48 protein-coding genes, 1 tRNA gene and 1 pseudogene (2 of these 50 running past the window's edge) are annotated in these 57,671 nt (G+C 57.7%); 27 read left to right on the forward strand and 23 right to left on the reverse strand.

What is annotated here, in order from left to right; genetic code table 11:
* The 12 genes and pseudogenes from nuoC to AC6I79_RS06590 form a co-directional block, all read left to right on the forward strand.
* A protein-coding gene (gene nuoC, locus AC6I79_RS06535) for an NADH-quinone oxidoreductase subunit C/D (protein ID WP_159378549.1) crosses the window boundary here: on the forward strand, positions 1-863 show its 3' portion. The gene continues 937 nt to the left of window position 1, outside the view; only the last 863 of its 1,800 coding nucleotides appear in the window; its start codon lies beyond the left edge, outside the window; it ends in the stop codon at positions 861-863.
* Positions 838-1,381 (forward strand): annotated as a pseudogene (nuoE, locus tag AC6I79_RS06540) (NADH-quinone oxidoreductase subunit NuoE). The gene nuoC and the pseudogene nuoE overlap by 26 nt, the downstream one beginning before the upstream one ends.
* A 2-nt stretch (positions 1,382-1,383) precedes the next feature.
* On the forward strand, positions 1,384-2,724 hold the full coding sequence (gene nuoF, locus AC6I79_RS06545; RefSeq protein WP_182689024.1) for an NADH-quinone oxidoreductase subunit NuoF: 1,341 nt from the start codon (positions 1,384-1,386) through the stop codon (positions 2,722-2,724).
* 100 nt (positions 2,725-2,824) lie between these two features.
* Positions 2,825-5,548 carry an NADH-quinone oxidoreductase subunit NuoG gene (gene nuoG, locus AC6I79_RS06550; RefSeq protein ID WP_058775807.1) on the forward strand — a complete coding sequence of 908 codons (2,724 nt, stop codon included), beginning with the start codon at positions 2,825-2,827 and terminating at the stop codon, positions 5,546-5,548.
* Positions 5,545-6,522 (forward strand): NADH-quinone oxidoreductase subunit NuoH, encoded by a 978-nt coding sequence (nuoH, locus tag AC6I79_RS06555; RefSeq protein ID WP_021509219.1) that lies wholly within the window; start codon positions 5,545-5,547, stop codon positions 6,520-6,522. Before nuoG ends, nuoH begins: the two co-directional genes overlap by 4 nt.
* A gap of 11 nt (positions 6,523-6,533) precedes the next feature.
* Entirely contained in the window at positions 6,534-7,076 is a 543-nt protein-coding gene (gene nuoI / locus AC6I79_RS06560) for an NADH-quinone oxidoreductase subunit NuoI (protein ID WP_021509220.1), read from the forward strand.
* 10 nt (positions 7,077-7,086) lie between these two features.
* A complete protein-coding gene (gene nuoJ, locus AC6I79_RS06565; RefSeq protein ID WP_021509221.1) occupies positions 7,087-7,638 on the forward strand; it encodes an NADH-quinone oxidoreductase subunit J in 552 nt (183 codons plus the stop codon).
* Entirely contained in the window at positions 7,635-7,937 is a 303-nt protein-coding gene (gene nuoK / locus AC6I79_RS06570) for an NADH-quinone oxidoreductase subunit NuoK (protein WP_013509877.1), read from the forward strand. Before nuoJ ends, nuoK begins: the two co-directional genes overlap by 4 nt.
* Positions 7,934-9,769, forward strand: coding sequence for an NADH-quinone oxidoreductase subunit L (gene nuoL / locus AC6I79_RS06575; RefSeq protein WP_058775806.1), 1,836 nt, complete (start codon positions 7,934-7,936; stop codon positions 9,767-9,769). Before nuoK ends, nuoL begins: the two co-directional genes overlap by 4 nt.
* Positions 9,770-9,977: 208 nt before the next feature.
* Positions 9,978-11,498, forward strand: coding sequence for an NADH-quinone oxidoreductase subunit M (gene nuoM, locus AC6I79_RS06580; RefSeq protein WP_058775855.1), 1,521 nt, complete (start codon positions 9,978-9,980; stop codon positions 11,496-11,498).
* Positions 11,499-11,504: 6 nt separating this feature from the next.
* Positions 11,505-12,962 (forward strand): NADH-quinone oxidoreductase subunit NuoN, encoded by a 1,458-nt coding sequence (gene nuoN / locus AC6I79_RS06585; protein WP_031280039.1) that lies wholly within the window; start codon positions 11,505-11,507, stop codon positions 12,960-12,962.
* A gap of 175 nt (positions 12,963-13,137) precedes the next feature.
* Positions 13,138-13,590, forward strand: coding sequence for a GNAT family N-acetyltransferase (locus AC6I79_RS06590; protein ID WP_021509225.1), 453 nt, complete (start codon positions 13,138-13,140; stop codon positions 13,588-13,590).
* 28 nt (positions 13,591-13,618) lie between these two features.
* Here AC6I79_RS06590 and AC6I79_RS06595 read toward each other — a convergent pair whose 3' ends face one another.
* On the reverse strand, positions 13,619-15,277 hold the full coding sequence (locus AC6I79_RS06595; RefSeq protein ID WP_031280040.1) for a glucan biosynthesis protein D: 1,659 nt from the start codon (positions 15,275-15,277) through the stop codon (positions 13,619-13,621).
* 288 nt (positions 15,278-15,565) lie between these two features.
* On the opposite strand from AC6I79_RS06595, the gene elaB reads away from it, so the two are divergent.
* Together elaB and AC6I79_RS06605 are read left to right on the forward strand one after the other, a co-directional pair.
* Complete coding sequence (gene elaB / locus AC6I79_RS06600) at positions 15,566-15,874, forward strand: stress response protein ElaB (RefSeq protein WP_021509227.1); 309 nt, start codon at positions 15,566-15,568, stop codon at positions 15,872-15,874.
* A 153-nt stretch (positions 15,875-16,027) separates the two neighbouring features.
* Positions 16,028-17,224, forward strand: a complete 1,197-nt coding sequence (locus tag AC6I79_RS06605) for a nicotinamide mononucleotide deamidase-related protein YfaY (protein WP_132465030.1) — start codon at positions 16,028-16,030, stop codon at positions 17,222-17,224.
* A 394-nt stretch (positions 17,225-17,618) separates the two neighbouring features.
* On the opposite strand, the gene yfaE is transcribed toward AC6I79_RS06605, so the two are convergent.
* From yfaE to ubiG, 4 genes are all read right to left on the reverse strand, one after another.
* Positions 17,619-17,879 (reverse strand): class I ribonucleotide reductase maintenance protein YfaE, encoded by a 261-nt coding sequence (gene yfaE, locus AC6I79_RS06610; protein WP_021509229.1) that lies wholly within the window; start codon positions 17,877-17,879, stop codon positions 17,619-17,621.
* A gap of 2 nt (positions 17,880-17,881) precedes the next feature.
* Positions 17,882-19,012, reverse strand: a complete 1,131-nt coding sequence (gene nrdB, locus AC6I79_RS06615; RefSeq protein WP_021509230.1) for a class Ia ribonucleoside-diphosphate reductase subunit beta — start codon at positions 19,010-19,012, stop codon at positions 17,882-17,884.
* A gap of 74 nt (positions 19,013-19,086) precedes the next feature.
* Entirely contained in the window at positions 19,087-21,372 is a 2,286-nt protein-coding gene (gene nrdA / locus AC6I79_RS06620) for a class 1a ribonucleoside-diphosphate reductase subunit alpha (RefSeq protein WP_021509231.1), read from the reverse strand.
* 627 nt (positions 21,373-21,999) lie between these two features.
* Positions 22,000-22,725: a bifunctional 2-polyprenyl-6-hydroxyphenol methylase/3-demethylubiquinol 3-O-methyltransferase UbiG gene (ubiG, locus tag AC6I79_RS06625; protein WP_021509232.1), complete on the reverse strand. Its 726-nt coding sequence runs from the start codon at positions 22,723-22,725 to the stop codon at positions 22,000-22,002.
* 176 nt (positions 22,726-22,901) lie between these two features.
* Between ubiG and gyrA the strand changes: the two genes are divergently transcribed.
* Together gyrA and rcsC are read left to right on the forward strand one after the other, a co-directional pair.
* Positions 22,902-25,541 carry a DNA topoisomerase (ATP-hydrolyzing) subunit A gene (gene gyrA, locus AC6I79_RS06630; RefSeq protein ID WP_021509233.1) on the forward strand — a complete coding sequence of 880 codons (2,640 nt, stop codon included), beginning with the start codon at positions 22,902-22,904 and terminating at the stop codon, positions 25,539-25,541.
* A 167-nt stretch (positions 25,542-25,708) separates the two neighbouring features.
* Entirely contained in the window at positions 25,709-28,561 is a 2,853-nt protein-coding gene (rcsC, locus tag AC6I79_RS06635; RefSeq protein WP_159378546.1) for a two-component system sensor histidine kinase RcsC, read from the forward strand.
* Between the two features lie 42 nt (positions 28,562-28,603).
* On the opposite strand, the gene rcsB is transcribed toward rcsC, so the two are convergent.
* From rcsB to AC6I79_RS06650, 3 genes are read right to left on the reverse strand one after another with little or no spacing between them, the layout of a single operon-like run.
* Entirely contained in the window at positions 28,604-29,254 is a 651-nt protein-coding gene (rcsB, locus tag AC6I79_RS06640; protein ID WP_013509853.1) for a response regulator transcription factor RcsB, read from the reverse strand.
* Between the two features lies 1 nt (position 29,255).
* The gene (gene rcsD / locus AC6I79_RS06645; protein ID WP_159378651.1) at positions 29,256-31,913 is read right to left on the reverse strand and encodes a phosphotransferase RcsD; all 2,658 of its coding nucleotides are present in this window, start codon (positions 31,911-31,913) and stop codon (positions 29,256-29,258) included.
* 24 nt (positions 31,914-31,937) lie between these two features.
* On the reverse strand, positions 31,938-33,092 hold the full coding sequence (locus AC6I79_RS06650) for an MFS transporter (RefSeq protein ID WP_088517035.1): 1,155 nt from the start codon (positions 33,090-33,092) through the stop codon (positions 31,938-31,940).
* 893 nt (positions 33,093-33,985) lie between these two features.
* On the opposite strand from AC6I79_RS06650, the gene ompC reads away from it, so the two are divergent.
* Positions 33,986-35,095: a porin OmpC gene (gene ompC, locus AC6I79_RS06655; protein WP_031280043.1), complete on the forward strand. Its 1,110-nt coding sequence runs from the start codon at positions 33,986-33,988 to the stop codon at positions 35,093-35,095.
* Between the two features lie 22 nt (positions 35,096-35,117).
* On the opposite strand, the gene AC6I79_RS06660 is transcribed toward ompC, so the two are convergent.
* Positions 35,118-35,681 carry a TetR/AcrR family transcriptional regulator gene (locus tag AC6I79_RS06660; RefSeq protein WP_058769916.1) on the reverse strand — a complete coding sequence of 188 codons (564 nt, stop codon included), beginning with the start codon at positions 35,679-35,681 and terminating at the stop codon, positions 35,118-35,120.
* A 97-nt stretch (positions 35,682-35,778) separates the two neighbouring features.
* On the opposite strand from AC6I79_RS06660, the gene AC6I79_RS06665 reads away from it, so the two are divergent.
* Positions 35,779-36,234: a nuclear transport factor 2 family protein gene (locus tag AC6I79_RS06665; RefSeq protein ID WP_058758444.1), complete on the forward strand. Its 456-nt coding sequence runs from the start codon at positions 35,779-35,781 to the stop codon at positions 36,232-36,234.
* Position 36,235: 1 nt separating this feature from the next.
* On the opposite strand, the gene AC6I79_RS06670 is transcribed toward AC6I79_RS06665, so the two are convergent.
* Positions 36,236-36,391: a hypothetical protein gene (locus AC6I79_RS06670; protein WP_164861051.1), complete on the reverse strand. Its 156-nt coding sequence runs from the start codon at positions 36,389-36,391 to the stop codon at positions 36,236-36,238.
* Positions 36,392-36,792: 401 nt separating this feature from the next.
* Between AC6I79_RS06670 and apbE the strand changes: the two genes are divergently transcribed.
* The 3 genes from apbE (at position 36,793) to AC6I79_RS06685 (ending at position 40,222) form a co-directional block, all read left to right on the forward strand.
* On the forward strand, positions 36,793-37,824 hold the full coding sequence (apbE, locus tag AC6I79_RS06675; protein WP_021509242.1) for an FAD:protein FMN transferase ApbE: 1,032 nt from the start codon (positions 36,793-36,795) through the stop codon (positions 37,822-37,824).
* 17 nt (positions 37,825-37,841) lie between these two features.
* Complete coding sequence (alkB, locus tag AC6I79_RS06680) at positions 37,842-38,483, forward strand: DNA oxidative demethylase AlkB (protein ID WP_132465044.1); 642 nt, start codon at positions 37,842-37,844, stop codon at positions 38,481-38,483.
* An 86-nt stretch (positions 38,484-38,569) separates the two neighbouring features.
* Positions 38,570-40,222, forward strand: coding sequence for a multidrug ABC transporter permease/ATP-binding protein (locus AC6I79_RS06685; protein ID WP_498027636.1), 1,653 nt, complete (start codon positions 38,570-38,572; stop codon positions 40,220-40,222).
* A 153-nt stretch (positions 40,223-40,375) separates the two neighbouring features.
* Here the strand turns inward: AC6I79_RS06685 and AC6I79_RS06690 are convergent, their stop codons facing one another.
* Positions 40,376-41,101, reverse strand: coding sequence for a 4'-phosphopantetheinyl transferase family protein (locus tag AC6I79_RS06690; RefSeq protein ID WP_498027637.1), 726 nt, complete (start codon positions 41,099-41,101; stop codon positions 40,376-40,378).
* A gap of 76 nt (positions 41,102-41,177) precedes the next feature.
* Positions 41,178-41,381 carry a hypothetical protein gene (locus tag AC6I79_RS06695; protein WP_010618078.1) on the reverse strand — a complete coding sequence of 68 codons (204 nt, stop codon included), beginning with the start codon at positions 41,379-41,381 and terminating at the stop codon, positions 41,178-41,180.
* A gap of 393 nt (positions 41,382-41,774) precedes the next feature.
* Between AC6I79_RS06695 and AC6I79_RS06700 the strand changes: the two genes are divergently transcribed.
* Positions 41,775-42,278, forward strand: a complete 504-nt coding sequence (locus tag AC6I79_RS06700) for a hypothetical protein (RefSeq protein ID WP_201449180.1) — start codon at positions 41,775-41,777, stop codon at positions 42,276-42,278.
* A gap of 142 nt (positions 42,279-42,420) precedes the next feature.
* Positions 42,421-42,693, forward strand: a complete 273-nt coding sequence (locus AC6I79_RS06705; RefSeq protein ID WP_031280046.1) for a hypothetical protein — start codon at positions 42,421-42,423, stop codon at positions 42,691-42,693.
* Positions 42,694-42,726: 33 nt separating this feature from the next.
* Here AC6I79_RS06705 and AC6I79_RS06710 read toward each other — a convergent pair whose 3' ends face one another.
* The 4 genes from AC6I79_RS06710 to AC6I79_RS06725 all read right to left on the reverse strand — a co-directional run bounded on the left by AC6I79_RS06710 (position 42,727) and on the right by AC6I79_RS06725 (position 45,364).
* Positions 42,727-43,053 carry a four-helix bundle copper-binding protein gene (locus AC6I79_RS06710; protein ID WP_159378540.1) on the reverse strand — a complete coding sequence of 109 codons (327 nt, stop codon included), beginning with the start codon at positions 43,051-43,053 and terminating at the stop codon, positions 42,727-42,729.
* A 162-nt stretch (positions 43,054-43,215) separates the two neighbouring features.
* Positions 43,216-43,292: transfer RNA gene (locus AC6I79_RS06715), tRNA-Pro, on the reverse strand.
* Between the two features lie 72 nt (positions 43,293-43,364).
* Positions 43,365-45,113: an LPS biosynthesis-modulating metalloenzyme YejM gene (gene yejM, locus AC6I79_RS06720; protein WP_159378539.1), complete on the reverse strand. Its 1,749-nt coding sequence runs from the start codon at positions 45,111-45,113 to the stop codon at positions 43,365-43,367.
* 23 nt (positions 45,114-45,136) lie between these two features.
* Positions 45,137-45,364, reverse strand: a complete 228-nt coding sequence (locus tag AC6I79_RS06725) for a YejL family protein (protein WP_021509249.1) — start codon at positions 45,362-45,364, stop codon at positions 45,137-45,139.
* Between the two features lie 158 nt (positions 45,365-45,522).
* On the opposite strand from AC6I79_RS06725, the gene yejK reads away from it, so the two are divergent.
* Positions 45,523-46,527: a nucleoid-associated protein YejK gene (yejK, locus tag AC6I79_RS06730; protein WP_021509250.1), complete on the forward strand. Its 1,005-nt coding sequence runs from the start codon at positions 45,523-45,525 to the stop codon at positions 46,525-46,527.
* 64 nt (positions 46,528-46,591) lie between these two features.
* Here yejK and rplY read toward each other — a convergent pair whose 3' ends face one another.
* Together rplY and radD are read right to left on the reverse strand one after the other, a co-directional pair.
* Positions 46,592-46,876: a 50S ribosomal protein L25 gene (gene rplY, locus AC6I79_RS06735; RefSeq protein WP_159378538.1), complete on the reverse strand. Its 285-nt coding sequence runs from the start codon at positions 46,874-46,876 to the stop codon at positions 46,592-46,594.
* Between the two features lie 131 nt (positions 46,877-47,007).
* A complete protein-coding gene (gene radD / locus AC6I79_RS06740) occupies positions 47,008-48,762 on the reverse strand; it encodes a DNA repair helicase RadD (RefSeq protein ID WP_159378537.1) in 1,755 nt (584 codons plus the stop codon).
* A 225-nt stretch (positions 48,763-48,987) separates the two neighbouring features.
* Between radD and rsuA the strand changes: the two genes are divergently transcribed.
* The 3 genes from rsuA to AC6I79_RS06755 all read left to right on the forward strand — a co-directional run bounded on the left by rsuA (position 48,988) and on the right by AC6I79_RS06755 (position 51,574).
* Entirely contained in the window at positions 48,988-49,710 is a 723-nt protein-coding gene (rsuA, locus tag AC6I79_RS06745) for a 16S rRNA pseudouridine(516) synthase RsuA (RefSeq protein WP_021509252.1), read from the forward strand.
* Positions 49,711-49,722: 12 nt separating this feature from the next.
* Entirely contained in the window at positions 49,723-50,916 is a 1,194-nt protein-coding gene (locus AC6I79_RS06750) for a Bcr/CflA family multidrug efflux MFS transporter (protein WP_021509253.1), read from the forward strand.
* A 331-nt stretch (positions 50,917-51,247) separates the two neighbouring features.
* Positions 51,248-51,574: a YejG family protein gene (locus AC6I79_RS06755; protein ID WP_021509254.1), complete on the forward strand. Its 327-nt coding sequence runs from the start codon at positions 51,248-51,250 to the stop codon at positions 51,572-51,574.
* On the opposite strand, the gene yejF is transcribed toward AC6I79_RS06755, so the two are convergent.
* From yejF to pdeN, 5 genes are all read right to left on the reverse strand, one after another.
* A complete protein-coding gene (gene yejF, locus AC6I79_RS06760) occupies positions 51,568-53,157 on the reverse strand; it encodes a microcin C ABC transporter ATP-binding protein YejF (protein ID WP_159378536.1) in 1,590 nt (529 codons plus the stop codon). The genes AC6I79_RS06755 and yejF overlap by 7 nt on opposite strands.
* Positions 53,158-54,180: an ABC transporter permease gene (locus tag AC6I79_RS06765; protein ID WP_159378535.1), complete on the reverse strand. Its 1,023-nt coding sequence runs from the start codon at positions 54,178-54,180 to the stop codon at positions 53,158-53,160.
* On the reverse strand, positions 54,180-55,271 hold the full coding sequence (locus AC6I79_RS06770; protein ID WP_159378534.1) for a microcin C ABC transporter permease YejB: 1,092 nt from the start codon (positions 55,269-55,271) through the stop codon (positions 54,180-54,182). Before AC6I79_RS06770 ends, AC6I79_RS06765 begins: the two co-directional genes overlap by 1 nt.
* A 10-nt stretch (positions 55,272-55,281) precedes the next feature.
* On the reverse strand, positions 55,282-57,090 hold the full coding sequence (locus AC6I79_RS06775) for an extracellular solute-binding protein (RefSeq protein WP_159378533.1): 1,809 nt from the start codon (positions 57,088-57,090) through the stop codon (positions 55,282-55,284).
* A 65-nt stretch (positions 57,091-57,155) separates the two neighbouring features.
* A protein-coding gene (gene pdeN / locus AC6I79_RS06780; protein ID WP_104093086.1) for a cyclic di-3',5'-guanosine monophosphate phosphodiesterase PdeN crosses the window boundary here: on the reverse strand, positions 57,156-57,671 show its final stretch. The gene runs 1,050 nt beyond the window's last position; only the last 516 of its 1,566 coding nucleotides appear in the window; its start codon lies off the right edge, out of view; its stop codon occupies positions 57,156-57,158.

Below are 57,671 nucleotides of genomic sequence, written 5' to 3' on the forward strand. Positions count from 1 at the left end.
TCCGCATCAACAGCCACCTGCTGTACATCTCCACCTTTATTCAGGACGTCGGTGCCATGACGCCGGTGTTCTTTGCCTTTACCGACCGTCAGAAAATCTATGACGTGGTGGAAGCGATCACCGGTTTCCGTATGCACCCGGCGTGGTTCCGCATCGGCGGTGTGGCGCACGATCTGCCGAAAGGCTGGGAACGTCTGCTGCGCGAGTTCCTCGACTGGATGCCGAAGCGTCTGAAAGAGTATGACAAAGCTGCGCTGCGCAACACCGTGCTGATGGGCCGTTCGCAGGGCGTGGCCGCTTATAACATGGACGAAGCGCTGGCGTGGGGCACCACCGGTGCCGGTCTGCGCGCTACTGGTCTGGATTTCGACGTGCGTAAATGGCGTCCCTACTCCGGCTATGAAAACTTCGACTTTGAGGTGCCGGTCGGCGCCGGCATCAGCGACGCTTACACCCGCGTGCAGCTGAAGATGGAAGAGATGTGGCAGTCGCTGCGTATTCTTGAGCAGTGCCTGAAGAACATGCCGGAAGGTCCGTTCAAGGCCGATCATCCGCTGACCACGCCGCCACCGAAAGAGCGCACGCTACAGCACATTGAAACCCTGATCACGCACTTCCTGCAGGTTTCGTGGGGCCCGGTAATGCCGGCCAACGAATCGTTCCAGATGATTGAAGCGACGAAAGGGATCAACAGCTACTACCTGACCAGCGATGGCAGCACCATGAGCTACCGCACCCGCGTGCGTACGCCAAGCTTCCCGCATCTGCAGCAGATCCCTTCGGTGATCCGCGGCAGCCTGGTATCCGACCTGATCGTGTACCTCGGTAGTATCGATTTTGTTATGTCAGACGTGGACCGCTAATTATGCACGATCAAAAAATTGCCATTCAAACCATCGACCCGACTGAGGTCTTTGTGCTGAGCGAGGCCGAGCACCACGCTATTGAGCATGAAAAACATCACTATGAAGATGCGCGCGCGGCGTCGATTGAAGCGCTGAAGATCGTGCAGAAGCAGCGCGGCTGGGTGCCGGACGGTGCCATCAACGCGATTGCTGAGGTACTGGGCATTCCGGCCAGCGACGTTGAAGGTGTGGCGACGTTTTACAGCCAGATCTACCGTACGCCGGTTGGCCGCCACGTGATTCGCTACTGCGACAGCGTGGTGTGCCACATCACCGGTTACCAGGGCATTCAGGCGGCGCTGGAGCAAAACCTGAACATTAAGCCGGGACAAACCACGCCGGATGGCCGCTTTACGCTGCTGCCAACCTGCTGCCTCGGCAACTGTGACAAAGGCCCGACCATGATGGTGGATGAAGATACCCACGTTCACCTGACGCCGGAAGGCATCGCCAACCTGCTGGAGCAGTATCAATGACCATTAAACAGATCATTCGTACTGCGGAGACCCATCCGCTGACCTGGCGTCTGCGTGACGACAAACAGCCAGTATGGTTCGATGAATACCGCAGTAGAAACGGCTACGTTGGCGCCGATAAAGCGCTGAAGGGCATGAGCCAGGACGAGATCGTCGCCGCGGTGAAGGATTCCGGCCTGAAAGGGCGCGGCGGTGCGGGCTTCAGCACCGGTCTGAAGTGGAGCCTGATGCCCAAAGATGAATCCATGAACATCCGTTACCTGCTGTGTAACGCCGATGAGATGGAACCAGGCACTTATAAAGACCGCCTGCTGATGGAGCAGTTGCCGCACCAGCTGGTGGAAGGCATGCTGATCAGTGCGTTTGCGCTGAAAGCCTACCGTGGCTATATCTTCCTGCGCGGTGAATACATCGAAGCCGCGGAAAACCTGCGTCGAGCCATCGCCGAAGCCACTGCCGCGGGCTATCTCGGTAAAAACATTCTTGGTACCGGCTTCGATTTCGAACTGTTTGTTCACACCGGTGCCGGCCGCTATATCTGCGGCGAAGAGACCGCGCTGATCAATTCGCTGGAAGGGCGCCGCGCTAACCCGCGTTCCAAGCCGCCGTTCCCGGCCAGTGCCGGCGTCTGGGGCAAACCGACCTGCGTCAACAACGTTGAGACGCTGTCGAACGTGCCGGCAATCTTCCTGAATGGCGTGGAGTGGTACAAAAACATCTCCAGCAGCGAAGACACTGGCACCAAGATGATGGGCTTCTCCGGCCGGGTGAAAAATCCGGGCGTGTGGGAGCTGCCGTTTGGTACCACTGCGCGTGAAATCCTTGAGGATTATGCCGGCGGTATGCGCGATGGCCTCAAGTTCAAAGCCTGGCAGCCGGGCGGAGCCGGTACCGACTTCCTGACCGAGCAGCACCTCGACCTGCCGATGGAATTTGCCAGCATCGGCAAAGCCGGCAGCCGTCTGGGTACCGCGCTGGCGATGGCGGTCGACCACGAAATCAATATGGTGTCGCTGGTACGCAACCTCGAAGAGTTCTTTGCGCGCGAGTCCTGCGGCTGGTGTACGCCGTGCCGTGATGGTCTGCCGTGGAGCGTGAAGATCCTGCGTGCGCTGGAGCAGAAAAAAGGCCAGCCGGGGGATATCGAAACCCTGCTGCAGCTGTGCCGCCAGCTCGGTCCGGGCAAGACGTTCTGCGCCCACGCACCGGGTGCCGTTGAGCCACTGCAGAGCGCGATTAAATATTTCCGTGACGAGTTTGAAGCTGGCATTGCGCCGCAGGTGTTTGGCAATACCCGCGCCATTGGCGGGATTCAGCCTAACCTGCTGAAAGCGCGCTGGTAAGCCGCCGTCGTACACGGAATCGCCCGGGCCTGAGGCTGCGGGGCAGGAATTAGATGTTTAACGCTCGTCTGCGGACGAGCCTTACGGAAGCATGTTCACTATGGCTACAATCCATGTAGACGGTAAAGAATATGATGTGAACGGAGCGGACAACCTGCTGCAGGCGTGTCTGTCTCTGGGCCTTGATATTCCTTATTTTTGCTGGCATCCGGCGCTGGGAAGCGTGGGAGCCTGCCGCCAGTGCGCGGTGAAGCAATTCCAGAATGCCGAAGATACCCGTGGTCGCCTCGTCATGTCCTGCATGACGCCTGCGTCTGACGGCACCTTTATCTCCATCGACGATGGCGAAGCGAAAGAGTTTCGTGAAAGCGTGGTGGAGTGGCTGATGACCAACCACCCGCACGACTGTCCGGTGTGCGAAGAGGGCGGTAACTGTCACCTGCAGGATATGACGGTAATGACGGGACACAGCTTCCGTCGCTACCGTTTTACCAAGCGTACCCATCAGAATCAGGATCTCGGGCCGTTTATCTCGCATGAGATGAACCGCTGTATCGCCTGTTACCGCTGCGTGCGCTACTACAAAGATTACGCCGATGGCAAAGATCTTGGCGTGTACGGCGCGCATGACAACGTCTACTTTGGCCGTCCGGAAGATGGCACGCTGGAGAGCGAATTCTCCGGTAACCTGGTAGAAATCTGCCCGACCGGCGTGTTCACCGATAAAACCCACTCTGAACGCTATAACCGTAAGTGGGATATGCAGTTTGCGCCCAGCATCTGCCAGCAGTGCAGCGTGGGTTGTAACACCAGCCCGGGCGAGCGCTATGGCGAGCTGCGTCGTATCGAAAACCGCTACAACGGATCGGTGAACCACTACTTCCTGTGCGACCGTGGCCGTTTCGGCTATGGCTACGTGAACCGTAAAGATCGTCCGCGTCATCCGGAACAGCTGCGCGGCAGCGACCGTATCACGCTGAACGCAGAACAGGCGGTTAATGCCGCCGCGGATATCCTGCGTCAGGCGAAGAAGGTGATCGGTATCGGTTCACCTCGCGCCAGTATTGAAAGCAACTTCGCGCTGCGTGAACTGGTGGGCGCGGAAAACTTCTCAACCGGTATGCCGGCAGCTGAGCAGGCGCGGGTTGAGTTGATGCTGAAAGTGCTGCAGCAGGGCGGCATTTACACGCCATCGCTGCGTGAAATTGAAAGCTATGACGCCGTGCTGGTGCTGGGTGAAGATTTGACTCAGGTCGGTGCCCGCGTGGCGCTGTCGGTGCGTCAGGCCGTTAAAGGCAAAGCACGCGAAATGGCCGCCGCTCAGAAAGTCGCGGACTGGCAGATCGCCGCCATCCTCAACATTGGTCAGCACGCCAAACATCCGCTGTTTGTCACTAACGTTGATGAAACCCGTCTCGATGATATCGCCGCGTGGAGCTATCGCGCACCGGTGGAAGATCAGGCCCGCCTGGGCTTCGCCATCGCGCACGCGCTGGATGACAGCGCACCGGCGGTTAGCGATTTTGACAGCAGCCTGAACGGCAAGCTGGACGTGGTGGTACAGGCGCTGGCCGGCGCGAAAAAACCGCTGATCATTTCCGGCACCCACTCGGGCAGCACGGCAATGATTGAAGCGGCAGCCAACGTGGCTAAAGCGCTGAAAGCGCGCGGTGCTGACGTCGGTATTACCTTCCTCGCCGGTGCCGCCAACAGCTTCGGTCTTGGCCTGATGGGCGGTCAGTCGCTGGACAGCGCGCTGGAGCAGCTGGATAAAGGCGAAGCGGAAGCGCTGGTGGTGCTGGAGAACGATCTCTACCGTCACGCGCCGAAAGCCACCGTCGATGCGGCACTGCACAACACCGCGCACGTGATTGTGGTTGATCATCAACGCACGGCCACGCTGGAGAAAGCCGGTCTGGTACTCTCCACCGCCAGCTTTGCTGAGAGCGATGGCACCTCCATCAACCATGAAGGTCGCGCCCAGCGCTTCTTCCAGGTTTACGATCCGGCCTACTACGACGATAGCGTGGTGATGCTGGAGAGCTGGCGCTGGCTGCATTCGCTGCACAGCGCCGTCGAGAGCCGCCAGATTGACTGGACGCAGCTCGATCACGTGATTGATGCCGCGATTGTGGCGCTGCCGCAGCTGAAAGGGATTAAGGACGCGGCGCCGGACGCCAGCTTCCGTATTCGTGGCCAGAAACTGGCGCGTTCACCGCATCGTGCCAGTGGCCGTACCGCCGCGCGCGCCAACATCAGCGTGCACGAACCGCGTCAGCCGCAGGATAAAGACACCATGTTTGCCTTCTCCATGGAAGGTAACAACCAGCCGTCGGCACCGCGTTCGCAGATTCCTTTTGCCTGGGCACCAGGCTGGAACTCACCGCAGGCGTGGAACAAGTTCCAGGCGGAAGTGGGCGGTAAACTGCGTCATGGCGATCCGGGCGTGCGTCTGTTTGAAGCCAGCGAAAGTGCACTGGACTGGTTCAGCCAGGTTCCGGCACGCTTCGTGGGCGGCAGCCAGTATCGCGTGGCTCCTTACTATCAGCTGTTTGGTAGTGAAGAGATGACTCAGCGTTCGCCAACCTTCCAGAAACGTATGGCACCGGCCACGCTGGTGATCAACCCGGCAGATGCTGAGAAGCTGGGGGTTAACAATGGTGCATCCGTGGAGCTGGTTTGCGCCGGTGAAACGCTGCGTCTGCCGGTGCGCTTCTCTGCGGCACTGCAGGCGGGGCAGGTGGGTCTGCCGCTCGGCATGCCGGGTGTACCGCCGTTCCTCGCGGGTGCGCAAATTGACAAACTGCAGGAGGCAGCGCAATGAGCTGGCTGACACCGGACGTTATTGACATCATCCTGCAGGTGGTGAAAGCCATTGTCATCCTGCTGGTGGTGGTGGCCTGTGGTGCCTTCATGAGCTTTGCCGAGCGTCGTCTGCTCGGCCTGTGGCAGAACCGTTATGGACCAAACCGCGTAGGCTGGGGCGGCTCGCTGCAGCTGGCGGCGGACATGATCAAAATGTTCTTTAAAGAGGACTGGGTTCCGCCGTTTACCGATCGCTTCATCTTTACCCTGGCACCGGTTATCGCCTTCGTTTCGCTGCTGCTGGCGTTTGCGATTGTGCCGGTTTCGCCGAGCTGGATGGTCACCGACCTGAACATCGGTCTGCTGTTCTTCCTGATGATGGCGGGTCTGGCGGTTTACGCCGTACTGTTCGCGGGCTGGTCGAGTAACAACAAATACTCGCTGCTCGGTGCAATGCGTGCCTCCGCGCAGACCCTGAGCTACGAAGTGTTCCTTGGCCTGTCGCTGATGGGCGTGGTGGCGCAGGCGGGTTCCTTTAACCTGAACGCCATCGTTGAGAGCCAGACGCACCTGTGGAATATCATCCCGCAGTTCTTTGGCTTCGTGACCTTCTGTATTGCTGGCGTCGCGGTGTGCCACCGTCATCCGTTTGACCAGCCGGAAGCGGAACAGGAGCTGGCCGACGGTTACCACATCGAATATGCCGGGATGAAGTTCGGCCTGTTCTTTGTCGGTGAGTACGTGGCCATTACTACCGTTTCGGCGCTGATCGTCACCCTGTTCTTCGGTGGCTGGCACGGTCCGTTCCTGCCGCCGTTCATCTGGTTCGCCCTGAAAACGGCGTTCTTTATGGTGATGTTTATCCTGATTCGTGCTGCGCTGCCGCGTCCACGCTATGACCAGGTGCTGTCGTTCGGCTGGAAAGTATGTCTGCCGTTGACGTTATTGAACCTGCTGGCCACTGCCGCAGTGATTCTGTACAACGCGCAGTAAGGGGTTTTGAGATGACTTTAAAAGATATTGTCGTTGGCTTCGGCACGACAGTGCGCAGTATCTGGATGATTGGCATGCATGCCTTCGCCAAGCGCGAAACCCAGATGTATCCGGAAGAGCCGGTTTATCTGCCGCCGCGCTACCGTGGCCGTATCGTGCTGACGCGCGATCCGGACGGCGAAGAGCGCTGCGTAGCCTGTAACCTGTGCGCCGTTGCCTGCCCGGTCGGCTGTATTTCGCTGCAGAAAGCGGAGATGCAGGATGGCCGCTGGTATCCGGAATTTTTCCGCATCAACTTCTCGCGCTGCATCTTCTGTGGTTTATGTGAAGAAGCCTGTCCGACCACCGCGATTCAGCTGACGCCGGACTTCGAACTCGGTGAGTTCAAGCGTCAGGATCTGGTGTATGAGAAGGAAGACCTGCTGATTTCCGGCCCGGGTAAATATCCGGAGTACAACTTCTACCGCATGGCAGGTATGGCGATCGACGGTAAAGACAAAGGCGACGCGGAAAACGAAGCCAAACCGATCGACGTTAAAGGCTTATTACCTTAAGGAGCCAGGTATGGAATTTGCGTTTTATCTTTGCGGACTGGTGGCGGTGCTGACGACATTGCGCGTCATCACCCACACCAATCCGGTACATGCGCTGCTGTACCTGATTGTTTCGCTGCTGTCGATTGCCGGCGTGTTCTTCTCAATGGGCGCCTATTTTGCCGGTGCGCTGGAGATCATCGTCTATGCCGGTGCCATCATGGTGCTGTTTGTGTTCGTAGTGATGATGCTCAACCTGGGTAAAACCCAGCAGGATCAGGAGCGCGAATGGCTGAAGCCGTCGCTGTGGATCGGTCCGGGCATTGTCTCGCTGCTGCTGCTGGTGGTGATGATCTACGCCATCCTGACCGCGACCGACCAGGGTATTGATGGCACCGTCATCGATGCCAAAGCGGTGGGCATCAGTCTGTTTGGCCCGTATGTTCTGGCGGTTGAGCTGGCGTCAATGCTGCTGCTGGCCGGTCTGGTAGTGGCGTTCCATATCGGACGTGAAGATCGTCAGGGCGAAGTGCTGAGCAACCGCGTGTCAGACGCGGCGGCCAATAAGGAGGAGCACGCATGATCCCGTTACAACACGGCCTGATTCTGGCTGCTGTGCTGTTTGTTCTCGGCCTGACCTCGCTGGTACTGCGCCGCAACCTGCTGTTTATGCTGATCGGTCTGGAGATCATGATCAACGCCGCGGCGCTGGCGCTGGTGGTGGCAGGCAGCTACTGGGGACAAGCCGACGGCCAGGTGATGTACATCCTGGCAATCAGCCTCGCGGCGGCGGAAGCCAGTATTGGTCTGGCGCTGCTGCTGCAGCTCTATCGTCGTCGTCAGACGCTGAACATTGACACAGTGAGCGAGATGCGCGGATGAATCTTCTCTATTTAACCGTATTATTTCCGCTGATTGGCTTCCTGCTATTGGCGTTTTCCCGTGGTCGCTGGTCGGAGAACCTGTCGGCTGCGGTGGGGATGGGTTCAGTGGGCCTTGCGGCGCTGACCACCGTATTTGTGGGTGTGGACTTCTTTAGTCACGGCCAGCAGCCATTTACCCAGGCGCTGTGGACCTGGATGCACGTGGGTAACTTTGACATCAAAGTGAACCTGGTGCTGGACGGTCTGTCGCTGACCATGCTGTCGGTGGTTACCGGCGTCGGCTTCTTCATCCACATGTTCGCTTCCTGGTACATGCGCGGTGAAGAGGGCTATTCACGCTTCTTCGCTTACACCAACCTGTTCATCGCGAGCATGGTGGTGCTGGTGCTGGCCGATAACCTGATGCTGATGTACCTTGGCTGGGAAGGGGTAGGGCTGTGTTCCTACCTGCTGATTGGCTTCTACTACAGCAATCCGGAAAACGGCAAAGCGGCGATGAAAGCCTTCATTATCACCCGTGTCGGTGACGTGTTCCTCGCCTTTGCGTTGTTCATTCTCTACAACGAGCTGGGTACGCTGAACTTCCGTGAGCTGATGGAGCTGGCCCCGGCGCACTTCGCGGCGGACAACCACATGCTGCAGTGGGCGACGCTGATGCTGCTGGGCGGTGCCGTGGGTAAATCGGCACAGCTGCCGTTGCAGACGTGGCTGGCCGATGCGATGGCCGGTCCGACGCCGGTCTCCGCGCTGATCCACGCTGCCACCATGGTAACCGCAGGCGTCTATCTGATTGCCCGCACCCACGGTCTGTTCCTGCTGACGCCGGAAGTGCTGCATCTGGTGGGTATCGTTGGTGCGATTACGCTGGTGCTGGCGGGCTTCGCCGCGCTGGTGCAGACCGACATCAAACGCGTGCTGGCTTACTCCACCATGAGTCAGATCGGCTACATGTTCCTGGCGCTGGGCGTACAGGCGTGGGACGCCGCGATTTTCCACCTGATGACCCATGCGTTCTTCAAGGCGCTGCTGTTCCTCTCCTCCGGTTCCGTGATTCTGGCCTGTCATCACGAGCAGAACATTTTCAAAATGGGCGGTCTGCGTAAGAGCATCCCGCTGGTGTATGTCTGCTTCCTGGTGGGCGGTGCCGCGCTGGCTGCGCTGCCGCTGATTACCGCCGGCTTCTACAGTAAGGATGAGATTCTGTTCGGTGCGCTGGCTAACGGTCACATCAATCTGATGGTCGCCGGTCTGGTGGGTGCATTCCTTACCTCAATCTACACCTTCCGCATGATCTTCATCGTGTTCCACGGCGAAGAGAAAATTCATGCGCATGCCGGTAAAGGCATTACGCATCACCTGCCGCTGATTGTGCTGCTGGTGCTCTCAACCTTCGTTGGCGCGCTGATTACGCCTCCGCTGGCGGGCGTGCTGCCACAGAACGAGTTTGGTGAAACCGGCAAAGTGGCGCTGGAAATCACCTCGGGTGCCGTGGCGATTATCGGTATCCTGATTGCCGCCGCGCTGTGGCTGGGCAAACGTCAGCTGGTCACCCGCATCGCCAACAGTGCGCCGGGCCGTTTCTTCGGCACCTGGTGGTTTGCGGCCTGGGGCTTCGACTGGCTGTACGACAAGGTATTTGTTAAACCGTACCTTGGCATTGCCTGGCTGCTGCAGCGCGATCCGCTCAATTCACTGATGAACCTGCCGGCGCTGCTGTCGCGCATCGGTAATAAAGGTCTGGTGGTGAGTGAGAACGGCTATCTGCGCTGGTATATCGCGTCGATGAGCGTCGGTGCCGTGGTGGTACTGGCGCTGATGCTGGTGATTTAACGATTGATGAGCGGGGCGCGCGATGGTTTAGCGCCCCACGTAAGAATGTTCAAAATTGTCTGATGCACGGGTGAGATCAACGCAGTCAGTTTGGTGTTCGTTAGCGCAGCAACCGGCGCGTAGTAATACGTGAACGTTGCCCGCGCGGGCGAGGCGAAACAGGCGCGTCCGATAGCCTGAACGAAGACGAAAATAGGGAATGTACGCCGTGTTATTACCTTGGCTAATAATTATACCCTTTGTTGGGGGCTTGCTTTGCTGGCTGGCTGAGCGCCTTGGCGCGAAGGTGCCGCGCTGGATTGCCCTGATCACCATGGGGCTGACGCTGGCGCTGGGCCTGCAGCTGTGGCTGCAGGGCGGCTATTCGCTGACGCAGGCTGCGGGCCTGCCGCAGTGGCAGTCGACTTTCCTGGTGTCGTGGATCCCACGCTTTGGCATTAATTTCCATCTGGCGCTGGATGGCCTGTCGCTGCTGATGGTGGTGCTGACCGGCCTGCTGGGTCTGATGGCGGTTCTCTGCTCGTGGAATGAAATCGAAAAGTATCAGGGCTTCTTCCACCTCAACCTGATGTGGATTCTCGGCGGCGTGATCGGCGTGTTCCTCGCCATCGACATGTTCCTGTTCTTCTTCTTCTGGGAAATGATGCTGGTGCCGATGTACTTCCTCATCGCGCTCTGGGGTCACAAAGCGTCTGACGGGAAAACCCGTATCAGCGCGGCAACCAAATTCTTCATCTATACCCAGGCGTCAGGTCTGGTGATGCTGATTGCCATTCTGGCGCTGGTGTTCGTGCACTACAACGCCACTGGCGTCTGGACGTTCAGCTATGAAGAGCTGCTGAAAACGCCAATGTCACACACCGTTGAGTATCTGCTGATGCTCGGCTTCTTCATCGCCTTTGCGGTGAAAATGCCGGTGGTGCCACTGCACGGCTGGCTGCCGGATGCCCACAGCCAGGCACCGACCGCTGGTTCGGTTGACCTTGCCGGTATCCTGCTGAAAACTGCGGCTTACGGCCTGCTGCGTTTTAGCCTGCCGCTGTTCCCGAATGCCTCGGCGGAGTTCGCGCCGATCGCCATGTGGCTCGGCATCATCGGTATCTTCTACGGCGCCTGGATGGCGTTCTCGCAGACCGATATTAAACGCCTGATCGCCTACACCTCGATTTCGCACATGGGCTTCGTGCTGATTGCCATCTACACCGGCAGCCAGCTGGCGTTCCAGGGCGCGGTGGTGCAGATGATTGCGCACGGCCTGTCGGCCGCGGCGCTGTTCATCCTGTGCGGTCAGCTGTATGAACGTCTGCATACCCGTGATATGCGCCAGATGGGCGGCCTGTGGTCGCGCATCAAGTGGATTCCGGGCCTGTCGCTGTTCTTTGCCGTGGCTAACCTCGGTATGCCGGGCACCGGTAACTTTGTGGGTGAGTTCATGATTCTGGCCGGCAGCTATCAGGTGGTGCCGTTGATTATCGTGATTGCCACCTTCGGCCTGGTATTTGCCTCAGTGTACTCGCTGATCATGATGCAGCGCGCTTACTACGGCGAAGCCAAATCAAAAGAGCCGCTGGCTGGAATGTCGCCGCGCGAATTCCTGACCATCGGTGTACTGGTCGTGCTGCTGGTGCTGCTGGGCGTTTATCCGCAGCCAATCCTCGACACGTCCCATGCTGCGATGAGCAATATTCAGCAGTGGTTTACCGCTTCAATTTCAACTACAAGGCCGTAATTCGCCATGACAATAACTCCTCAACAATTGATCGCGTTGCTACCGCTGTTAATCGTCGGATTGACGGTGGTGGTTGTGATGCTGTCCATTGCGTGGCGACGCAACCACTTTGTTAATGCCACGCTGACGGTCATCGGTCTTAACCTCGCGCTGCTGTCGCTGTGGTTTGTGGGCCACGTGGGCGCCATGGATGTCACGCCGCTGCTGCGCGTGGATGGCTATTCGATGTTCTATACCGCGCTGGTGATGCTGGCGAGTCTGGCAACCTGCACCTTTGCTTATCCGTGGCTGGCCGGTTTCCCGGACAACAAAGATGAGTTCTATCTGCTGGTGCTGATCGCGGCGCTGGGCGGGATTGTGCTGGCCAGCGCCAACCATCTGGCGGCGCTGTTCATCGGTATCGAACTGCTGTCGCTGCCGCTGTTTGGTCTCATCGGCTACGCCTTCCGTCAGAAGCGCTCGCTGGAAGCGGCGCTGAAGTACATGATTCTGTCGGCTGCGGCTTCCTCATTCCTGATCTTCGGTATTGCGCTGGTCTACGCCGATTCCGGCAGCCTGAGCTTTGTGCAGCTCGGCAAAAGCCTGAATGACAGCATGATTCAGCAGCCGCTGCTGCTGGTCGGGCTGGGCATGATGATCATCGGTCTTGGCTTTAAGCTGTCGCTGGTGCCGTTCCATCTGTGGACGCCAGACGTTTATCAGGGCGCGCCGGCTCCGGTCTCGACCTTCCTCGCCACCGCCAGCAAAATCGCTATCTTTGCGGTCATCATGCGTCTGTTCATGTACGCACCGGTAACCGACAGTGAAGCGGTGCGCACCGTGCTGGGTGTGATTGCCTTCGTCTCGATTCTGTTCGGTAACCTGATGGCGATTTCGCAGAGCAACATCAAGCGTCTGCTCGGCTATTCATCTATCGCGCATCTTGGCTATCTGCTGGTGGCGCTGATTGCGGTGAAAACCCATCAGCTGTCGCTGGAAACCGCCGGCGTCTATCTGGCCGGTTACCTGTTCAGCAGCCTCGGCGCCTTCGGTGTAGTCAGCCTGATGTCGAGCCCGTACCGTGGTCCGGATGCCGATACGCTTTACTCGTATCGCGGTCTGTTCTGGCATCGTCCGATTCTCTCCGCCGTGATGACGGTGATGATGCTGTCGCTGGCCGGTATCCCGATGACGCTGGGCTTTATCGGTAAGTTTTACGTCATCGCGTCCGGTGTTAACGCGCATCTGTGGTGGCTGACCGCGGCGGTTGTCGCCGGTAGCGCCATTGGTCTGTATTACTACCTGCGCGTTACGGTGAGCCTGTACCTCAGCCCGCCGGAACTGCACACCCGCGATACCCCGGCCAACTGGGCGTTCACCGCAGGTGGTGTGGTGGTGCTGATCTCCGCCATCCTCGTGTTGCTGCTCGGTGTTTATCCGCAGCCGCTAATCACGCTGGTGCAGCTGGCTCAGCCGCTGATGTAAACAGTGCGTCATCTTCACAATCAGGCCTGCGGGCCTGATTTTTTTTGCCTGCAATTTGAGAGTTTGATCACATAGCTCCGCGTGTCAGCCCCTGTTACGTGCTGCCCACTGCGTTTAGCGCATGCGCTGTGATAGGCTGTGAAGATCACTTTTTTCGCTCAGACAAGGAAGCACGATGGATATGCAATGGCTTGATTGCCACCACAGTGAACTGACCGCGCAGCAGCTGTATACCGTGCTGGCGCTGCGCAATCAGGTGTTTATCGTCGAACAGGCCTGTCCGTATCAGGACATAGATGGCCAGGATTTGACGGCCGATAACCGCCATCTGCTGGGCTTTCTTGATGGCAAACTGCTGGCCTATGCGCGTCTGCTGACGCCCGCGCTGGCTTCCTCGCCGGTGACCATTGGTCGGGTGATTGTGTCGGAAGAGGCGCGCGGCCTGAAACTGGGCTATCGGCTGATGGAGCAGGCGCTGAACAGCTGCGAACAGCACTGGCCGCAGCGGGCGGTGTATCTGTCAGCGCAGGCGCATCTGGAAGGCTTTTATGGTCGCCTGGGCTTCCGGGCGGTCACGGACGTTTATCTGGAAGATAATATTCCGCACGTCGGCATGCAGAAAAACTAACGGCGAGGTGTTGGCCTCGCCGTGCAGGTTAGCCCGGCGTCATCTGCCGGTCGTCGGTGTACTTGCGCTGATCGGGCGGTGGCGGGAAGTACTGATACAGCCAGGTTTCGCTCAGCGTCTCATCTTTGGTGCGCAGGAACAGGCGCATATCCACCGGTTTGGTTGAGTCGCTGTTCGGATACCAGTCAAACAGGATACGGTAACCTTTCAGCGGTTCGACGTAGAGAATCTCTACCTGTTTGAAGGTGCCGGACGACACGGTGATTACCGGTTCGATGCCTTTCGGCGCGGCCGCCTGCAGGTCGCCGCCAATGAAATCGATAGCAAAGCGGCGGCACCACTGGTCCGGGAAATGTTCGCCCGGTGCCCAGCCTTCCGGGAAGCCACCAATACCGGTGCGCGTGGCATCAACACGGGCCAGACCACTGCGGACTGGCGGCAGCTGGCTCCAGTAGAGTTTGTACTGGAAATTAAATTCGCTGCCAGCCTTGACCGGCTCGGCCGGCTGCCAGAAGCACACGATGTTATCCAGCGTTTCCCCGGTCGTCGGGATCTCCATCAGGTTGATGGCGCCTTTACCCCATTTACCGATCGGCTCAACCCACAGGCTGGGGCGTTTGTCATACCAGCCAATCACGTCCTGATAATCTTTGAAATCATGATTCAGCTGCAGCAGACCGAAGCCGCGTGGGTTTTCATCCTGATAGGCATTAAACTGCAGGCGCTGCGGGTTATTCAGCGGACGGGCAATCCACTCGCCGCTGCCGCTCCACATCGCCAGGCGATCGGAGTCATGAATCTGCGGATGATAGGTATTGCACATGCGGCGTTCGTTGGTGCCGCAGCTGAACATGCTGGTCATTGGCGCAATACCGAGCTGACGAATCTCGTTGCGCGCAAACAGGTGGTTTTCCACCTCCATCACCACGCGTTTTTCTTCGCAGTGGATGGTGAATTTGTAGGCACCGGTGACGCTGGCCCCGTCCAGCAGTGCATACACCACAAAGGTGGTGTCTTCAGCTTTGGGTGTTTCGAACCAGAAGGCGGTGAAGTCGGGAAACTCTTCCTGGCCATTGCTAAAGGTGTTAACCGCGACGCCACGGGCTGACAGGCCATATTGGTAGGTTTCATCTACCGCGCGGAAGTAGCTGGCACCGAGGAAAGAAACGATGTCGCGTCGCGCCAGCTCCGGTTTTTTAAAGGCGCGGAAACCGGCAAAGCCGAGGTCGGTTTTACCCACCAGCTGCTGGGTATCCACGTTGGCGTTGTGATAATTAAACAGTTCCGGACGGAAGTGGATTTCCCGCGCCTCGCGGCTGGCGGCATCCACGGAGAACATGCGAATGCGGCGCTTAAAGCCCATGCCAACGTGGAAGAACTGCACATCCAGCTCGCGGTCGGCGATGTTGTTCCACAGTGAGTGGTTAGCGTCGTACTGAATTTCGTTATACGCCTGCGGTGTCAGATTGGCCAGGGTCGCGGGCAGGGGGCCGGGCGCGCCGCCCCAGGGCTGTTTGGCCAGTGCCGCGGCTTTCTTTTTCAGCACATCGAAATCGAAGCGCACGGCGGTTCCGTCGGCGATGCCATCATCGGCCCAGGCGGACTGCGCAAACAGCGAGGAGAGCCCGGTCATGCCGCTAACGGCAGAGAGGGCCATGGACGCTTTCATAAATTTTCTACGATTCATGCCGGAAATCTTTTCCTTAGCTGCTCGGGTGTATTGAGGCTGTCGCAAGACATTTAGCGTCAGGCTACAGGGGGTTACGACAGTGGCGAAAATAAAAAATTCAGTCCGCTGAAAATTTATCAGATTAATCAAATAAACGAAGCACAATTCCGCGTGCAACGCCCCGGATGACATAACTTTGCGTTCAGCGCGGCAAAAAGCGCAGTCAGCGGATGACGGCGCGGCGCAAAAACGCAATTTATGACTATAGTTAATCGACACCGCATTTAAACATGGAGGATTGTGAACATGTCATCTACCGATCAATTTGAAACCCGTCTTGATGACGATCTGGCGCTGCTGACGGAAACGCTGGAAGAAGTGCTGCGCTCCTCGGGCGATCCGGCGGACCAGAAATATATCGAACTGAAGCAGAAAGCCGAGCAGGCGCTGGAAGACGTGAAGAATCGCGTGAGCCAGGCGTCCGACAGCTATTACTATCGTGCCAAACAGGCAGCGTATCGTGCCGACGATTACGTGCATGAAAAACCGTGGCAGGGCATTGGTATCGGTGCGGCTGCCGGTCTGTTTGTTGGCCTGCTGCTGGCGCGCCGTTAATCCCCGTGGGCGCGATGTCCGTCGCGCCCGATTCCTGCTTTCCCGCTGTTTCCTTTCCGCATCGCGATTAACCCGCCATTTCGCACCGGCGGCGATTGTGTTTCGCCTGCGCGCTCCCTACAGTGAAAGCCACAGGGATAAGGAGAAGAGATCGTGATACGTGTCGAAATGCTCTCAACGGGCGATGAAGTGTTACATGGGCAGATTGTCGATACCAACGCCGCGTGGCTGGCCGATGTGCTGTTTCAGCACGGCCTGCCGATGACCAGTCGCAGTACGGTCGGCGATGCGATGAGCTCGCTGGTTGAAGCGCTACAGAGCCGCAGTCAGATTGCCGATGTGCTGATCGTGAACGGCGGTCTCGGGCCGACCAGCGACGATCTCAGCGCGCAGGCAGCGGCCACCGCCAGCGGCAGCGAACTGGTGCTGCAGCAGGCGTGGCTGGAGAAGATGGAAGCCTGGTTTGCCAGCCGCGGGCGGCTCATGGCACCCAGTAATCGCAAGCAGGCGGAGATTCCGGCCAATGCCGAGTTGATCGATAACCCGGTCGGCACCGCCTGTGGGTTTGCCCTGCAGCTTAATCGCTGCTGGATATTCTTTACCCCCGGCGTGCCGTCAGAATTCAAAGTGATGGTTGAGCAGCAGATTATTCCGCGTCTTAAGGCGCGTTTTACGTTGCCAGAACCCCCACTGTGCCTGCGTCTGACCACCTTTGGCCGCGGCGAGAGCGATATTGCCGCCGAGCTTGAACCGCTGCCGCTGCCGGAAGGCGTCGTGATGGGCTACCGTTCGTCGATGCCCATCATTGAGATCAAACTGACCGGCCCGGCCAGCCAGCGCGTGGCGATGGAGCAGGTGTGGCAGCAGGTTAAGTTACTGCTGGCCGAGTGCACCATTTTTGAAGGCTTTGAAGGGCTGCCGGCCGTGCTGGCGCGGGAACTGCACGATCGCGGCTTCCGCCTTGCTCTGAGCGAACAATACACGGCCGGGTTGCTGCACTGGCAGCTGGCCGCCGCGCAGGTGCCGCTTAGCGCCGCTGAGCTGCTGCCGGCACGTGAGGAGTCGCTGGAAGCGCAGGTTACGCGCACGCGTCAGTTAGCCGCTCAGCAGGGTACAGTGCTGGCCTTGTCGGTTGGCGATCTGCAGGAAGGGGAAGTGTCGATTGCGCTGCATACACCGGAAGCCAGTTGGGGCCAGCGGGTGAAATTTACCCACGGGCGGCACAATCTGGAAACCCGGCAGAAAGTGGTAGCGATGATGGCGATGAATATGCTGCGCCGCTGGCTGCACGGCAGTGAAGTCAGTACCGGTCACGGCTGGATTGATGTCCTGGAGACGGTGAAGAGCTAACGCTTCCCTGGCTTGTGATTGCTGATGCTATGGAATCAGCATCGCTTTGTGTTGGGTGCCGCGTCGTGAGAGGCATAGCCGCTTGCCGCACCGGCATAAACCCTTCCCTGGGGCCTGCCGCCGCGCCATCCATGGCGCGGAGGCTGCTGCAAGCGGCTATGCCTCCCACGCCCTGCTGGATTCGGTGGTCGCTGTTGTCGGGTGCCTGTTACAGCAGCACCAGAATTGGAAGGGAAGAGGGGGAAGCTGGGCTTAGCCGGACGTCACGCGGCAGGGATGCCGCGTGTCGAGGCCCGCAGGGAGCGGGTTTTGCCGTTCCGGCGTGCTCAGTTCCCCCTCTGACCATGCGGGATCTTAACGCGATAAAAGGGAATTCAGTAGTACGGCCGGCAGGTTACAGCTCGATCTCAATCTCCCCTCTGGCCTTACAACAGCAGGGCAGAATCTCGCCCTGCTGAATAAACGCCAGTGGGGTTTCCGCATAATCCACTTCGCCTTTCAGCAGACGCATGCGGCAGGAGCCGCAGTAGCCTTCGCGACACTGAAACTCGACGCACACATTGTGTGCTTCCAGCGTCGTCAGCAGATTAGGGTGTTCGTCTGCGCACTCCAGCCGGGAGCCGGAGCTGCGCAGGATTACCACGGAACGGCTCATGCTTACAGCTGGAAATCGTTGAAGTCGTCTTCGCCCACTTCGGAGTCGATCTGACCCACCAGATAGGAGCTCACTTCAACTTCCTGCGGCGCCACCTGCACGTTATCTGACACCAGCCACGAGTTAATCCATGGAATCGGGTTAGAACGCGTCTGGAACGGCAGATCAAGGCCCACCGCCTGCATGCGGATATTGGTGATGTACTCAATGTACTGGCACAGAATGTCCTTGTTCAGACCAATCATTGAGCCGCCGCTGAACAGATACTCAGCCCACTCTTTTTCCTGCTCGGCCGCTTTCTTAAACAGATCGAAACACTCGTCACGACATTCTGCGGCGATCTCTTTCATTTCAGGGTCGTCTTCACCGGTACGCATCAGGTTCAGCATATGCTGGGTGCCGGTCAGGTGCAGCGCTTCGTCACGGGCGATCAGACGAATGATCTTGGCGTTACCTTCCATCAGTTCGCGCTCGGCAAAGGCGAACGAGCAGGCAAAGCTGACGTAGAAGCGGATTGCTTCCAGCGCGTTAACGCTCATCAGACAGATATACAGCTGCTTCTTCAGCGCACGCAGGTTCACGGTCACGCTCTTGCCCGCCACCTGATGCGTGCCTTCACCCAGCAGATGCCAGTAGTTGGTCATCTCGATCAGATCATCGTAATACTTCGAGATATCCTGCGCGCGCGCCAGAATCTGCTCGTTAGTCACGATGTCATCAAATACCAGTGACGGATCGTTGACGATATTACGGATGATGTGGGTGTACGAGCGTGAGTGGATGGTCTCGGAGAACGCCCAGGTTTCTACCCAGGTTTCCAGTTCGGGAATCGAAATCAGCGGCAGCAGCGCTACGTTCGGGCTGCGGCCCTGAATGGAATCCAGCAGCGTCTGATACTTCAGGTTACTGATGAAGATGTGCTTCTCGTGCTCCGGCAGCGCCTGATAGTCGATGCGATCGCGCGAGACGTCAACCTCTTCCGGACGCCAGAAGAAAGAGAGCTGCTTCTCGATCAGCTTTTCAAAGATGTCGTATTTCTGCTGGTCGAAACGGGCAACGTTCACTGACTGGCCGAAGAACATCGGCTCTTTCAGCTGGTCATTTTTGTTCTGTGAGAAAGTAGTGTAAGCCATGACTAAGTCCAAAAGTGAAACGGGCCAGCCGCTGCTGGCCCAGACACGATAAGGCGCCCGCAGGCGCCTTTCGATCAAATTTTACAGGCGCCGCTTTCGCAGCCATCGTCCTGAATAGACGGCGCCAGATCGTCCTGCGCATCCTCGGCACCGTCACGGGTGTTTTGGTAGTACAGGGTCTTCACGCCAAATTTGTACGCGGTCAGCAGATCTTTCAGCAGCTGTTTCATCGGCACTTTGCCATTGGCGAAACGGCCTGGATCATAGTTGGTGTTCGATGAAATCGCCTGATCGATAAACTTCTGCATCACGCCAACCAGCTGCAGATAGCCGTCGTTTGATGGCATCTCCCACAGCAGTTCGTACTGATCTTTCAGACGCTCATACTCCGGTACTACCTGGCGCAGAATCCCGTCTTTCGACGCTTTGATACTGATGTGACCGCGCGGCGGCTCGATACCGTTGGTGGCGTTCGAAATCTGCGAAGAGGTCTCAGACGGCATCAGTGCAGACAGCGTGGAGTTGCGCAGGCCGTGGGTTTTAATCGACTCACGCAGCGCTTCCCAGTCAAGGTGCAGCGGCTCATTACATACGCTGTCGAGATCCTTTTTATAGGTATCGATCGGCAGAATGCCCTGCGAATAAGTGGTCTCTTTAAACCACGGGCAGGCACCTTGCTCTTTCGCCAGCTCGTTGGAGGCTTTCAGCAGCCAGTACTGAATGGCTTCAAAGGTTTTGTGCGTCAGGTTGTTGGCGCTGCCGTCAGAGTAGCGCACACCGTGTTTCGCCAGGTAATAGGCGTAGTTGATCACACCAATACCCAGGGTACGACGACCCATCGCACCGCGTTTTGCCGCCGGAATCGGGTAGTCCTGGTAATCGAGCAGGGCATCCAGCGCACGTACTGCCAGCGTCGCCAGCTCTTCCAGATCGTCCAGGCTTTCAATCGCACCGAGGTTAAAGGCGGACAGGGTGCACAGCGCGATCTCGCCGCTTTCGTCGTTGACGTCTTCCAGCGGTTTGGTCGGCAGCGCAATTTCCAGGCACAGGTTAGACTGACGCACTGGCGCAATGGCCGGATCGAACGGGCTGTGGGTGTTGCAGTGGTCAACGTTCTGCACGTAGATACGGCCGGTTGAAGCACGTTCCTGCATCATCAGCGAGAACAGGTCGACGGCTTTCACGCGCTGCTTGCGGATGCTGTCGTCCTTCTCATATTTGGTATACAGACGCTCAAACTCATCCTGATCGGCGAAGAACGCGTCATACAGGCCTGGCACGTCGGACGGGCTGAACAGGGTGATGTCTTCGCCTTTCAGCAGGCGGGTGTACATCAGCTTGTTGATCTGCACGCCGTAATCCATATGACGCACGCGGTTGCCTTCAACACCGCGGTTGTTTTTCAACACCAGCAGGCTTTCCACTTCCAGATGCCACATCGGGTAGAACAGCGTTGCCGCACCGCCGCGCACGCCGCCCTGCGAGCAGGATTTTACCGCCGTCTGGAAGTGCTTATAGAACGGGATACAGCCGGTGTGGAACGCTTCACCGCCGCGGATCGGGCTGCCGAGCGCACGAATGCGACCCGCGTTGATGCCGATGCCGGCACGCTGTGAAACATATTTCACGATAGCGCTGGAGGTGGCGTTGATGGAATCCAGGCTGTCGCCGCACTCGATCAGTACGCAGGAGCTGAACTGACGGGTCGGGGTGCGCACGCCGGACATGATAGGCGTAGGCAGCGAGATCTTGAACGTGGAGATCGCATCGTAGAAACGCTTGATGTAATCCATACGCGTATCGCGCGGATAGCCGGAGAACAGGCAGGCGGCGACCAGAATATACAGGAACTGGGCGCTCTCGTAGATTTCACCGCTGACGCGGTTCTGCACCAGATATTTGCCTTCCAGCTGCTTCACCGCCGCGTAGGAGAAGTTCATGTCGCGCCAGTGGTCGATGAAGCCGTCCATCTGCTCAAACTCTTCGGTGCTGTAGTCTTCCAGCAGATGGCGATCGTATTTGCCCATCTCGACCATTTTCACTACCTGGTCGTACAGCTTCGGTGGCTCAAACTGACCGTACGCTTTTTTACGCAGGTGGAAGATCGCCAGACGCGCGGCCAGGTACTGGTAATCAGGCGCGTCACGGGAGATCAAATCGGCAGCCGCTTTGATGATGGTCTCGTGAATGTCCGAGGTTTTGATGCCATCGTAAAACTGGATGTGCGAACGCAACTCAACCTGCGAGACGGAGACATTGTTCAGCCCTTCAGCTGCCCAGTCCAGCACCCGGTGAATCTTATCGAGGTCGATGCGCTCCTGGCGGCCATCGCGTTTCGTAACGAGCAGACTTTGGTTCATGTCGCGTGTTTACCTGTCCATGAAATACAAAATTATCCCCCGTCTATTCACAGGCGGCTCATTGTGAGTAAGCCTGTGGATAAACACTATATATAGGGGGTGCGGAAAGTTTGAACAACAATATGGTGAGTATTCTAGTCAGCAATCGGATCATCACAAGAGTTGATTTTCACAAAATTTTACGCCCTGGGGGGTGGGGAAAATCCTGGATCCCCACGCCACAAGGCTTGCACCTGGTGTCAACGGATAACAGGTTTTTTTTCAATTTTTGATCGAGCGCGTGTTTATTGCTCAACCGCTGCGATTCGGGAAATTTCCCAGGCGAAAAAAGCCCGCGCCGCTCCGTCAGCAGCGAACTTATCTGCGTTTGCTTATGAATTTTTTATGACCTTTTCACCTTACAAAAAGCGCATCGCAGCGTCTAAAAGGAAATTGATCTGGATAGGGCCAGCGCGTGATAAACCGGGTGCGGTCGGAAGTGAAAGGAGGACTGGCAGTTTGTAGAGCGTTATGCCGTTCAGTTGGGTAAATTGCTGGTCGTAGATTCCATAGCGGCGCGATTTTTCGCGTAATACATCGCGCCGCTACAACAGCGCTGCCCACGGGCGGGCAGGCGAAACAGGTCGTTTACGCCTGACGGTGGGTATGCACCATATAATTGACGTCCACCCCACGGCCAAGGCGGAACTGGTTGGTCAGCGGATTGTAGTGCAGGCCAGTCATATTGCGTTCACGCAGGGCGGTCTCGTCCACCCAGTTCAGCAACTCGGCGGGACGAATAAATTTTTTCACGTCATGGGTACCGCGCGGCACCATGCGCAGCACGTATTCAGCACCAAACACTGCCAGCAGCCAGGCTTTAGGGTTACGGTTGATGGTGGAGAAAAACACCTCGCCGCCCGGTTTCACCAGCTGCGCGCAGGCCAGCACCACGGAACGCGGATCCGGCACGTGTTCCAGCATCTCCATACAGGTCACCACGTCGTACTGACCGGCATGGCTGGCCGCATGGGCTTCAACCGTCTGCTGCACGTAATTGACGCTCACGCCGCTCTCCAGCGCGTGCAGGCGCGCGATCTCCAGCGGCTCGGCGCCCATATCCAGACCGGTGACCTCCGCCCCTTCACGCGCCATGCTCTCGGCGAGAATGCCGCCGCCGCAGCCGACATCCAGCACTTTCTTACCGAACAGCCCATGGCTGTGCTGGGCAATCCAGCCAAGACGCAGGGGATTAATGCGGTGCAACGGCTTAAATTCACCCTCTAAATCCCACCAGCGAGATGCAACCGCCTCAAACTTGGCAATTTCGGCGTGGTCAACGTTCTGGCGGCTTTCCTGCGGTTGTTCATTCATTGAATCATGACTCCTGACAAAATATGCCACCAGTATAAACGTATAAACCCTGCGAGGCATCTCTCAGCGCAAAGGAAAAGCGCCACAAAACCCTGCTTTACGTTCACCGCACGCAAGCGATGTGATATACTTTCGCACCTTTAAAATCCGGGATTATGTAGAGGGATAGCGGCTCCATGAGCGACCTTGCGAGAGAAATTACACCGGTCAATATCGAAGAAGAGTTGAAAAACTCCTACCTCGATTACGCCATGTCGGTCATCGTTGGCCGAGCCTTACCCGATGTACGTGATGGCCTGAAGCCGGTGCATCGCCGTGTGCTTTTTGCCATGAGCGAACTGGGTAACGACTGGAACAAACCCTATAAAAAATCTGCCCGTGTGGTCGGTGACGTTATCGGTAAATATCACCCACACGGTGACTCCGCTGTGTACGAAAGTATCGTGCGCATGGCCCAGCCGTTCTCCCTGCGCTACATGCTGGTCGACGGTCAGGGTAACTTCGGTTCGGTCGACGGCGACTCCGCCGCAGCGATGCGTTATACCGAAGTGCGCATGGCGAAGATCTCCTCTGAACTGCTGGCTGACCTGGAAAAAGAGACGGTCGACTTTGTGCCGAACTATGACGGCACCGAGCAGATCCCAGAAGTCCTGCCGACCAAAATTCCTAACCTGCTGATCAACGGCTCCTCCGGTATTGCCGTCGGCATGGCGACCAACATTCCGCCTCACAACCTGACGGAAGTGATCAACGGCTGCCTGGCGTTCATCGAAGATGAAAACATCAGCGTCGAAGGGCTGATGGAGCACATTACCGGGCCGGATTTCCCGACCGCCGCCTTTATCAACGGTCGTCGTGGCATTGAAGAAGCCTACCGCACCGGGCGTGGTAAAATTTACATCCGCGCGCGCGGCGAGATCGAAACCGACGCCAAAACCGGTCGTGAAACCATCATCGTCAATGAAATCCCGTATCAGGTGAACAAAGCGCGCCTGATCGAGAAAATTGCCGAGCTGGTGAAAGAGAAGCGCGTTGAGGGCATCAGCGGCCTGCGTGACGAATCTGACAAAGACGGCATGCGTATCGTCATTGAAGTGAAACGCGATGCGGTCGGCGAAGTGGTGCTCAACAACCTCTACTCTCTGACGCAGCTGCAGGTCTCTTTCGGCATCAACATGGTTGCCCTGCATCAGGGCCAGCCGAAGATCATGACGCTGAAGGAGATCATTGAAGCCTTCGTTCGCCACCGCCGTGAAGTGGTGACGCGTCGTACCATCTTCGAACTGCGTAAAGCGCGCGATCGTGCGCACATCCTTGAAGGTCTGGCGATTGCGCTGGCCAACATCGATCCGATTATTGAGCTGATTCGTCGGGCTCCGACGCCAGCCGAAGCGAAAAGCGGCCTGCTGGCGCAGTCGTGGGATCTCGGCAACGTCGCCGCCATGCTGGAACGTGCCGGTGACGACGCCGCGCGTCCGGAGTGGCTGGAAGCGGAGTTTGGTATTCGCGACGGTCGCTACTACCTGACCGAGCAGCAGGCACAGGCCATTCTTGATCTGCGTCTGCAGAAACTGACCGGACTTGAGCATGAAAAACTGCTCGACGAGTACAAAGAGCTGCTGGACCAGATCGCCGAACTGATTCATATCCTGCAGAGTGCCGAGCGCCTGATGGAAGTGATCCGTGAAGAGCTGGTGGCGATGCGCGATCAGTTTGGTGATGCGCGCCGCACGGAAATCACCGCTAACAGCGCTGACATCAACATCGAAGACCTGATCAACCAGGAAGATGTGGTGGTCACCCTGTCGCATCAGGGCTACGTCAAATACCAGCCGCTGTCAGACTATGAAGCCCAGCGTCGCGGCGGTAAGGGCAAATCGGCGGCGCGCATTAAAGAAGAAGACTTTATTGATCGTCTGCTGGTGGCCAACACCCACGACACCATTCTGTGCTTCTCCAGCCGTGGCCGCCTCTACTGGATGAAGGTCTATCAGCTGCCGGAAGCCAGCCGTGGCGCGCGCGGTCGTCCAATCGTCAACCTGCTGCCGCTGGAAGCCAACGAGCGTATCACCGCGATTCTGCCAGTGCGTGAATACACCGAAGGCTTCAACATCTTCATGGCGACCGCAGACGGTACCGTGAAGAAAACTGCGCTGCAGGAGTTCAGCCGTCCGCGCAGTGCCGGCATCATTGCCATCAACCTGCGTGAAGACGATGAGCTGATTGGCGTGGCGCTGACCAACGGTAACGACGAAGCGATGCTGTTCTCTGCCGCCGGTAAAGTGGTGCGCTTTGCGGAGAGTGCGGTGCGCGCCATGGGCCGTTCGGCTTCGGGCGTGCGCGGCATCAGACTGGCCGAAGGCGACAAAGTGGTGTCGCTGATTGTGCCACGTGAAGAGGGCGCGATTCTCACCGTAACGCAGAACGGCTACGGCAAGCGTACTGCCAACAGTGAGTATCCAACCAAATCGCGCGCCACGCAGGGCGTGATCTCGATTAAAGTCACCGAGCGTAACGGGCCAGTGGTTGGCGCGGTACAGGTGGTGGACAGCGATCAGATCATGATGATCACCGATGCCGGTACGCTGGTGCGTACCCGCGTGTCGGAAGTCAGCGTGGTGGGCCGTAATACGCAGGGCGTGATCCTGATTCGTACCGCGGAAGATGAAAACGTGGTCGGTCTGCAGCGCGTCGCTGAACCGGTGGAAGAGGAAGAACTCGACGCCATCGACGGCAGCGTGGCAGAAGGCGAAGACGATATCGCGCCGGAAGTCGACAGCGACGACGACGCACCGGAAACAGACGACGAAGAGTAACCGTTCGTTGTCTGTCACAAGCGGCAGGTCAGGGCAACCGACCTGCCGTTTTTTTTGTCTGACTTTCACTCCCAAAGTCGCGTGCCAACTGGCTTTTTCGCCCTGATAAAGCTAGTGTATGAGAACTTTTCAACGTCCCGATAACCCTTGCCGCCAGTGAGTCTCTTTTGAAATATCTCGTCTCCTTTCGCACCACGCTTCGCATCTCGCGCTACCTGTTTCGTGCGCTGGCACTGCTGCTCTGGTCGCTGGGTGCACTGTTGACCACTTTCTACATCATCAATGTGCTGCACGAGAAAGAGAACGCGGTGCGCCAGGAGTTTGCCACCAATTATGGTCAGGCCGAATGGTATGTGCGCCACTCCGCGGATGTGATGCGCGAGCTCAAATACATCACTGAGAATCGCCTGAGCAGCAGCGTCAACGGGCTGGATATGCTCAACGGCATGCCGGGCGGCAAAAGCACGCTGCCGCAGTTTACGCCGCTGTTTACCGACGGCGACTGCACGTCAATGAGCAACACCTGGCGTAACTCGCTCGATTCACTGAGCTATTTCATTAACTACTGGAAAAGCAATTTTGCCTCAGCCTATGAACTCAATCGGGTGTTCTTTATCGGCGGCGAAAATCAGTGCCTGGCAGACTTCACCATCGGTAACAATAATCCGGTCGATCGCGAACGCAGCCTGAAGGCGCTGCGCGAAAACGTGCTGCACTACCGCAGCGGCAACGAGGAAGAGCGGCGTAATCCAATGTACTGGATTACCAACAGCAGCCAGTCAGGCATCGGCAACTTCTACATGGTGGTGCCGGTCTACGTCGCCAACAAACTGCAGGCGCTGCTCGGCGTGGAGCAGAACATTCGCCTGGATGAATTTATTCAGCCCGGCGGGCTGCCGCTGGTGGCCACCATCACCGACGAAAACTATCGTCCGCTGATCAGCTCACGACGCGGCGGACCCGGTTATTCGCTGGACGATCTGCCGGATAACAGCACCTGGTTTGGTTATCTTGACGGCTATCGTCAGCTGGTGCTGAAAAAGCCGCTGCCGCCGTCCAGCCTCAATGTGGTGTGGTCGCTGTCGACCGATGTGCTGATGGATCAGCTCAAGCTGATGCTGATCAACGCGTTGCTGCTCAATATCCTCAGCGCGCTGATTCTGTTTACCCTGGCATGGGTGTTCGAACGCCGCATGTTCCTGCCGGCGGAAGATAACGCTCACCGACTGGAGGAGCACGAGCAGTTCAACCGCAAGATTGTCGCGTCAGCGCCGGTCGGCATCTGTATTTTGCGTACCAGCGATGGCACCAACATCCTCAGTAATGAACTGGCGCATAACTATCTGACGCTGCTGACGCAGGAAGATCGCCTGCGGCTGAACGAAATCATCGGCGGCCAGCAGGTTAATTTTGTCGATATGCTGACCGGCAGTAACACGAACCTGCAAATCAGCTTTGTGCATTCGCGCTACCGCAACGAGAACGTGGCGATTTGCGTGCTGGTCGACGTCTCGGCGCGCGTGCGCATGGAGCAGTCGCTGCAGGAGATGGCCCACGCCGCCGAGCAGGCCAGCCAGTCCAAGTCGATGTTTCTTGCTACCGTCAGTCACGAACTGCGTACGCCGCTGTACGGCATTATCGGTAACCTCGATCTGCTGCAGACCAAATCGCTGCCGAAAGGCGTGGATTCGCTGGTCACGGCGATGAACAACTCATCCAGCCTGTTGCTGAAAATCATCAGCGATATTCTCGACTTCTCGAAGATCGAGTCCGAGCAGCTGAAGATTGAGCCGCGTCCCTTCTCGCCGCGTGAGGTGGTCAACCATATTGCCAGCAACTATCTGTCGCTGGTGGTGCGCAAGCGCCTGACGCTGTATGTGTTTATCGAGAACGATGTGCCGCTGGCGCTGGATGGCGATCCGCTGCGCCTGCAGCAGGTGATCTCCAACCTCTTGAACAACGCCATCAAATTCACCCACACCGGCTGCATTATCCTGCACGCCTATGTCAAAGAGGGGTATCTGGCGTTTCGCGTGCGCGACACCGGCGTGGGAATCCCGGCAAAAGAGATCACGCGCCTGTTCGACCCGTTCTTCCAGGTCGGCTCCGGCGTGCAGCGTAATTTCCAGGGCACCGGGCTGGGACTGGCGATCTGTGAAAAGCTCATCAACATGATGGATGGCGACATCGAAGTCGACTCTGAACCGGGCATGGGCAGCCAGTTCGTGGTGCGTATTCCGATCTACGCCGGACAGCAACCCGCGCCGCCGCTGCTGGATGGTCTGCAGGAAAAAGCCATCTGGCTCGACCTGCGCAACGACTATCTGGCAGCCTTCCTGCTGCGTCTGCTTCAGCAGCAGGGCATCCAGGTTGCGCACTATCAGGGGCGGGCTGGGGCGGACGATGTGATGATCTGCGATCACCACGACGCGCCAGCGCAGACGGTACGCGCGCACATCCGTATCTGCGGTGAACACATTGATATGCCGCAGGAAACGACGCCGGGACAGTGGGTGCACAGCAGCGCGACGCTGCACGATCTGCCGCTGCTGCTGGGCCGGATTTATCGCATTGCCATCGACAGCGAAACGGCGACCACGCTGGAACTGCCGGTGCCGCAGCAGGCCTCCAGCTATGAAGACATCATGGTGCTGATCGTTGATGACCATCCGATTAACCGGATGCTGCTGTCTGAACAGCTCGGCACGCTGGGCTATCAGACCAAAACGGCGCAGGACGGCGTGGATGCGCTCAACGTGCTCAGCCGTAACCATATCGATATCGTGCTGAGCGACGTTAACATGCCAAACATGGACGGCTACCGGCTGACGCAGCGTCTGCGCCAGCTGGGGCATGCCTTCCCGGTGATTGGAGTGACCGCTAACGCACTGGCGGAAGAGAAGCAGCGCTGTATGGATGCCGGCATGGATAACTGCCTGTCAAAACCGGTGACGCTGGATGTGCTGAAAACCACGCTGGCGCTGTATGCCGAACGTGTTCGCAAAAGCCGGGAAGGATAAGCAGGGCAGAGGAGAGGCGGTGCCGAAGCACCGCCGCAGGGATTACTCTTTGTCGACCTGAGTGGCGCTGACGGAAGAGAGGTAGTTCAGCAGCGCGATATCGTTATCCACGCCCAGCTTCATCATTGCTGATTTCTTCTGGCTACTGATGGTTTTGATACTGCGGTTCAGCTTCTTGGCGATCTCGGTGACGAGGAAGCCTTCGGCGAACAGACGCAGCACTTCGCTCTCTTTCGGTGACAGACGTTTGTCGCCGTAGCCGCCGGCGCTGATTTTCTCCAGCAGTTTGGCCACGCTTTCCGGCGTGTACTTTTTGCCTTTCTGCAGGGCTGCCAGCGCTTTTGGCAGGTCAGTTGGTGCACCCTGTTTCAGCACGATGCCTTCGATATCCAGATCCAGTACCGCGCTCAGGATCGCTGGGTTATTGTTCATGGTCAGAACAATAATGGAGAGATCCGGATAGTGACGCTTGATGTACTTGATCAGCGTGATGCCGTCGCCGTATTTTTCGCCCGGCATCGACAGATCGGTAATCAGGACGTTGGCATCCAGTTTGGACAAGCTATTGATCAGTGCTGTTGAGTCTTCAAACTCACCTACCACATTCACCCATTCGATCTGTTCCAGAGATTTACGGATACCGAACAGAACGATTGGATGGTCATCGGCAATAATTACATTCAGGTTATTCATCTTATTGGTTACCTTGCTGCAGCAGTTGGTTGACGTACGCGTCAATTTCACTGGTGGTATTTTTAATGGTTAAATCGTCGCACAGTTTAATGTGCTGTTCTAACTCTTCACAAAGCTGTTTACCCGGCAGTAAATTGAGCATGGCAAACACGCCTTTCAGGCGATGCGCTGTCTGAGCAAGCGAGGGATAGTCCTTCTCCGCCGACTCAGTATACAGTCTCTTCACATCTGGCGGTACTGTCTCCGTAAACAGCTGGAAATAGCCGCCGCTCAGCAGCGGCGTGGCAGCCTCATCGTCGTCGCTCTCCTCTATCGAATCGTGAGCCAGTTGCTTCTCAATCAGGGCCAGCAGCGCATCAAGCAGCGCATTGCTGAGATTGAAATTGACCCGGAATTGCTGGTCGTTGAGGGCGTGATGTCCCATTTCGTCGCCCGCCAGCAACAGCGCCCAGCCGTGCAGGCGTGCCGGATCGTCTGTCACCAGCACATCATGCTCCTGCCCGGACAGGCGTTCGTCCGAGGTCAGGCAATTTGCCCCCCAGTTCTCGAGGTGGCGGCAGACAATTTTGTGTACGTCTTCGACCGCGATATCCACCAGCGCCGTCACGCCTTCCAGCAGTTTCTCTTCCTGCTCGCTCTGCTGCTCCAGCGCCAGCGGCAGCTGAATGTTGTAGCGCGTGCCGATATCCGGTTTGGCAATAATCTCCAGCTGGCCGCCCATCTGTTTGCACAGCTGCTTACACAGGAAAAACGCCATGCCGGACGCCTGACCGTAACGATCCTGCGTGGTTTCGCCGAGGTAAGGGAAATCGACGTTGGCCAGCTCGTCGCCGGTCAGGCCTGAGCCGGTATCCACCAGCTGGAACAGCACGCTGTTGGCTTTGCTGTCGCTGGCTTTGATATCGAGGGAAATCTTGCCCCACTGCGTGGTGGTGAGCGCGTAGTGCATCAGCGTGGTCAGGACTTTACGCAGCGCGCGGCGATCGCCAAAGCGCATCTCGTCGTTGGCCAGCTGATTGTTGACCACCAGCGTCAGCCCTTTGCGGCGCAGCAGCGGCAGGCTCTCCAGCGCAATCTCATCCAGCAGATCCTGCAGGTTAAACACGCCCGCATCCGGCGACCAGTCGTGGGCTTCCAGCCGGTTGAGCAGGACGATATCGTCCACCAGCCGCGCCAGACCCTGGCTCTCATCCAGCAGATCCAGCACGCTCTCGTCGTCATCGCGCTGGCTGAGCTGCACCAGCTGCGTCACCATGCTCTGCAGCGGACGATTAAGCGCATGGCCAAGATTCTGCATCAGCTGCTGGCGCATCTGGTGGTTGCGATCCAGCACCTGCTGCGCTTTTTGCAGCTTCTTATTCACCAGCAGCTCGCGATCCTGATCGCGCATCATAAACAGCTGGGTGTGCGGCGACAGCATGCTGCGCGCGTGGCGAATCTCATACACTTCGTTATTGATGGTAGCCTGCAGCACGCCCTGATGCTGATCGGACATATTGATGATCTTCTGCAGATTGAGATGCGGCAGCAGATGCTCAGCGATTTTGTTGCTCAGCAGCGTGCGATTGGTACCAAAGTCATACACCAGCAGCCCGACCGGCAGGCTGGCGACGATCTCCTCATTCAGCATACGCAGCGAATCAAGCTCAGCGCTCTGGTTCTCATTCGGTCGCAGCGACTGCTGGCGCAGCAGCGTAATGCCGGCAATAGACAGCAGGAACAGCAACAGGTTGATCAGCAGCGGCCACATCAGGTTGTGCAGGGTATCCATCGCCAGGCTGGCGAGCGGCACCCGGTACACCAGCTGGAGCGAGGTGCTGGGCAGCGTGGCGGCAATCTCCAGGTTCGGGTTAACCAGCGTCACTGCGGTGCTTTCGCTGCTGGCGTCATCGCTGGTGGCGCTGCCGGGCTGGCTGGCATCCTGGCGCAGCTGGAAATTCTCCAGCGGCATACTGCGTGGAATCAAATCGTTAACCGGCAGATCGAACGCCACCACCGTGGCTAAATGACCTGGCTGGTTAAACGTGGTGCGCAGCGTGAAGTAGTGATCGTTCTGCCAGGCAAAGTGGCGCAGTGGCGAGAAGCTTTCGCGTTCGTCGAGCGCATTGGCCTGTTGCAGCATTTCGGCGCGGCGGCTGTCCACCAGCGTATTGATCGCGCTCTCTTTATAGCGCGTCGCCATATCCTTGAGCGGCAGGGTCGAGATCATGATCAGGCTGTTGTCCTGACCATTGAGGAAGTACATCGACCACGCCGGATTTTCAGCGCCCCATAGCGTATCGAGATAATTGGACATGCGCAGCGTCATATCCAGCGTGCTGCTGTCGTGCGAGCCGAAAATCAGCGCTTCGGTCTTGCGGCGGGTTTTCTCCAGATAGTAAACGTCCGGGCGCAGGCGCGTCTCCTGCAGGCTGCTGCTCGGCGTCGAGCCCGCGGCGCTGGTGGCGAGATTTTCATAGATTTGCCAGGTGGCAAAGCGGTAAGCATCAATGCGTTTTTGCATCGCGCGCGCCAGGTCGGTCATGGCGTAGCGCTTTTCCATGATCCACGCATTCACACTGTTGTGCACCATGGCGCCGAGCGCGAGAAACAGCACCAGGTTAAACACCACGAAAAAGCGCGTTACGTTGCCGGAGGTCAGCGGAAATTTATAAGGCAGCATAGGTGTCTCAGTATCCTGCAATTAACGCGCGACCAGCCGGGCGCTGGCGGCAACCGCCAGCAGCAGCAGGGCGATAAGTAAAAACGCGCCGCTCAGGCTGAGCCACTGGGAAATAAAGCCGATTAAAGCCGGGCCTGAAAGAATACCCGCATAGCCGAGCGTTGTCATGGCGGAAATCGCCAGATTGGCCGGCATATCCTGTTGATTACCGGCGGCATTAAACAGCATCGGCACGGTATTGGCCAGGCCAAAGCCCACCAGCAAAAAGGCCAGCAGCGCCGCCTGCGGCCACGGCAGCAGCACCGCCAGCGTCATGCCGGCTGCCGCCGCCAGCGCACCGGTCAGCATCACCGGATAGCGGCCAAAGCGCTGAATCACTTTATCGCCCGTCAGACGACCTATGGTCATGGCGATGGAGAAGATGGCGTAACCCAGACCGGCGTGCGCCACGCTCATGCCCGGACTTTGCAGCAGCAGCAGGGCGCTCCAGTCGAGTACCGCGCCTTCCGCAAGGAACAAAATAAAGCACAGGCAACCGAGGAAGGCGACCCAGCCGCGCGGGATCACCAGCCAGGGTTGATCGGGCTGATGCAGGCGCTCCGTCATCAGCGTCGGCAGGCTGCACAGCAACAGCAGCACCATCAGCAGCATGATAACGCCCACCGCCTGCAGCGGTGTCAGACCCGCGCCAAGTAACAGGCTGACCGCGCCGGCGCCAAGAATACCGCCAAGACTGAAGAAACCGTGGAAACCGGACATCATCGGCTTGGCCGCCGCTTTCTCAACCTCAACCGCCTGTACATTCATGGCCACATCCAGCATGCCGAGCCCGGCACCGAACACCATTAGCGTGGCGGCCATCAGCCACATCACATTCAGTGTCGCCAACAGCGGCAGTACTGCCAGCACCACCAGCGTGGAGCACAGCATAACGCGGCGGCAGCCAAAGCGTGCCACCAGCGCACCGGTCACCGGCATTGCCGCCAGTGAACCAATGCCGAGACACAGCAGCAGGCCGCCCAGCGACGCGCCCGTCAGCTGGAGACGCTGGCTGGCAAACGGCACCAGCGGTGCCCACGCAGACATGCTTAAACCGGCGATGAGAAAAACGAGGCGTGTTCCCAGATTGACACGCTGATGCAATTTGTTGGGCTGTGCGGCGTCCAGTGCTGTCATAAAGGTGTCGTTGTCATAAGTCGTTCGAGCGACGAAGTTTAGCATTAAAGCTGGCGCGGCACCGCTCAATGAAGGCGAAGAGCAGGGCAAAAATGGTCGCCAGAAAAGAGCATATTACCGATCTTTTGCCAGGCGCTGCGCTTTTCCAGACATTTCCTGGACTTCATAAGCTCTCTGGCTCTTAGTAAACCGACAGATTCAGTGAAAAATTTGGCTTAAGTTGGGGTGAAAATCGATTACTGCGGCAACGCTAACTGACTGAATAGTGGTAAAGAATATTCCGCAAACGGTTGGGGAAACGCATCGGCTATATTCCTGCTTAACTTTATTACGCCCGGAAATTAACATTGTGCAATCATGGCTAAGTAATGAACAAAAAGTGCGAAAACGAACAAATAATGGCGTCCTGAGTGGCGGTTAATTTAACCTCAGTAAACAGGTTTACATAAAATTACACAGCGGAAGAAAAATGGCAGGCAAAAAAATGCCGGACAATCATGTCCGGCGGGAATTAGGGTAAATCTCTCATTCGGGGTGAATGAAGGTAATAATGAAATAAATGATGATAGCGGGAGTAATTGTATGCGCTGAGTGGCGTTAAGTTTTATCATTCAGTGCGGCAGCTTATCTCATCTTATCTCTATGTATTTAAATGAATAAAATTCGGTTTATCAATTAGTGCGATATTTTTTGCCGATGTGTGCTGATTATTAGTTCCGCGAAATTTACATTTGGAAATAACTATTTAATACAATGAAACACTTTCGGAAATTTAGTATCATTTTCGTGATAGATTATTGCTCTCCATAAAATAACAATGGCTTGCCGGCTGAATTTTTAAGCATTCAGTTAGCAGTGGCACATATAAAAGGCACATTACAGAGGGTAATAAAATGAAACGTCGCGTTCTCTCCCTGATGATTCCTGCATTGCTGGTGGCAGGCTCAGCAAGCGCAGCTGAAATTTATAACAAAGATGGCAACAAATTAGACCTCTACGGCAAAGTAGACGGCCTGCACTATTTCTCGGACAACGATGGCCAGGACGGTGACCAGTCTTACCTGCGTTTTGGTTTTAAAGGTGAAACTCAGGTGACCGACCAGCTGACCGGCTACGGTCAGTGGGAGTACCAGGCAGCGCTGAACACCGCAGAATCGCAGGGTACCGCTAACAGCTACACCCGTGTCGGCTTCGCCGGTCTGAAATTCGGTGATGCGGGCTCGTTCGACTACGGCCGTAACTACGGCGTACTGTATGACATCGGCGCCTGGACTGACGTGCTGCCGGAGTTTGGTGGTGACACCTACGGCGCGGACAACTTCATGTTCCAGCGCAGCAACGGCCTGGCGACTTACCGCAACAGCAACTTCTTCGGCCTGGTGGATGGCTGGAACTTTGCCGTGCAGTATCAGGGCAAAAACGACAACCCAACCGAATCCTCTTCCGGTCGTGATGTCCTGGGTGAGAACGGCGACGGCTGGGGCCTGAGCACCACCTATGATCTGGGCTCCGGCTTCGGTCTGGGTGCGGCGATGTTCCAGTCTGACCGTACCAACAATCAGAACGGCAACGCGCCAGGCATTCTTGGTCGCGGTGATAAAGCCGAAGCCTACACCGGCGGTCTGAAATATGACGCTAACAACGTGTATCTGGCGGCGATGTACACCCGTTCTTACAACGCAACCCGCTTCGGCGCGGTGGATTCCGCTGCGTACGGCTATGCCAACAAAGCGGACAACTGGGAACTGGTGGCACAGTATCAGTTTGACTTCGGTCTGCGTCCGTCGCTGGCCTTCGTCTCCTCACGCGGCAGCGATATCGAAGGTTACGGCAGCCAGAACCTGAAAAAATATGTCGACGTGGGTGCGACCTATTACTTCAACAAAAACATGTCGACCTATGTTGATTACCAGATCAACCTGCTGGACGACAACAACTTCACCGATGCGGCCGGTATCAACACCGACGACATCGTTGCGCTGGGCCTGGTTTACCAGTTCTAAGCCGGAGAGCGTGGCCTGCGGGTCACGCTCTGCTCTCCAGCAGCGCATTCAGCGCCGCCTGCAGCGTTGCCGTCACCTGCTGCGCCGCTTCCCCCATCTGAACCTGAACGATTGCGCCATCCACCAGCAACACGATCTGCCCGGTTTTATCCTGCTGCGCCGTGCTGAGTCTTTCGGCAATGGCGGCCGCCATCTCCCGCTTGTGCTGGCGAATCAGGGCGCTCGCTTCCGGCAGGGTATCAGCCAGTTCTGCCGCGCTATTAATAAACGCACAGCCGCGGAAATCCTCCTCCTGAAACCAGCTCAGTAACGCAGCCGGCAGCGCCACGTTGATGGCAGGCTGCTGCGCCAGCGCGCTGCGAAAGCCGCTCATCCAGCGCTGATGGCGCTGCTGCAGAAACGCCAGAATTAAGTCATTTTTGGCCGGAAAGTGGCGGTAGAAAGTCACTTTGGTCACGCCAGCCGCGGCAATCACTTTATCGATGCCGGTAGCACGGATGCCTTGCGCATAAAACAGCTGTTGCGCGCTGAGCAGGATGCGGTCACGCGCGCTGGCGCTGGCATCAAACAGCAGGGGTGCGAGCATAAGAAAAAATTCCTGTTTACGGGGGTAGACAGAATTGTCTACATACGGCAGGATGAATCAAGTAGACAGACCTGTCTACATCATCAGGAGATAAAAAATGCTCATTCCCCCGTTCGATCATCAAAGTGCCTTAGAAAAAGTGCGTATGGCGGAAGATGCCTGGAACAGCTGCGATCCGCAGCGCGTGTCGCAGGTTTACAGTGAAGATACCCGCTGGCGCAATCGCAGCGAATTCGTTAACGGCCGCGCGGACGTCGTGACCTTTCTGCAGCGCAAATGGGCCCGCGAGCTGGATTATCGGTTGATTAAAGAGTTGTGGGCGTGGCACCACGATAAGCTGGCGGTGCGTTTTGCCTATGAGTGGCGCGATGACAGCGGCAACTGGTTCCGCAGCTACGGCAATGAAAACTGGCACTTTGGTGCCGATGGTCTGATGATTCAGCGCTTCGCCTGCATCAACGATTTGCCGATCAGCGCTGAAGCGCGACTGTTTCACTGGCCGGCTGGCAGACGCCCGGACGATCATCCGGGCCTGAGCGAGCTGGGTCTGTAATTTACGGCGCGTTGCGCCAGCGTCTGGCCTTTGCCGCCTGCTGCGGGGATGTGGTGGCAGGCGGCAGGCTGCCTTCCAGCGCCACGCCCGCCAGCGTAAAGGCGGAAAAGCTCAGCCAGCGCTGCCATTTATCCTGTTGTTCTGTTGCCTTACTCATCTTGCACCTCGCTGATGTTCAACCCAGCATCAACGCTGCACAATTCATGCCATGCTACCGCTCTCAGCGCCACGCGCCCCGTGGCCGCTTTGTTACACTGCGCCAGCGCTGAAGCGGTGCAGGATGCACGACGCTGGTGCAATGCCTTAACGTCGGCGCGACGGATAGTGCTGAATCAGGCGGTGGCGATAGTGCTGCCAGCAACGGAAGCTTCCGTAAGCAAATAACCCGGCGGTAATAGCAAGAATCATATAAATCATCTGTCGCTCCTGTAAGGATTCTCGTGCAGGAACGCAGTATGCTGTGCCAGCCAGCGATCAACTTCAAGCAGCTTTAGACGGTTTTACAAGCGAGTTATGCTTTGTAATAGGCTGTAGTAATGATTTACAGACGAGGAATTGATGAATTTTCAGAACATTCTGCTGACCGGCATGGTAGCACTGCTGCTGAGCGGGTGCGAGCAAAAACCGGCGCAGCAGGCGCTGGTGCTGGAAGGCAAAACCATGGGAACGGTGTGGCGCGTGAGTCTGGCGGGCGTGGATGCTCAGCGTAAGGCCGCGCTGCAGCAGGCGATTCAGCAGCAGCTCGATCGCGACGATGGCGAACTCTCCACCTGGAAAAAGGACTCGGTGCTGTCGCGCTTCAACCAGTATCAGGGACAGGATCCCCAGCCGGTCAGTGCCGATATGGCCGATATCGTCACCCGCGCGCTGCGCATCGGCCAGCTGACCGGCGGCGCGATGGACATTACCGTCGGGCCGCTGGTGAATCTGTGGGGCTTTGGCCCGGCGCAGCAGCCGGCGCATACGCCATCGGATGCCGCCATCGCCGCCGCCAAAGCGCAGACCGGCCTGCAGCACCTGCGCGTGATTGAGACGGTGAACGGCCAGTGGCTGCAGAAAGATCTGCCTGGCCTGTATGTCGATCTCTCCACCATGGGCGAAGGCTACGCCACCGATCACCTGGCGCGGCTGATGGAACAGCAGGGCATCACTAATTATCTGGTGTCGGTGGGCGGGGCAGTGCTGAGTCGCGGCCTGAATGCCAGCCAGCAGCCGTGGCGGGTCGCCATCCAGAAACCGACCGATCGCGAGAACGCGGTGGAGGCACGCGTTGATCTGCAGGGGCACGGAATCAGCACCTCCGGCAGCTATCGCAACTATTATGAACTGGATGGCAAACGCATCTCGCACGTGATCGATCCGGCCAGCGGCCGACCCATCGATCACCGGCTGGTCTCAGCCACGGTGATTGCCACCACCGCGCTGGAAGCCGACGGCTGGGACACCGGGCTGATGGTGCTCGGCACCGAGCGTGCCAAAGCGCTGGCGCTGAAACAGCATCTGGCGGTGTATCTGATTACGAAGCAGGGCGACGGTTTCAGCCACTGGATGTCGCCACAGTTTAAATCGTTTCTTATCGATCAGCCCTGACCTGACAGGAGGTAACTGTGCTGGATCTATTTAGTGAAGACGCGCCATGGCAGGAGCCGCTGGCCGAGGGCGCGGTGATTCTGCGGCGCCGGGCGCGCGAGCAGGCCGATGCGCTGCTGGCGGCGATTCATGACGTCGCGGCCCTTAACCCGTTTGCCCACCGCATCACGCCGGGTGGCCATCGCATGTCGGTCGCCATGACCAACTGCGGCGATTTCGGCTGGTCGACCGATTCGCGCGGTTACCAGTACACCGAACAGGATGTCAGCAGCGGCCGTAAATGGCCGCCGATGCCCGCGCTGTTCCGCGCGCTGGCGCAGCAGACCGCGCAGGAGGCCGGCTTTGCCGGTTTCAATCCGGACGCCTGCCTGATTAACCGCTATGAGCCCGGCGCCAAACTGACGCTGCATCAGGATAAGGATGAGAAAGACTTACGCCAGCCGATTGTCTCGGTATCGCTTGGCCTGCCGGCCGTTTTTCAGTTTGGCGGTTTCGAGCGCGGCGATGCGACGCAGCGCGTGCTGCTGGAGCACGGCGATATCGTGGTGTGGGGCGGTCCGTCGCGCCTGCGCTATCACGGCATTTTGCCGCTAAAAGCGGGCATCCATCCGCAGGCTGGCGCGTTCCGTTACAACCTGACCTTCCGCCGCGCCCAGTAACCGTAAAACGGATGAGAATTATTCTTGCCTTCACCCGAAGCGCCATTAAACTGCAGGCTGCCTGGTTGACCTCTGGATAATTTTTAATGGCATTGCTTCAGGTTGTTTTTCGCCAGTACCGCTGGCCATTTATTGGCGTGATTGTGCTGACGCTGCTCAGCGCCGCACTGGGTATCGGGCTGATCGCCTACATCAATAATGAACTGATCGCGGCAGTTAATACCTCGCTCACCGTGCTGCCGGGCTTTCTCGCCCAGCTGTTTTTGCTGATGGCGGTGACGCTGGCATCGCAGCTGGCGCTGACTCAGCTCGGCCACCATTTTGTCTGGCGGCTGCGCGGTGAGTTTATCAAGCGTATTCTGGATACCCGGGTTGAACGCATTGAGCAGATTGGTAACGCTCAGCTGCTGGCCGGCCTGACCAGCGACGTGCGTGCTATCACTATCGCGTTTGTGCGCCTGCCGGAGCTGATTCAGGGCATCATTATTACGCTGGGTTCCGCGATCTATCTGGCGTGGCTGTCACCGCAAATGCTGTTGATCACCACGCTGTGGCTGGTGGTGACGCTGATCGGCGGCTGGCTGCTGGTGTCGCGCGTCTATCAGCACATGGCGAAGCTGCGCGACATCGAGGACGAGCTGTACCGTGATTTTCAGACCATCATTGAAGGGCGCAAAGAGCTGCAGCTTAACCGCGAGCGCGCCCGGCTGATTTACGACACCGTGTATCAGGAAAATGCCACGGATTATCGTCGTCACATTGTGCGCGCCGATACCTTCCATCTCAGCGCGGTGAACTGGTCGAACATTATGATGCTCGGCGCGATTGGTATTGTGTTCTTCATGGCCAACGGTCTGGGCTGGGCCAATACCGCTGTCGCCGCGACCTATTCGCTGACGCTGCTGTTCCTGCGCACGCCGCTGCTGGCGGCAGTAGGCGCGCTGCCGACGCTGCTCAGCGCACAGGTGGCGTTGCGGAAAATTAATACCTTCGATCTGGCTCCCTACAGCGCCGGTTTCAAAGCGCTGCCGACGGTGAGCGACTGGCAGACGCTGGAGCTGCGCGACGTCTGTTTCCATTATGGCGAGCACGGTTTTGCCGTCGGCCCGATCAACCTGACGCTGCGCCGCGGTGAACTGGTGTTTCTGATTGGCGGTAACGGCAGCGGTAAATCCACGCTGGCGATGCTGCTGACCGGGCTGTATCAGCCGCATTCGGGCCGCCTGCTGCTGGACGGTAACGAGGTGGACTGGCATAACCTTGATGCTTATCGCCAGCACTTCTCGGCGGTGTTCACTGACGTGCATCTGTTTGACCGCCTGATTCGTCGCGGTGGTGAGCCGGCTAATCCGGCGCTGGTGCAGCAGTGGCTGGAACGGCTGAAAATGCAGGACAAGCTGAAGCTGGAAGGCAACCGGGTACTCAACCTGCAGCTGTCGAAAGGGCAGAGCAAGCGGCTTGCTCTGCTGCTGGCGGCGGCAGAGGAGCGCGATATCCTGCTGCTCGATGAGTGGGCGGCCGATCAGGACCCGCATTTCCGCCGCATCTTCTACCGCGAGCTGCTGCCGTGGCTTCAGGCGTCCGGCAAAACCGTGTTCGCCATCAGCCATGACGATCACTACTTTATTCATGCCGATCGGCTACTGGAAATGCGCGATGGGCAGTTAAGCGAGCTGACCGGCCGCGAGCGCGAAATGGCCACGCTGGATGCCGTCAAACGCACTGATACCGGCCATTGACGGCTGGCGGCAAAGCTTAGCAAAAACCCTTATTGGGCAGGACGTTGTCAGCGGGATACAGTGGGTCGCAGCAGAGATCCTCGTCTCTGCCTCCCTGGAACACTTCTGTCGTCTTGTGTTGTCACCGGCCCGGGCTCATTCCGCGCCGGTTTTTTATTGCTCGCAGGCCGGGTGAGTGAGCAGTGTGACCACACGCGCCGGCTGCAGCCAGAAGCGTGCGTCCAGCACGGTGCTGCGGGTAAATTCCGCGCTGAAATCCTGACACAGCTGCAACCGCGCGCGCTGCTGCGGCAGGTCGAGATCGATCAGCGCAGCCTGATGAAACGCCATGGGCTGATGCAGCCGCGGCCATAGCGCCTTATAAAGACTCTCTTTCAGCGAAAACAGCAGCGTTGCCGCCTGCGCAAAGGGCAGCGGCTGGCCCTCAAGCAGCGCGCGCTCCTGCGCGTTCATCAGCAGTTCCGCCGTGTCCTGCGCGGTTTCCTCTGCCATCACCTGCTCAACATCAATGCCCACATACAAGGCCTCGCGCGTCGCGGCCATCACCACGCAGTCATGGCTGTGCGACAGCGAAGCACGAATACCTGCCGGCCAGCACGGTGAGCGATCCGGCGCGTTGTGCAGCACAAAATCAGTGATTCCCAGCTGCGCCAGCTGTTGTCGCACCAGCCAGCGGCTGGCGAGATATTCAATTTTGCGTTTGCTGGCTGCCTGCTGTAGTGCAGACGGCAGCGGCAGTTGCCACTGCGCAGGTAAAGCGGCGTGCCACTGTTGCCGATCAAAGCGGCACCACGCCAGCGACAGCGATTCAGCGGTGTGGCCAGCGGCGGTGATAAAACCACAAGCGGGCAGCGGCAGGGATGTTTCGGCTGAGAACATAACGAGTAACGGCTGATGGAAAAGCGTGTTTTACCAGTCAGCCGCGGGCAGAGCAAGCCGAAAAGGCTGCTGCGGGTTAGCGATTTGGCGGGATAGCGAAGCTCTTCATCTGCACCACAAAATGGTGGTGGCCTTTGGTAATGCGTGCACCACGGTCACACCAGTGGCTCGCCAGGCGGAAGAAATCATCGCTGCCAATATCATACGCCAGCTCCACTTTGCTGATGCCTGAGTGCAGGAGTTCTTCCGCATCCTGCAGGTTTTTTGCTTTGATGACCATAACGAGATTCCATCAAATAAACGGGAGCTTTAGGGTAGGGGAAATCTGTGACAGTTTTGTTTCACTTTAATGAATTGCTGTCACAAATCAGTAAAAACGTGATCCCGGTCGGCTTTGCTGACTTCAGTTAAGTACCTGATTCGCAGCATGAATGAAGTGTGATGCGAGATTATGCTGCAGGATTTTGCACTCTGCACAGTAAGGTCAGGGCCTGTCGCAGTGGTGACGGATAGCCGCGTCTGGCGCGGTAATGGCGCGGTCATTTTCCATCTCTATCCTTCCTGTAGTGGCTGTATTATGAAGCCCATCACACATCGATAGCCGCTTCGTTTAACCGGGGTAAAGCGTGGGCGTAAGATGCTGGTGGCTGACGAAGAGGCTAAGGAGCGAACGATGCAAAAACTGGCTGGCATAATGTTACTGGGGTGCATGAGCGTAGGCGCTGCACAGGCAGCAGATCTCAGCTTCCAGAATGCGCAGGGCAATATTGAAATGGTGCCCGGCAAACCCACCTTTGTGCATAAACTGCACTACCGCAAACTCTATGATGAAAAGCCGTTCCCGGATGCAGTGATTTATTACTACAGCAACGGGGTGTATAAAATCCTGTCGCAGGGCGAAAATCATTATGGCCTCTACGTGATGCAGGGCAGCGTTGAGGACCAGAGTTACACCATCCGCTATATTTCAGCGCCGTCGAAAGACTGGGGCAACAAAACTGCCTTCCATCAGCTCACCTTTGTGAATGGCGCGCAGGCAAAGGTGTTTATTCAAAACGCGATTACCGATACCGGTGAGCAGATCGCCCAGCAAAACGGCGAGTTTTTGCTGCAGGATCACGATCCCGCGCACGCGGCGGCAGACCGCTGGGATGATGATTTAAAAATCAAACGCTGACGGTTTAGCCCTTCATCTGTGCCGCGATCGTCGCGCGTTTGGTTGCGGCACCCGATGCGTTATCCACAGCAAAGATTTTCCCTATCCCAGCGAGAATTGTTTCCGGCTGGCAACGCAGCGGAAACTCGATAATTATCAGGGCATGACTAAATATCGTGTAAGAGTGGGTTTTCACAACCCTTCAGCCCTGACCTTCAGGCAACTGGATGAAATACTGGAACCGCAACGCTTCTGGCGCAGTGACACGCGCAGCGGTACGTTTCGCTACTTCATGGAGTATGAATATGAGTCGGACGTACGCGATATCTGCGAAGTGTGCGAGCTGGCTTATTCGCAGGCGTGTAAGGTGAAGAAATGCCCACTGATTCTGGTGCAACCCTGCGAGGCAGAGGTTTCACTCAGCGTCAACGATTGAGATTCGCCGCAGCGAATCTCAATCCGGCTGGCATCATGCCGCCATTTTACGGCACTCTTCTGCACAGCGCTGACAGGCCTGAGCGCATTGCTGGCAGTGCTGGTGTTGATGCTGCTGGCACGCCTGCGCGCACTGCTGGCAGATGTCGGCGCAGAACTGACAGAGCTGCTGCACCGATGCACTGTTTAGCGCCATGAACTGCGCCGTGAGGCGACAGGTATTGGCGCACTGCATATCCAGCCTGATGCATTCGCGCATCATCTCCACATTTTCCTCATCCAGACAGGATGTTGCGCAGTGGTCGCACGCGGCTGCGCACAGATAACAAGCCTCCACGCAGCGTTTATATTCATCAAGCATGTTTCCTCCTTGCATTGGTGATTAACCGTTTAAGCCTGGAAAGGATTGGTCATTATGCAATGAAGGAAAGCGTTAGGATTTATTACCGCGCTGTGCTTAACGCCGCGATTTTACAGCAGAAAATAAAAAAGCAGCCATAAAGGCTGCTTTTCTTTGGGATTTTGGTCGGCACGAGAGGATTTGAACCTCCGACCCCTGACACCCCATGACAGTGCGCTACCAGGCTGCGCTACGTGCCGAACGTGGAGGATTATACTACTGGTTCCGTTGGCGATTGCAATATGCCGGCAGCTTAACTGCCTCATAATTAATCAGTTTGCCGTGAACCGTTTCTCTTCCGTCAGCACCTGCAACAGCAGCGCCAGCTGAGGTTTATGATCTTTCAGCTCTTTGCCCTGGGCATCGTACGCGCTGTAGTTACCGTTGTTGCTGAGCACCAGCGTCACCGTTGGCGTGGTCACCACCAGTTTGCCATCTTCACTGCTGGCGACCCAGTTATGGCTGCGCTGCGCTGCAAACAGATCTTCACCCTGTGAATAGTTAACCGGATTGGTGCGCACGTGCAGCAGGCGCTGCATCAGCGTGGTCATCACATCCTGCTGATCGGTCAGGCGATCGATGCTCTGCGCCGGGGTATTCGGCCAGTGCACCACCAGCGGTACCTGCAGCGTCGCGCGGTTGCCCGGGTTATCGCTGTTGTCGAAAGTAATGGCGCGCTGCGCCGTGATCACCACCACGGTATTTTTCAGCGCATCATTCTGCTGCAGCGTATGCAGCACCGTCGCGATTTGTTCATCCACGTTTGTCGCCTGGCGCATATAGCTGCGCTGGCGCGCTTTGGTGCTGTCGCCGGTTACCGTCACGCCGTTGAGCGCAATCCATGAGAACCAGGGCGCACCGCCTTTCTGACCATTGAGCCAGTTCTGCCACTGCGTCACCGTGGTGCTGTTAGGCTGGGTGTCGGCCTGCGGCAGGCTGTAATCCGCCAGCAGCGCCTGACGGTACAGCGGCTGGCTAAAGCCATCGGAAGAGAACAGGCCGAACTGATAACCCTGACTGTTCAGCGCGCCGAGCAGGGCAGAGGGCATGCGCGCCGCCAGCACGCCGTCCATGTAGCTGGAGGAGATACCGTAGAACAGGCCGAACAGGCCTTTTTCCGGCTGCAGTCCGGCGCTGTAATGCTGGGTAAAGCGCACATTCTCACTGGCGAACTGGTTTAGCGATGGCAGCGCTTTATCCACCGTGGCATTGTTCAGGCCGTCCACCGTCAGAATCAGCAGGTTGTGACGCGTTCCGCCATCGCGGAACGTAATATCGCTGAGCGGATACTGCACCGACAGCGCTTCCGGATCGCCCTGTTGCACCAGACGGCGCTGATACTCCTGCGCATCCAGCAGGCCATGTCGCTCCAGAAAGCGCCGTGCGGTCATCGGATAGGAGAGCGGCAGGTTGGCACGCTGCATGGTAATCGGCCGGTAGAAGTTGGCGTCTGCCCAGATATACAGCAGATGACTGGCAAAGAAGGCGCTGATAAACAGCGCGGCCAGCGGCTTGCCAAACGAACGCCGGTTCAGGCTGCGCAGCTTTTGCCAGCTCCAGGTGGCAAACAGCATCTCAACGAGGAAAATCAGCGGTACGCTGATAAACATCAGCTGCCAGTCGCGCGCCATCTCGCTTTGATCGGGGTTGACCACCAGTTCCCACACCACCGGATTGAGGTGCAGATGGAAACGGTTGAACACCGCGCTGTCGACCATAATCAGCGTCAGCCCGGCCGTGGCGACCACGGCGGAGAGCACGCGCAGCAACCGCTGCGACATGGCGACAAAGGTCAGCGGGAAGATAATCAGCAGATAAGCGGCAAACACGATAAAGCTGAAATGGCCAATCCAGCTGGTAAACGCATAAATACGGCCGGCGAGGGAAGAGGGCCAGTCGGCGACCAACAGGTAGCGGCTGCCTAAAATAAGCGCAAACAGAATATTAAACAGGGCAAACCAGTGCCCCCAGCTGATCATCTGGGAGACTTTTTCACGGTAGCGCTGCCGGTTGGTTACCATATTTATGAGGTCAAATCTGCAATTTAGTGGGCGTTGTCATCGCGCACGGAAGACTGCAGCGCTTCCGCAAACGAGCGGGCGAGGCTGCGGCGCTGGGCCGGTGCGATGTCGGTGTTGATCAAATTGGTCACCATGTTCCCCAACACCATCAGGGAAAGATCGGTTGGCGCTTTGTCTTTTTCAAGAACCTGCGCCAGCTGCGCGAGAAGCTGTTCGACGCGCGCGTCGCTGTAACGGGATGATTGTGGCATATCGTCGACTAATCAAGTGTGAAAACGCGGTATATTACCGTAACAACGCACTTTTTTCCGCAATTTTATCGCAAGCAGAACGATCAGTTTGTGCGCGCAGTTGAAAGCGGCTGCGGGCGGTGTTTGAATACGCGCCTGAGCCAAAAGGAGAGTCTACCATGAGTCTGGATATCGACCAGATTGCCCTGCATCAGTTAGTCAAACGTGATGAAAACCAGCTGGAACTGGTGCTGCGCGATACCCTGTTACCTGCCACGCAGGCGGTGGAAGAGATGGCGGAAGAGTTACACCGCGTCTATAGCGCCAAAAGCAAGGCTTACGGCCTGTTTAATGAAGACAGTGAGCTGGCGGAAGCGCTGCGCAACTGCCGCAAAGGGCAGGATGACTTCCTGGCGTTCAGCCGTGCGGCTACCGGACGCCTGCGCGACGAGCTGAGCAAATACCCGTTCGCCGAAGGCGGCGTGGTGCTGTTTCTGCACTATCGCTATCTGGCGGTGGAGTATCTGCTGGTGGCGGTGCTAAACAGCCAGTCGAGCATGCGCGTTAACGAGCAGCTCGACATCAGCAGCACGCACTATCTGGACATCAACCACGCCGATATCGTGGCGCGTATCGATCTCACCGAGTGGGAAACCAACCCGGAATCCACGCGCTACCTGACCTTCCTGCGCGGACGCGTGGGGCGCAAAGTGGCCGATTTCTTCATGGATTTCCTCGGCGCCAGCGTCGGACTGGACACCAAAGCACAGAACCGCGGGCTGCTGCAGGCGGTAGATGATTACTGTGCCGAGTCCAGCCTGGATAAAAATGAGCGCCAGAACTATCGCCAACAGGTCTACAGCTATTGCAATGAACAGCTGCAGGCGGGCGAGGAGATTGCGCTGGAAGATCTCTCCAGCGAGCTGCCGCCGCTGGGCGAAAAAACCTTTCAGGCGTTTACCCAGGAGCAGGGTTATGAGCTGGAAGAGCATTTCCCGGCCGACCGCAGCACCCTGCGTCAGCTGACGAAATTTGCCGGTAGCGGCGGGGGATTAACGCTTAACTTTGATGCCATGCTGCTGGGCGAGCGCATTTTCTGGGATCCGGCCACCGATACGCTGACCATCAAAGGCACGCCGCCGAATCTGCGCGATCAGCTGCAGCGTCGCACCGGCGGTCAGTGATCGCCAGATTTGCGCCATAAAAAAACGCCGCAGATGCGGCGTTTTTTCGTCAACCCGTTAGCGATTAAGCGCGAACGAAGTCGATGTGGTGCAGTTTTGGCTTGAACGGGTGACGCTGAACAGCCTGAACTTTAACTTTGGTTTCTTTACCGTCAACAATCAGAGTCAGCACGTCGCTGTAGAACTCAGGCTTAGCCTGCATGTTCATCACAGCGTCGTGGTCCAGTTCGATAGAAACCGCAGCGTCTTTACCGCCATAGATGATGGCCGGGAATTTGTTCGCTGCGCGCAGGCGGCGGCTCGCACCCTTACCCTGCTCTTTACGTACTTCTGCATTAATAGTGAACATCTTAAGATCTCTTCTATAGTTCCTGCTACAGGCGACCCAGCAACAGGACGGTTATTCAATACGCTTTTACGGATGCAAAAGCGGGCGGCATTATAGCCGGATTGCCACAGCGGGGCAAATGATTCCGCCGCTTAGCGCAGCTCGTTAGCACGGCGATAGCGTCCCTGATAATCGAACATTTTTTCCCGCACCTGCCAGAAGTGGCCTTTGGCGCGCGCCACCACAAAATCGGGATGGCGCAGCAGCGGCTGCAGCGCCACCACATCAGCGGCGGTCTGCCAGCCGAGCTCCACGCCGGGCGCACGCTGATGTGGCCGCATAAACAGCTGCTCAAAGGCGGTGCGCTGCGCCGGAGTGCGCAGGCGAAAGCGCTCGCTGACGCTGGTGCCATCCTCATCAAAATAGGTGGCTTGCAGCCACTCGCCTTTATCATCGCGTCCGTGCGCCAGCGTCATACCACTGCAGCGCAGTACGCGCGCGTCTTTCAGCTTCAGCGCCGCTTTCAGCATATCATCGGGGTCGGCCAGCACCTTGTCGCACTGCTGGCAGCGGCGCGCGGCGATATCATTTTCTGCACCGCAGTCCGGGCAGCTTTTGAAGCGGAAACGGTAGTCGCACTGCGCGCGATTGCCCTCGTCATCGTCGAGCACGCCCTGACAGCGGCGGCCAAAGTGCTCAATGACGTGGCCATCTTCGGTCGCCTTGCCCCAGAAGGTATTCGCAAAGCCGCAGGCCGGACAAAACACCTGCACCGGCTGGTTATCGCTGGCGCCTTTCGCTGCGCCGACTTCGGGCGTAAAGAGATCGTGCGGGTTTCCGGCGTAATCGAGGATCAGGCAGTCGGTTTTGCCCGGTGCCAGCCGCAACCCGCGACCGACAATTTGCTGATACAGGCTGACCGATTCGGTCGGGCGCAGAATGGCGATCAAATCGACGTGCGGCGCGTCGAAGCCGGTGGTCAGCACCGCCACGTTAACCAGAAACTTAAGCTGCTGCGCTTTGAACTGCTGAATCAGCCGGTCACGCTCTTTCACCGGGGTTTCTGCCGATACCAGCGCACTGTTTTCCGGCAGCAGGCTGAGAATTTCCCGCGCGTGTTCAACGGTTGCGGCAAACACCATCACGCCGCGGCGCGTCTCAGCGAACTCGATGATCTGTCGCATGATCTGCGGAGTTACGCGCTGCTGCTGTTTCAGTTCGCGGTTAAGATCGGCCTCACTGAACAGGCCATTATTCTGCGGGATCAGCCGACTGAAATCGTACTGCACCACCGGCATATCCAGCCGCTCAGGTGGCACCAGAAAGCCATGTTTGATCATATAGCGCAGCGGCAATTCGTAGATGCAGTCGCGGAACAGCGCGTTATCGTCGCCGCGCACCATGCCGTGATAGTGGTACTGGTAAATCCAGCCTTTGCCCAGGCGGAATGGCGTGGCGGTCAGCCCCAGCAGACGCAGCTGCGGATTGTGCTGGCGCAGATGGGCGAACAGCTGCTGATACTGGCTCTCCTCGTTGTCGCTGATGCGATGGCACTCATCGACGATCACCAGCGAAAAGGCGCTGTCAAAACTGGCCAGATTGCGCGCCACCGATTGCACGCTGCCGAATACCACTTTACCGTCGCTCTGCTTGCGCTGCAGGCCCGCGGCGAAGATATCCGCCTGCAAACCATACGCCTGATATTTACTGTGGTTCTGCTCCACCAGTTCTTTGACGTGAGCCAGCACCAGCACGCGACCGCGCGCCAGCCGCGCCAGTTCGGCGATCACCAGGCTTTTGCCGGCGCCGGTCGGCAGCACAATCACCGCTGGCGTGGCGTGGCGGCGAAAATGGGCAACGGTGGCATCAACGGCTTCTTGCTGATAGGGGCGCAGGGTAAACGACATGGGAACCGGCTTTTTCTGGAACGGACGCGCATTATGCCATGAAAGTGGCTGAAACGCAGGATCGGCACTATTAGCAGGCGAAGGTTCAGGCTATACTGCCCACACTTTTTCAACGGTTAACCCTGCTCTCAATTATGCCGTGGCCGCCGCGCTACGCTGTAAATGATTTACCGGGCAAACGCCGTTTCAGTTCCCCTCCGCAGTAACAGGCAAAAAAGCGAATTCATGCGACTCGACAAATTCATATCTCAGCAACTGGAAGTTAGCCGTGCCATCGCCGGCCGTGAAATACGTGGCAGAAAGATCACCATCAATGGCGAAGTGGTGCGCGACACCGCCTATAAAGTCCTGCCGGACGATGCCGTAGAGTACGACGGCAATCCGCTGACGGTGCAGCAGGGCCCGCGCTATTTCATGCTGAATAAACCGCAGGGCTATGTCTGCTCCACCGACGATCCGGATCATCCCACCATTCTCTATTTCATTGAGGAGCCGGCGGCGTTCAAACTGCACGCGGCAGGGCGGCTGGATATTGATACCACCGGGCTGGTGCTGCTGACCGATGATGGTCAGTGGTCGCATCGCATTACTTCTCCGCGCCATCACCTGGAGAAAACCTACCTGGTGGAACTGGAGCAGCCGCTTGACGCGGGGCTGATCGAAAAATTTGCTGCCGGCATTCAGCTGCACAACGAGAAAGATCTGACCAAACCGGCGCAGCTGGAAATCCTCGATGAGAAAGCCGCGCGCCTCACCCTCAGTGAAGGGCGCTATCACCAGGTGAAACGTATGTTTGCGGCGATGGGCAACCACGTCACGGCGCTGCATCGTGAAAGCATCGGTGAGATTGTGCTGGATGAGGAGCTCGGTGAAGGCGAATACCGTGAACTGACCGAGGCGGAAATCAATAGCATCGGCCTGCCGGACGAACTGAAACAGCGTAAATAGCGGGAGACAGCGGTGCGTAAGGAAAAAAATTCACCGGTGGGATTAGTGGTGATTCTGGGATTGCTGGCCATGCTGATGCCGCTCTCCATTGATATGTATCTGCCGGCAATGCCGCAAATCGCCCGTGAATTCGCGGTGTCGGCCGGCAGCGTACAGATGACGCTGAATCTCTACATCCTCGGCTTCGCCATTGGTCAGCTGGTGTATGGCCCGCTGGCGGACAGCTACGGACGTAAACCGGTGATTGTGCTTGGCACGCTGATTTTTGCCTGCGCGGCGGCAGCCTGTGCGCTGTCGCAATCCATTGACCAGCTGATTCTGATGCGTTTCCTGCACGGGCTCTCCGCCGCCGCGGCCAGCGTGGTAATTAACGCCCTGATGCGCGACAGTTATTCGAAAGAAGATTTCTCGCGCATGATGTCGTTTGTCATGCTGATCACCACTATTGCGCCGCTGCTGGCCCCGATCATCGGCGGCTGGCTGCTGCTGCTGTGGAACTGGCACGCCATCTTCTGGACGCTGGCATTGGCCGCACTGATTACCACCGTGCTGGTGGTAACGCAGATCCGCGAAACGCTTAAGCCCGAGCAGCGGCAGCGTTTTCACCTGCGCACCACGCTGAGCAATTTTGTCGCGCTGGTGCGGCACAAACGCGCCTTCAGCTATATGCTGGCAAGCGGCTTCTCGTTTGCCGGGCTGTTTACCTTTCTTAACGCCGGGCCGTTTGTTTACATTGAAGTGAACCATGTGTCGCCGCAGAATTTCGGCTACTACTTTGGCCTCAACGTGGTGTTTCTGTTTGTCATGACGCTGATTAACAGCCGCGCGGTGCGCCGTTTCGGACCGCTGGCGATGTTCCGCCTCGGTCTGCTGATTCAGTTTGCCATGGGCATCTGGCTGCTGATTGTCAGCGCGCTCAACCTCGGTTTCCTGCCGCTGGTGTTTGGCGTGGCAATGTTCATTGGCTGCGTATCGACCGTCTCCTCCAATGCGATGGCGGTAATCCTCGACGAATTTCCCCATATGGCCGGCACCGCATCCTCGCTGGCCGGTACGCTGCGCTTCGGCGTCGGTGCGCTGGTTGGCGCGCTACTGTCGCTGGTCAGCGTCAACAGCGCCTGGCCGATGGTCGCCACCATCGCGCTGTGCGCTACCGTCTCAATCGTGCTGTTCAGCTACGCCGCCCGTCCGCGCCACACCGCGTGATGGCGGCGGGTCGATCCTTAACCTGCTGTTATTTCACCTCCTGATTTGCCCCTCTCCGCGCTCTCGCTATGCTTAATGTTTCCATATTGTGAAAATTAATTGATAAAAAAGTAACGACATTGCGTCTAAAATGATTGTTAAGCGCCGCGTAACGCGGTAAACATAGGCATAAATGCGAGAAAGCTCGCAAATAATAAAGTTGCATCACGCTTTGTGCTTAAAACGAGAAGGCTATCCTTGACGTCCGTATGCTGAGCTTGCCAGGTGGGGATTCACCGCGATGAAGCCGTCCGTTGTGAATAACGTTACTGTCTCTGGGAACCGAAACACTATGCTGCAACTCTCGGTTGTGCATCGTTTACCACAACTTTACCGCTGGTCGCTGGAACATGCCGGCGCCATTGAACGCCAGGAAGCAGCGAACGGCGCGCATGACGGGGATCTGGTCGCGCTGCGCCTGCTGAGCCATGATGGCCATCCGGCGCTGGAGATCCTGCAGCAGCTCCAGGAAACGCTGGCGCAGATTCAGGTCGAGTGCAAAATTGCCGAATGTGAAGGGCAGCCGTGTTTGCTGATTCAGCGCGGCGACGAGAGCGCCACTAACTGTTGTCTGAAAAATCAGGGCGTGGCGATCGCCGAAACATTTGACGGTCACTGAGGCCCGATCTCGCCCTGCGCGGAGGCCAGCAGCTGACGCGTATACTCTGCTGCGGGCGCGTTGAACAGCGCTTCGCATTCACCCTGTTCCACCACTTCACCCTGGCGCAACACCACCAGCTGATGACACAGCGCGCGCACCACCTGCAAATCGTGACTGATAAACAGATACGCCAGCTGATGCTGCTGCTGTAAACGGCGCAGCAGGGTAAGGATCTGCTTTTGCACCGAGCGGTCCAGCGACGAGGTGGGTTCATCCAGCACGATCAGCTGCGGCTGCAGGATCAGCGCGCGGGCAATGGCGATACGCTGGCGCTGACCGCCAGAGAATTCCGCCGGGTAGCGGCTGCGGCTCGCTGCCTCCAGGCCAACCTCTTCCATCACCGCAATGACTCTGGCTTCCTGTTCGGCAGCGCTGAGCTGCGGCTGGTGCACCGCCAGCCCTTCGGCAATCACCTGCTGTACCGTCATGCGCGGATTGAGTGAAGAGTTGGGATCTTGAAATACCACCTGAATGCGCTGGCGCAGCGGCAGTAGCTGCTTCGCGCTCAGCTGATGCAGCGGCTGGCCGTCGAACCAGATCTCGCCGCGCGCAGCAATCAGGCGCAGCAGCGCCAGGCCGGTGGTGCTTTTGCCTGACCCGGATTCGCCGACTAACCCGAGGCTTTCGCCGCGCCGCAGGGTAAAACTGAGATTGTGTAGCGCGGTTTTTTCCGCCACGGTGCGCTTCAGCAGTCCACGGCGAATCGGGAAACCCACCTGCAAATTATTCACCTGCAACAGCGGCGGCGCGTCGATCAGCGGTACCGGTGCGCCGTCCGGCTCGGCGGCCAGCAGCTCGCGGGTATAAGGCTGCTGTGGCTGGCGAAATAGTGCGTCACAGCGGTTGTGTTCCACCTCGCGCCCGTTGCGCATCACCGTCACGCTATGGGCCAGCTGACGCACAATGTTCAGGTTGTGGGTAATGAACAGCATGCCCATGTTCAGTTCGCGCTGCAGTTCGCGCAGCAGCTGTAAAATCTGTGCCTGCACCGTGACGTCCAGCGCCGTAGTAGGCTCATCGGCAATCAGCAGTTTGGGCTGCGTCAGCAAGGCCATGGCGATCATCACGCGCTGGCGCTCGCCGCCGGACAGCTGGTGCGGAAAATCCTGCAGGCGCGTCGCGGCCCGGCGAATGCCTACGCGATCGAGGCAGCTGAGAATCTCAGCGCGCGCCGCTTCACGCCGCATGCCACGGTGCAGCGACAGCACTTCATACAGCTGCTTTTCCACGCTGTGCAGCGGATTGAGTGACACCATCGGCTCCTGAAAAATCATCGCCATCTGGTTGCCGCGCAGCCCGCGCATCTCACGTTCGCTGGCCTGTAACACATCGCGCCCGTCAAACAGGATCTCGCCCTGCGGATAACTCACCGGCGGCTGCGGCAGCAGACGCATAATCGACAGCGCCGTCACGCTCTTGCCCGATCCCGATTCGCCCACCAGCGCCAGCGTTTCGCCGGCGTCGATACGCAGCGAGATATCTTCCACCACGCGGCGCTGCTGAAACGCCACCGCCAGATGATTCACCGTTAACAAACTCATTTAGCGCCCCCGGCTCGGATCAAAGGCATCGCGCACCGCTTCGCCGATAAAAATCAGCAGCGACAGCAGCAGGGCGAGGGCGAAGAAGCCGGAAAGGCCAAGCCACGGTGCCTGTAAATTGTTTTTTCCCTGTAGCAGCAGTTCGCCCAGCGACGGCGAGCCCACCGGCAGGCCGAAGCCGAGAAAATCCAGTGAGGTCAACGTGGTGATCGAACCGCACAGGATAAACGGCAGAAAGGTGAGCGTGGCAACCATGGCGTTGGGCAACATGTGGCGCAGCATGATGCGGCTATCGCTCACGCCCAGCGCGCGTGCGGCGCGGATATAGTCAAAGTTGCGCGTGCGCAGGAACTCGGCGCGCACGACGCTCACCAGGCTCATCCAGCCGAAGATCACTGTCAGCAGTAACAGCCACCAGAAATTGGGCTGAATCACGCTGGAGAGTAGAATCAGCATGAACAGCGTCGGCATGCCGGACCACACTTCAATCAATCGCTGGCCGATGAGGTCAACGCGGCCGCCAAAGTAGCCCTGCAGGGCACCCACCACAATGCCAATCACGCTGGAGAACAGCGTTAACAGCAAACCGAACAGCAGCGAGATGCGCGTGCCGTACAGCAGACGCGCCAGTACATCGCCACCGTTAGCATCGGTACCCAGCCAGTTTTGCGCCGACGGCGGTGACGGGAAGGGCACGTCGGTGGCGAAATGAATGGTGCTGTCGCTGAAGCGGATAGGAGCCCATAGCGCCCAGCCCTGCTGGACAATACGTTGTTTCAGCCACGGATCCTGATAATCCGCCGCCGTGGCAAACTGGCCGCCAAAATCACTCTCGCTGTAGTTAAACAGCAGCGGTGCGTACCAGCGCTGCTGGTAATGCACCAGCAGCGGTTTGTCATTGGCTAATAATTCCGCGCCCAGCGACAGCACAAAGATGAGCAGAAACAGCCATAGCGACCAGTAGCCGCGCCGGTTATGACGAAAGCGCTGCCAGCGCTGCTGGTTAACGGGAGATAAACGCATCAGCGGCCCTCAAAATCAATGCGTGGATCGACCAGCGTATAGGTCAGATCGCTGAGAATATTCATCAGCAGGCCAATCAGCGTAAAGATATACAGCGTGCCGAACATCACCGGATAGTCGCGCTGAATGGTGGCATCATAGCCGAGCAGCCCCATGCCGTTGAGTGAGAACATCACCTCGATCAGCACCGAGCTGGTGAAAAACATACTGATAAAGGTGGCGGGAAACCCGGCGATCACCAGCAGCATGGCGTTTCGGAACACGTGGCCGTAGAGGATGCGCTTCTCATCCAGGCCCTTGGCGCGCGCCGTGACGACGTACTGTTTGCGCACCTCATCAAGGAACGAATTTTTCGTCAGCATGGTCAGGGTAGCAAAGCCGCCAATCACCGTAGCCAGCACCGGCAGGGTGATATGCCATACATAATCGCTGATTTTGCTGTACCACGGCAGCGTGTCAAACTGCGGCGAAGTGAGGCCGCGGAGCGGGAACCAGTCGAGATAGCTGCCGCCGGCAAACAGCACAATCAGCATGATGGCAAACAAAAACGCCGGAATAGAGTAGCCGATGATGATAAAGATGCTGCTCCAGATATCAAACGCGCTGCCGTTGCGCACCGCTTTTTTGATGCCCAGCGGAATCGACACCAGATAGATGATCAGCGTGCTCCACAACCCGAGGCTGATCGACACCGGCAGGCTCTCTTTAATCAGCTGCAGCACCGTGGCGTTACGAAACAGGCTGTCGCCAAAGTCAAAACGCAGGTAATTCCACAGCATTTCGCCATAGCGCTGCAGCAGGGGCTTATCGAAGCCGTAGCGATGGGTTATTTCTGCCACCACCTCCGGATCCAGCCCGCGCGCGCCGCGGTACTGGCTGTCGCCGGGATTGTCGCGCACCAGCGCACCGCGCGCGCCGCTGTCACTGCCGCCGCCGCCAGGCAGACCGGTGCTATGACCAAACTGGATGTTGGCCAGCGCCTGATCGACCGGACCGCCCGGCGCAATCTGTACGATAAAGAAATTCAGGGTGATGATGGCCCACAGCGTGGGAATAATCAGCAACAGCCTGCGCAGGAAATAAGCACCCAAACCGCTCTCCTCAGCGTCGATCGGCCGGTAAACGACCGGCTTTGTTCACATCGTACCACCAGTTTTCCAGCCCGGTGGCAAACGCCGGTTTAATCTGCGGATGGGAAAACTTGTCCCACCAGGCCAGTCGCTGCTCGGCGTTGTACCACATCGGAATCATGTAGGCGTTCCACAGCAGCAGGCGATCCAGCGCCTGACCGAGCGGCAGCAGCGCTTTTTCATCGCCCTGATGCGCCACGATCTGCTGCACGAAATGGTCGACCAGCGGATCTTTTACCCGCGCGGTGTTCCACGATGAGCTGATGTAATCCGACTGCCAGACATACTGCAGGCTGGTGGAGGGCCACGGCATCGCCTGATAAAGCGACGGAATCATGTCGTAATCGCCCTCGCGCAGCCGGCGCAGATATTGCGAACTGTCCACCTGACGTAGCGTCATCGTAATGCCAAGCCGTGCCAGGCTGTGCTGGAACGGCAGCGCCCAGTCGTTCAGAGAACCGCTGCGCAGCAACAGTTCAAACTGAAACGGCTGGCCGGTTTTCACGTTTACTAACTGCTGGTTTTTGATCTGCCAGCCGGCCTGCTTCAGCAGCGCCATCGCCCGCAGCAGATTGTTGCGGTCAAAGCCGCTGCCGTCAGAGTGCGGCGGCGCGTAGGCGTTGTTAAAGACCTCGGCAGGCAGCTGCGCCTTGTAGGGCGCGAGCAGGACCAGCTGATCGGCGTCAGGATAGCCTCTGGCGGCGTAAGCGGTGTTCTGGAAGTAACTGTCGGTCCGCTTGTAAGCGCCGTAGAACAGCGCTTTGTTCATCCACTCAAAATCAAACGCCAGCGTCAGCGCCTCACGCACCCGGCGGTCGGCGAACAATGCTTTCTCGTTATTGAACGCCAGCCAGCGCGTGTCGGTGGCGACGTCATTCGGCGTGGTGGCTTTCACAATGGCGTGGCTGGTGAAGTTGCGCCCGCGATATTGTGTGGCCCATTTCTTCGCCGAACTCTCCTCGCGCAGGTCATAGGCACCGGCCTTAAACGCTTCAAAAGCCACGTTGTCATCGAGATAGTAATCGTAGCGCAGGGTATCAAAATTAAAGCGACCGCGGTTCACCGGCAGATCGGCCGCCCAGTAGTTCTTCACCCGGCTATATTGGATGAACTGGCCGGATTTGTACGAAGTGACGCGGTAAGGCCCGCTGGCGAGCGGCGGATAGCCAATCGGCTCATTGAATTTTTTGTTCTGCCAGAATTTTTCCGGCAGCACCGGCAGCGTGATCCAGCTCAGCACCAGGTCTTTATCTGGTTTGGGCATCTCAATGCGCACCGTCAGCCGGTTCAGCGCTTTCACCTGCACGCCACGAAACGCCACGCGAAACTGCGGCACGCCTTCGGTCATGAATTTGCTGAAGGTGAAGGCGACATCCTGTGCGGTGATCGGCGTACCGTCCTGAAACTGCGCGTGCGGATTGATCGACACCTCCATCCAGTGATAATCGCTGGGATAGCGTGCTGATTCGGCGATCAGCGGATAGTAGCTGCCCGGCTCATCGTCTGAGGTGGTAAACAGGCCGTCGTACAGCGTGTCAGTGCCGATACCGGGATTGCCGCGCGACGCATAGCGGTTGAAGTTGTCGTAAGTGCCCACCACGGCGAGGGTGATCTTGCCGCCTTTTGGCGCCGCCGGATTGGCGTAATCATAATGGCTGAAGTTGACCGCGTATTTCGGTTCGCCCAGCTTCGCAAAGGCATAGCTTTCATGGATAGTGACCGCGTGCACCGGCGCAATGGCGCTGCACATCAGTAGTGCTGTGGCAAGACGAAGCAGCATAAGTGGGGCGCTCTCCTGTGGTAATCCGCACTGTATGGTAGCAGTTTCATGCGCGGTACGTGACGTTAACCCAAACTGGCCTGGCTCTGATAGTAGCTGATCAGCTTTTCCGGGCGCAGCGGGCGGCTAAACAGATACCCCTGCAGATGTGTGACGCCCCGGTTAACCAGCCAGGCCGCCTGGTCGCCGGTTTCCACGCCTTCCGCCACGGTTTTCAGGTTGAGTTTCTTTGCCAGCAGCAACACGGTGTCAAGTACCGGCGAGGTTACGGTTTCGGTGCCGATACTCTGCACAAAGCCGCGATCGATTTTCAGGTAGTCGAACGGATATTTTTCCAGGTAGATCAGCGCGCTATGGCCAGTGCCGAAATCATCGATGGCAATCTTGAAATTGTGTTCATGCAGCCAGGCGAAGATTTCGCCGGCGTTCTTCTCCCGCACCATGGTGCGCTCAGTGATTTCAAATACATAGTTAAAATGATCGGCGGGCATACTGGCGATCCACGCTTGCACGTCGCGGCGAAAACTGGCCGATGCCAGATGCTGCGGTGACATATTCAGACTGAGACGGGTGCCGCGCGG

This window comes from gamma proteobacterium symbiont of Scutellera amethystina (assembly GCF_059730845.1).

Bases quoted from the DNA above. Each gene is read 5' to 3' on its own strand.
- AC6I79_RS06670 (WP_164861051.1), bottom strand. From the start codon at position 36,391: ATGAGTAAGGCAACAGAACAACAGGATAAATGGCAGCGCTGGCTGAGC.
- AC6I79_RS06650 (WP_088517035.1), bottom strand. From the start codon at position 33,092: ATGACAGCACTGGACGCCGCACAGCCCAACAAATTGCATCAGCGTGTC.
- elaB (WP_021509227.1), top strand. From the start codon at position 15,566: ATGTCATCTACCGATCAATTTGAAACCCGTCTTGATGACGATCTGGCG.
- AC6I79_RS06775 (WP_159378533.1), bottom strand. From the start codon at position 57,090: ATGCTGCTTCGTCTTGCCACAGCACTACTGATGTGCAGCGCCATTGCG.
- apbE (WP_021509242.1), top strand. From the start codon at position 36,793: ATGAATTTTCAGAACATTCTGCTGACCGGCATGGTAGCACTGCTGCTG.
- AC6I79_RS06710 (WP_159378540.1), bottom strand. From the start codon at position 43,053: ATGCTTGATGAATATAAACGCTGCGTGGAGGCTTGTTATCTGTGCGCA.
- rplY (WP_159378538.1), bottom strand. From the start codon at position 46,876: ATGTTCACTATTAATGCAGAAGTACGTAAAGAGCAGGGTAAGGGTGCG.
- nuoI (WP_021509220.1), top strand. From the start codon at position 6,534: ATGACTTTAAAAGATATTGTCGTTGGCTTCGGCACGACAGTGCGCAGT.
- AC6I79_RS06695 (WP_010618078.1), bottom strand. From the start codon at position 41,381: ATGGTCATCAAAGCAAAAAACCTGCAGGATGCGGAAGAACTCCTGCAC.
- AC6I79_RS06690 (WP_498027637.1), bottom strand. From the start codon at position 41,101: ATGTTCTCAGCCGAAACATCCCTGCCGCTGCCCGCTTGTGGTTTTATC.
- AC6I79_RS06660 (WP_058769916.1), bottom strand. From the start codon at position 35,681: ATGCTCGCACCCCTGCTGTTTGATGCCAGCGCCAGCGCGCGTGACCGC.
- nuoN (WP_031280039.1), top strand. From the start codon at position 11,505: ATGACAATAACTCCTCAACAATTGATCGCGTTGCTACCGCTGTTAATC.
- AC6I79_RS06700 (WP_201449180.1), top strand. From the start codon at position 41,775: ATGCAAAAACTGGCTGGCATAATGTTACTGGGGTGCATGAGCGTAGGC.
- AC6I79_RS06705 (WP_031280046.1), top strand. From the start codon at position 42,421: ATGACTAAATATCGTGTAAGAGTGGGTTTTCACAACCCTTCAGCCCTG.
- AC6I79_RS06665 (WP_058758444.1), top strand. From the start codon at position 35,779: ATGCTCATTCCCCCGTTCGATCATCAAAGTGCCTTAGAAAAAGTGCGT.
- nuoL (WP_058775806.1), top strand. From the start codon at position 7,934: ATGAATCTTCTCTATTTAACCGTATTATTTCCGCTGATTGGCTTCCTG.
- AC6I79_RS06725 (WP_021509249.1), bottom strand. From the start codon at position 45,364: ATGCCACAATCATCCCGTTACAGCGACGCGCGCGTCGAACAGCTTCTC.
- AC6I79_RS06685 (WP_498027636.1), top strand. From the start codon at position 38,570: ATGGCATTGCTTCAGGTTGTTTTTCGCCAGTACCGCTGGCCATTTATT.
- yejF (WP_159378536.1), bottom strand. From the start codon at position 53,157: ATGAGTTTGTTAACGGTGAATCATCTGGCGGTGGCGTTTCAGCAGCGC.
- nrdA (WP_021509231.1), bottom strand. From the start codon at position 21,372: ATGAACCAAAGTCTGCTCGTTACGAAACGCGATGGCCGCCAGGAGCGC.
- AC6I79_RS06765 (WP_159378535.1), bottom strand. From the start codon at position 54,180: ATGCGTTTATCTCCCGTTAACCAGCAGCGCTGGCAGCGCTTTCGTCAT.
- AC6I79_RS06755 (WP_021509254.1), top strand. From the start codon at position 51,248: ATGCTGCAACTCTCGGTTGTGCATCGTTTACCACAACTTTACCGCTGG.
- nuoH (WP_021509219.1), top strand. From the start codon at position 5,545: ATGAGCTGGCTGACACCGGACGTTATTGACATCATCCTGCAGGTGGTG.
- yejK (WP_021509250.1), top strand. From the start codon at position 45,523: ATGAGTCTGGATATCGACCAGATTGCCCTGCATCAGTTAGTCAAACGT.
- radD (WP_159378537.1), bottom strand. From the start codon at position 48,762: ATGTCGTTTACCCTGCGCCCCTATCAGCAAGAAGCCGTTGATGCCACC.
- rsuA (WP_021509252.1), top strand. From the start codon at position 48,988: ATGCGACTCGACAAATTCATATCTCAGCAACTGGAAGTTAGCCGTGCC.
- yfaE (WP_021509229.1), bottom strand. From the start codon at position 17,879: ATGAGCCGTTCCGTGGTAATCCTGCGCAGCTCCGGCTCCCGGCTGGAG.
- nuoK (WP_013509877.1), top strand. From the start codon at position 7,635: ATGATCCCGTTACAACACGGCCTGATTCTGGCTGCTGTGCTGTTTGTT.
- rcsB (WP_013509853.1), bottom strand. From the start codon at position 29,254: ATGAATAACCTGAATGTAATTATTGCCGATGACCATCCAATCGTTCTG.
- gyrA (WP_021509233.1), top strand. From the start codon at position 22,902: ATGAGCGACCTTGCGAGAGAAATTACACCGGTCAATATCGAAGAAGAG.
- yejM (WP_159378539.1), bottom strand. From the start codon at position 45,113: ATGGTAACCAACCGGCAGCGCTACCGTGAAAAAGTCTCCCAGATGATC.
- nrdB (WP_021509230.1), bottom strand. From the start codon at position 19,012: ATGGCTTACACTACTTTCTCACAGAACAAAAATGACCAGCTGAAAGAG.
- nuoJ (WP_021509221.1), top strand. From the start codon at position 7,087: ATGGAATTTGCGTTTTATCTTTGCGGACTGGTGGCGGTGCTGACGACA.
- nuoG (WP_058775807.1), top strand. From the start codon at position 2,825: ATGGCTACAATCCATGTAGACGGTAAAGAATATGATGTGAACGGAGCG.
- ubiG (WP_021509232.1), bottom strand. From the start codon at position 22,725: ATGAATGAACAACCGCAGGAAAGCCGCCAGAACGTTGACCACGCCGAA.
- AC6I79_RS06595 (WP_031280040.1), bottom strand. From the start codon at position 15,277: ATGAATCGTAGAAAATTTATGAAAGCGTCCATGGCCCTCTCTGCCGTT.
- AC6I79_RS06590 (WP_021509225.1), top strand. From the start codon at position 13,138: ATGGATATGCAATGGCTTGATTGCCACCACAGTGAACTGACCGCGCAG.
- ompC (WP_031280043.1), top strand. From the start codon at position 33,986: ATGAAACGTCGCGTTCTCTCCCTGATGATTCCTGCATTGCTGGTGGCA.